This is a genomic window from Chelatococcus sp. XZ-Ab1 (assembly GCF_029309855.1).
Lineage (GTDB): Bacteria > Pseudomonadota > Alphaproteobacteria > Rhizobiales > Beijerinckiaceae > Chelatococcus_A > Chelatococcus_A sambhunathii.
Genome location: NZ_JARKII010000012.1, coordinates 56,055 through 112,181, shown reverse-complemented (window position 1 = coordinate 112,181; position 56,127 = coordinate 56,055). Strand labels below are relative to the sequence as shown.

Annotated in this window: 52 protein-coding genes and 1 pseudogene (1 of these 53 cut by a window edge); 28 read left to right on the top strand and 25 right to left on the bottom strand. The window is 67.3% G+C overall.

Features of this window, described 5'->3' with window-relative positions; genetic code table 11:
- The first annotated feature begins 62 nt into the window (after nucleotides 1-62).
- The 12 genes from P2T65_RS17265 to P2T65_RS17210 all read left to right on the top strand — a co-directional run bounded on the left by P2T65_RS17265 (nucleotide 63) and on the right by P2T65_RS17210 (nucleotide 18,142).
- A complete protein-coding gene (locus tag P2T65_RS17265) occupies nucleotides 63-281 on the top strand; it encodes a hypothetical protein (RefSeq protein WP_276200321.1) in 219 nt (72 codons plus the stop codon).
- A 6-nt stretch (nucleotides 282-287) separates the two neighbouring features.
- A complete protein-coding gene (locus P2T65_RS17260) occupies nucleotides 288-1,850 on the top strand; it encodes a portal protein (protein WP_276200320.1) in 1,563 nt (520 codons plus the stop codon).
- Between the two features lie 204 nt (nucleotides 1,851-2,054).
- Nucleotides 2,055-2,825 carry a hypothetical protein gene (locus tag P2T65_RS17255; protein WP_276200319.1) on the top strand — a complete coding sequence of 257 codons (771 nt, stop codon included), beginning with the start codon at nucleotides 2,055-2,057 and terminating at the stop codon, nucleotides 2,823-2,825.
- Between the two features lie 30 nt (nucleotides 2,826-2,855).
- Complete coding sequence (locus P2T65_RS17250) at nucleotides 2,856-3,812, top strand: major capsid protein (RefSeq protein WP_276200318.1); 957 nt, start codon at nucleotides 2,856-2,858, stop codon at nucleotides 3,810-3,812.
- 58 nt (nucleotides 3,813-3,870) lie between these two features.
- Nucleotides 3,871-4,299, top strand: a complete 429-nt coding sequence (locus P2T65_RS17245; RefSeq protein WP_276200317.1) for a hypothetical protein — start codon at nucleotides 3,871-3,873, stop codon at nucleotides 4,297-4,299.
- A gap of 40 nt (nucleotides 4,300-4,339) precedes the next feature.
- The gene (locus tag P2T65_RS17240) at nucleotides 4,340-4,627 is read left to right on the top strand and encodes a hypothetical protein (protein WP_276200316.1); all 288 of its coding nucleotides are present in this window, start codon (nucleotides 4,340-4,342) and stop codon (nucleotides 4,625-4,627) included.
- A gap of 109 nt (nucleotides 4,628-4,736) precedes the next feature.
- Nucleotides 4,737-5,378: a hypothetical protein gene (locus P2T65_RS17235; RefSeq protein ID WP_276200315.1), complete on the top strand. Its 642-nt coding sequence runs from the start codon at nucleotides 4,737-4,739 to the stop codon at nucleotides 5,376-5,378.
- 92 nt (nucleotides 5,379-5,470) lie between these two features.
- Nucleotides 5,471-7,576 (top strand): hypothetical protein, encoded by a 2,106-nt coding sequence (locus tag P2T65_RS17230; protein ID WP_276200314.1) that lies wholly within the window; start codon nucleotides 5,471-5,473, stop codon nucleotides 7,574-7,576.
- 66 nt (nucleotides 7,577-7,642) lie between these two features.
- A complete protein-coding gene (locus tag P2T65_RS17225; protein WP_276200313.1) occupies nucleotides 7,643-8,155 on the top strand; it encodes a hypothetical protein in 513 nt (170 codons plus the stop codon).
- Nucleotides 8,155-11,364 (top strand): transglycosylase SLT domain-containing protein, encoded by a 3,210-nt coding sequence (locus P2T65_RS17220; protein WP_276200312.1) that lies wholly within the window; start codon nucleotides 8,155-8,157, stop codon nucleotides 11,362-11,364. The genes P2T65_RS17225 and P2T65_RS17220 overlap by 1 nt, the downstream gene beginning before the upstream one ends.
- Nucleotides 11,364-15,794: a hypothetical protein gene (locus P2T65_RS17215; RefSeq protein ID WP_276200311.1), complete on the top strand. Its 4,431-nt coding sequence runs from the start codon at nucleotides 11,364-11,366 to the stop codon at nucleotides 15,792-15,794. The genes P2T65_RS17220 and P2T65_RS17215 overlap by 1 nt, the downstream gene beginning before the upstream one ends.
- 65 nt (nucleotides 15,795-15,859) lie before the next feature.
- Nucleotides 15,860-18,142: a glycosyl hydrolase family 28-related protein gene (locus P2T65_RS17210; protein ID WP_276200310.1), complete on the top strand. Its 2,283-nt coding sequence runs from the start codon at nucleotides 15,860-15,862 to the stop codon at nucleotides 18,140-18,142.
- A gap of 18 nt (nucleotides 18,143-18,160) precedes the next feature.
- On the opposite strand, the gene P2T65_RS17205 is transcribed toward P2T65_RS17210, so the two are convergent.
- Nucleotides 18,161-20,233 (bottom strand): acyltransferase family protein, encoded by a 2,073-nt coding sequence (locus P2T65_RS17205; RefSeq protein ID WP_276200309.1) that lies wholly within the window; start codon nucleotides 20,231-20,233, stop codon nucleotides 18,161-18,163.
- Between the two features lie 158 nt (nucleotides 20,234-20,391).
- Nucleotides 20,392-20,673 carry a hypothetical protein gene (locus P2T65_RS17200; RefSeq protein WP_276200308.1) on the bottom strand — a complete coding sequence of 94 codons (282 nt, stop codon included), beginning with the start codon at nucleotides 20,671-20,673 and terminating at the stop codon, nucleotides 20,392-20,394.
- Between the two features lie 35 nt (nucleotides 20,674-20,708).
- Here P2T65_RS17200 and P2T65_RS17195 point away from each other — a divergent pair, with 35 nt between their 5' ends.
- The 4 genes from P2T65_RS17195 (at nucleotide 20,709) to P2T65_RS17180 (ending at nucleotide 22,525) form a co-directional block, all read left to right on the top strand.
- A complete protein-coding gene (locus P2T65_RS17195) occupies nucleotides 20,709-21,551 on the top strand; it encodes a glycoside hydrolase family 19 protein (RefSeq protein ID WP_276200307.1) in 843 nt (280 codons plus the stop codon).
- Nucleotides 21,548-21,811: a hypothetical protein gene (locus P2T65_RS17190; protein ID WP_276200306.1), complete on the top strand. Its 264-nt coding sequence runs from the start codon at nucleotides 21,548-21,550 to the stop codon at nucleotides 21,809-21,811. The genes P2T65_RS17195 and P2T65_RS17190 overlap by 4 nt, the downstream gene beginning before the upstream one ends.
- 90 nt (nucleotides 21,812-21,901) lie before the next feature.
- The gene (locus tag P2T65_RS17185) at nucleotides 21,902-22,123 is read left to right on the top strand and encodes a hypothetical protein (RefSeq protein WP_276199809.1); all 222 of its coding nucleotides are present in this window, start codon (nucleotides 21,902-21,904) and stop codon (nucleotides 22,121-22,123) included.
- 3 nt (nucleotides 22,124-22,126) lie between these two features.
- Nucleotides 22,127-22,525, top strand: a complete 399-nt coding sequence (locus P2T65_RS17180) for a hypothetical protein (protein ID WP_276200305.1) — start codon at nucleotides 22,127-22,129, stop codon at nucleotides 22,523-22,525.
- A 125-nt stretch (nucleotides 22,526-22,650) separates the two neighbouring features.
- On the opposite strand, the gene P2T65_RS17175 is transcribed toward P2T65_RS17180, so the two are convergent.
- Entirely contained in the window at nucleotides 22,651-23,850 is a 1,200-nt protein-coding gene (locus P2T65_RS17175) for a GGDEF domain-containing protein (RefSeq protein WP_276200304.1), read from the bottom strand.
- Between the two features lie 254 nt (nucleotides 23,851-24,104).
- Here P2T65_RS17175 and ada point away from each other — a divergent pair, with 254 nt between their 5' ends.
- Both ada and P2T65_RS17165 read left to right on the top strand, forming a co-directional pair.
- Entirely contained in the window at nucleotides 24,105-25,178 is a 1,074-nt protein-coding gene (gene ada, locus P2T65_RS17170) for a bifunctional DNA-binding transcriptional regulator/O6-methylguanine-DNA methyltransferase Ada (protein ID WP_276200303.1), read from the top strand.
- Nucleotides 25,175-25,595 (top strand): annotated as a pseudogene (locus tag P2T65_RS17165) (2OG-Fe(II) oxygenase). The gene ada and the pseudogene P2T65_RS17165 overlap by 4 nt, the downstream one beginning before the upstream one ends.
- 38 nt (nucleotides 25,596-25,633) lie before the next feature.
- Here the strand turns inward: P2T65_RS17165 and P2T65_RS17160 are convergent.
- Nucleotides 25,634-26,248, bottom strand: coding sequence for a glutathione S-transferase family protein (locus P2T65_RS17160; RefSeq protein WP_055460364.1), 615 nt, complete (start codon nucleotides 26,246-26,248; stop codon nucleotides 25,634-25,636).
- A 370-nt stretch (nucleotides 26,249-26,618) separates the two neighbouring features.
- On the opposite strand from P2T65_RS17160, the gene P2T65_RS17155 reads away from it, so the two are divergent.
- Nucleotides 26,619-27,014 (top strand): BA14K family protein, encoded by a 396-nt coding sequence (locus P2T65_RS17155; protein WP_245280596.1) that lies wholly within the window; start codon nucleotides 26,619-26,621, stop codon nucleotides 27,012-27,014.
- On the opposite strand, the gene P2T65_RS17150 is transcribed toward P2T65_RS17155, so the two are convergent.
- Nucleotides 27,008-27,763, bottom strand: coding sequence for a GntR family transcriptional regulator (locus tag P2T65_RS17150; RefSeq protein ID WP_276200302.1), 756 nt, complete (start codon nucleotides 27,761-27,763; stop codon nucleotides 27,008-27,010). The genes P2T65_RS17155 and P2T65_RS17150 overlap by 7 nt on opposite strands.
- A gap of 167 nt (nucleotides 27,764-27,930) precedes the next feature.
- On the opposite strand from P2T65_RS17150, the gene P2T65_RS17145 reads away from it, so the two are divergent.
- Nucleotides 27,931-29,331, top strand: a complete 1,401-nt coding sequence (locus P2T65_RS17145) for a flagellar biosynthesis protein FlgA (RefSeq protein ID WP_055460367.1) — start codon at nucleotides 27,931-27,933, stop codon at nucleotides 29,329-29,331.
- A gap of 90 nt (nucleotides 29,332-29,421) precedes the next feature.
- Here the strand turns inward: P2T65_RS17145 and P2T65_RS17140 are convergent, their stop codons facing one another.
- From P2T65_RS17140 to P2T65_RS17125, 4 genes are all read right to left on the bottom strand, one after another.
- Nucleotides 29,422-30,939 carry a tripartite tricarboxylate transporter permease gene (locus P2T65_RS17140; RefSeq protein WP_055460368.1) on the bottom strand — a complete coding sequence of 506 codons (1,518 nt, stop codon included), beginning with the start codon at nucleotides 30,937-30,939 and terminating at the stop codon, nucleotides 29,422-29,424.
- Nucleotides 30,940-30,990: 51 nt separating this feature from the next.
- A complete protein-coding gene (locus P2T65_RS17135) occupies nucleotides 30,991-31,491 on the bottom strand; it encodes a tripartite tricarboxylate transporter TctB family protein (protein ID WP_055460369.1) in 501 nt (166 codons plus the stop codon).
- A 205-nt stretch (nucleotides 31,492-31,696) separates the two neighbouring features.
- On the bottom strand, nucleotides 31,697-32,692 hold the full coding sequence (locus P2T65_RS17130; protein WP_245280593.1) for a tripartite tricarboxylate transporter substrate binding protein: 996 nt from the start codon (nucleotides 32,690-32,692) through the stop codon (nucleotides 31,697-31,699).
- A 52-nt stretch (nucleotides 32,693-32,744) separates the two neighbouring features.
- Nucleotides 32,745-33,752: a 4-hydroxythreonine-4-phosphate dehydrogenase PdxA gene (locus P2T65_RS17125; RefSeq protein ID WP_055460371.1), complete on the bottom strand. Its 1,008-nt coding sequence runs from the start codon at nucleotides 33,750-33,752 to the stop codon at nucleotides 32,745-32,747.
- A 391-nt stretch (nucleotides 33,753-34,143) separates the two neighbouring features.
- Between P2T65_RS17125 and P2T65_RS17120 the strand changes: the two genes are divergently transcribed.
- On the top strand, nucleotides 34,144-34,848 hold the full coding sequence (locus P2T65_RS17120; protein WP_082464876.1) for a GntR family transcriptional regulator: 705 nt from the start codon (nucleotides 34,144-34,146) through the stop codon (nucleotides 34,846-34,848).
- Nucleotides 34,849-34,851: 3 nt separating this feature from the next.
- On the opposite strand, the gene mtaB is transcribed toward P2T65_RS17120, so the two are convergent.
- Nucleotides 34,852-36,090, bottom strand: coding sequence for a tRNA (N(6)-L-threonylcarbamoyladenosine(37)-C(2))-methylthiotransferase MtaB (gene mtaB, locus P2T65_RS17115; RefSeq protein WP_276200301.1), 1,239 nt, complete (start codon nucleotides 36,088-36,090; stop codon nucleotides 34,852-34,854).
- Nucleotides 36,090-36,959: a diaminopimelate epimerase gene (gene dapF, locus P2T65_RS17110; protein ID WP_063187471.1), complete on the bottom strand. Its 870-nt coding sequence runs from the start codon at nucleotides 36,957-36,959 to the stop codon at nucleotides 36,090-36,092. Before dapF ends, mtaB begins: the two co-directional genes overlap by 1 nt.
- 173 nt (nucleotides 36,960-37,132) lie before the next feature.
- On the opposite strand from dapF, the gene P2T65_RS17105 reads away from it, so the two are divergent.
- The 6 genes from P2T65_RS17105 (at nucleotide 37,133) to trmD (ending at nucleotide 42,222) form a co-directional block, all read left to right on the top strand.
- Entirely contained in the window at nucleotides 37,133-37,972 is an 840-nt protein-coding gene (locus tag P2T65_RS17105; RefSeq protein WP_276200300.1) for a GyrI-like domain-containing protein, read from the top strand.
- Entirely contained in the window at nucleotides 37,969-38,337 is a 369-nt protein-coding gene (locus tag P2T65_RS17100; RefSeq protein WP_063187476.1) for a DUF488 domain-containing protein, read from the top strand. Before P2T65_RS17105 ends, P2T65_RS17100 begins: the two co-directional genes overlap by 4 nt.
- Before the next feature lie 543 nt (nucleotides 38,338-38,880).
- On the top strand, nucleotides 38,881-40,443 hold the full coding sequence (gene ffh, locus P2T65_RS17095; RefSeq protein WP_276200299.1) for a signal recognition particle protein: 1,563 nt from the start codon (nucleotides 38,881-38,883) through the stop codon (nucleotides 40,441-40,443).
- A 106-nt stretch (nucleotides 40,444-40,549) separates the two neighbouring features.
- On the top strand, nucleotides 40,550-40,924 hold the full coding sequence (rpsP, locus tag P2T65_RS17090) for a 30S ribosomal protein S16 (protein ID WP_055460377.1): 375 nt from the start codon (nucleotides 40,550-40,552) through the stop codon (nucleotides 40,922-40,924).
- Complete coding sequence (gene rimM / locus P2T65_RS17085; RefSeq protein ID WP_276200298.1) at nucleotides 40,921-41,529, top strand: ribosome maturation factor RimM; 609 nt, start codon at nucleotides 40,921-40,923, stop codon at nucleotides 41,527-41,529. Before rpsP ends, rimM begins: the two co-directional genes overlap by 4 nt.
- A 3-nt stretch (nucleotides 41,530-41,532) precedes the next feature.
- Nucleotides 41,533-42,222: a tRNA (guanosine(37)-N1)-methyltransferase TrmD gene (trmD, locus tag P2T65_RS17080; protein ID WP_055460379.1), complete on the top strand. Its 690-nt coding sequence runs from the start codon at nucleotides 41,533-41,535 to the stop codon at nucleotides 42,220-42,222.
- A gap of 12 nt (nucleotides 42,223-42,234) precedes the next feature.
- Here trmD and P2T65_RS17075 read toward each other — a convergent pair whose 3' ends face one another.
- The 3 genes from P2T65_RS17075 to P2T65_RS17065 all read right to left on the bottom strand — a co-directional run bounded on the left by P2T65_RS17075 (nucleotide 42,235) and on the right by P2T65_RS17065 (nucleotide 44,234).
- The gene (locus tag P2T65_RS17075) at nucleotides 42,235-42,885 is read right to left on the bottom strand and encodes a LysE family translocator (protein WP_071923315.1); all 651 of its coding nucleotides are present in this window, start codon (nucleotides 42,883-42,885) and stop codon (nucleotides 42,235-42,237) included.
- A gap of 197 nt (nucleotides 42,886-43,082) precedes the next feature.
- On the bottom strand, nucleotides 43,083-43,619 hold the full coding sequence (gene ppa, locus P2T65_RS17070) for an inorganic diphosphatase (RefSeq protein WP_055460381.1): 537 nt from the start codon (nucleotides 43,617-43,619) through the stop codon (nucleotides 43,083-43,085).
- A gap of 108 nt (nucleotides 43,620-43,727) precedes the next feature.
- Nucleotides 43,728-44,234, bottom strand: a complete 507-nt coding sequence (locus P2T65_RS17065) for a GNAT family N-acetyltransferase (RefSeq protein ID WP_055460382.1) — start codon at nucleotides 44,232-44,234, stop codon at nucleotides 43,728-43,730.
- Nucleotides 44,235-44,428: 194 nt separating this feature from the next.
- Between P2T65_RS17065 and P2T65_RS17060 the strand changes: the two genes are divergently transcribed.
- Nucleotides 44,429-45,151: a sulfur transferase domain-containing protein gene (locus P2T65_RS17060; protein WP_055460383.1), complete on the top strand. Its 723-nt coding sequence runs from the start codon at nucleotides 44,429-44,431 to the stop codon at nucleotides 45,149-45,151.
- A gap of 10 nt (nucleotides 45,152-45,161) precedes the next feature.
- Here the strand turns inward: P2T65_RS17060 and P2T65_RS17055 are convergent, their stop codons facing one another.
- The 11 genes from P2T65_RS17055 to proB form a co-directional block, all read right to left on the bottom strand.
- The gene (locus tag P2T65_RS17055) at nucleotides 45,162-46,943 is read right to left on the bottom strand and encodes an ABC transporter ATP-binding protein (RefSeq protein ID WP_276200297.1); all 1,782 of its coding nucleotides are present in this window, start codon (nucleotides 46,941-46,943) and stop codon (nucleotides 45,162-45,164) included.
- A 51-nt stretch (nucleotides 46,944-46,994) separates the two neighbouring features.
- Nucleotides 46,995-47,609 (bottom strand): phosphatase PAP2 family protein, encoded by a 615-nt coding sequence (locus tag P2T65_RS17050; protein WP_055460385.1) that lies wholly within the window; start codon nucleotides 47,607-47,609, stop codon nucleotides 46,995-46,997.
- Nucleotides 47,610-47,675: 66 nt separating this feature from the next.
- On the bottom strand, nucleotides 47,676-48,194 hold the full coding sequence (locus P2T65_RS17045; RefSeq protein ID WP_055460386.1) for an RNA pyrophosphohydrolase: 519 nt from the start codon (nucleotides 48,192-48,194) through the stop codon (nucleotides 47,676-47,678).
- Nucleotides 48,195-48,196: 2 nt separating this feature from the next.
- Complete coding sequence (locus tag P2T65_RS17040) at nucleotides 48,197-49,270, bottom strand: divergent polysaccharide deacetylase family protein (protein ID WP_276200296.1); 1,074 nt, start codon at nucleotides 49,268-49,270, stop codon at nucleotides 48,197-48,199.
- A 130-nt stretch (nucleotides 49,271-49,400) separates the two neighbouring features.
- Nucleotides 49,401-50,720: a S41 family peptidase gene (locus P2T65_RS17035; protein ID WP_055460413.1), complete on the bottom strand. Its 1,320-nt coding sequence runs from the start codon at nucleotides 50,718-50,720 to the stop codon at nucleotides 49,401-49,403.
- The gene (locus P2T65_RS17030; RefSeq protein WP_063187507.1) at nucleotides 50,720-52,135 is read right to left on the bottom strand and encodes a peptidoglycan DD-metalloendopeptidase family protein; all 1,416 of its coding nucleotides are present in this window, start codon (nucleotides 52,133-52,135) and stop codon (nucleotides 50,720-50,722) included. Before P2T65_RS17030 ends, P2T65_RS17035 begins: the two co-directional genes overlap by 1 nt.
- A gap of 18 nt (nucleotides 52,136-52,153) precedes the next feature.
- Nucleotides 52,154-52,633, bottom strand: coding sequence for a 23S rRNA (pseudouridine(1915)-N(3))-methyltransferase RlmH (rlmH, locus tag P2T65_RS17025; RefSeq protein ID WP_063187510.1), 480 nt, complete (start codon nucleotides 52,631-52,633; stop codon nucleotides 52,154-52,156).
- Between the two features lie 7 nt (nucleotides 52,634-52,640).
- Nucleotides 52,641-52,994 (bottom strand): ribosome silencing factor, encoded by a 354-nt coding sequence (rsfS, locus tag P2T65_RS17020; RefSeq protein ID WP_276200295.1) that lies wholly within the window; start codon nucleotides 52,992-52,994, stop codon nucleotides 52,641-52,643.
- Between the two features lie 148 nt (nucleotides 52,995-53,142).
- Nucleotides 53,143-53,790, bottom strand: coding sequence for a nicotinate-nucleotide adenylyltransferase (locus tag P2T65_RS17015; protein ID WP_276200358.1), 648 nt, complete (start codon nucleotides 53,788-53,790; stop codon nucleotides 53,143-53,145).
- Entirely contained in the window at nucleotides 53,790-55,082 is a 1,293-nt protein-coding gene (locus tag P2T65_RS17010; RefSeq protein WP_276200294.1) for a glutamate-5-semialdehyde dehydrogenase, read from the bottom strand. Before P2T65_RS17010 ends, P2T65_RS17015 begins: the two co-directional genes overlap by 1 nt.
- A gap of 118 nt (nucleotides 55,083-55,200) precedes the next feature.
- A protein-coding gene (gene proB / locus P2T65_RS17005; RefSeq protein WP_186438022.1) for a glutamate 5-kinase crosses the window boundary here: on the bottom strand, nucleotides 55,201-56,127 show its 3' portion. 237 nt of this gene lie beyond the right edge of the window; only the last 927 of its 1,164 coding nucleotides appear in the window; the start codon falls outside the window, past its right edge — the gene reads right to left on this strand; the stop codon is at nucleotides 55,201-55,203.

Genomic DNA, 56,127 nt, shown 5'->3' with positions numbered 1-56,127 from the left:
TGTGCGGTGCGGTTTTCCGGCGGCGGGGTGAGTTTCGGGCCTGACGAATGGAGGCCCGATCCATGGGAAATGCATTCTCCGGCAAATCTCAGCGCAACGCCATGATTGCGCAGAACGTGGCCGAAGAGCAGCGGCTGGCGCAACAGCGGGCGGAGATCGAGCAGCAGCAGCGTGAGGCGGACAATGCTCAGGCCGGTGCCATGCAGGCGTTGCTCGCCCGCGACACGAACCGGCTCCTGCGCACGTTCGGCTCCCGATCCATCTCTTCGGCCGGGCGGTGATCCGCGATGGCGGCGAACGCGCTCGAGAAGGAGGCGCAGCAGCGCCTGAAAGACGCCCGCGCCGCCAAGGCGCAGGTCGATGTTGACCTGCGCGAAGGTTATTTCTTCACAGCGCCGCGTCGGGCGAAGGACGTGACGTCAAACGTTTTTGTGACGTCGGATCGGAAGCGGGATGATGACTCCTCGATCCTGCAGACCTCGCTTGGCATGGAGGTCGCGCAGGACTTCGCGACGGAGATGCTGAACACCTTCACGCCGGAGGTCATCAACTGGGTCGACCAGAAGGCCGGCATCGACATGCCGGAGGATGCGTTCGAGGAAATCAAGGAAGACGTCGACGCGCAGACGGCGAAGATCATGAGCGCCATCAAGGCGTCGAACTTCTACGCGGCGGCGGCGCAGGCGTACATGCCCGACCTTGCTCTTGGCACCGTGGCGCTCTGGATCGACAGCCTGCGACCGAACGAGCCTATTGTCTGCCAGCATGTTCCGCTGCGAGAGCTTGAAATCAACGTCGGCCCCTATGGCGAGGTCGATGATCGCTTCATCGTCCGCTCGACGCGCTATCGGCACGTGCCGGCGCTGTTGCCTGGAATTCGCTTGCCGGACGAGGTGGCAAGGAAGGTGAAGGACAGTCCCAATGCCGCATGTCAGGTGAAGTGGGGCTTCTGGCGTCGCTGGGACGATGAATCGGACGTCGTTTGGCAGCGCGTTGTCATGGTCGGCGAGCGCGTCGTCGATGCCGGCCTTCTACATGGCGAGGGCTCGTGCCCGCTGATCGTCGGCCGCATGAATGTCGACCAGTCGTTCCCCTTCGGCGATGGGCCGACGCTCCAGGCGCTGCCGGAGCTGCGCCGCCTCGACGAGCTCGAGGGACTTGACGTCGAAGCGTTCGACTTCAGGGTGCACAAGCCGTTCTTCTATCCCGACGACGGCGTAATCAACCTGTCCGGCGGCATTGAGCCGGGCATGGGCTATCCGGCCCGGCCGTGGGGCTCCGGCACGCCTTTCGTGCCGATGGAATTCGGCTCGGAGTCGATGACCGAGGAGTACAAGTTCCAGAAGATCGAAGCCCGCATCCGGCGCCTGCACTTCATCGACTTCCCCGAGCAGGTCGGCAAGACGCCGCCGACGGCGGAGCAGTGGCTCGACGAGCTGGCGCGGGCGAAGCGCCGCATCGGCACGCCGGGCAAGGTCTTCTGGAAGGAAGGGCCGGCGCAGGTGTTCCTGCGCTTCAAGTACCTCCTCGAGCAGCGCGGCGTGATCGCGCCCGTGAAGGTCGACGGCAACGAAATCGCGCTCGTTCCGTACGACCCGACCGAGCAGGCGCAGGAGCACCAGGATGTGCAGGTAGCCGGCCGCATCCTCGAGATGGCGCGGGCCTATTTCCCGCAGCTCAGTGAAGTGCTCGTCGACGGGCCGAAGACGCTCGCGAACATCAAGACGAAGCTGCGCGACGGCGTGGTCGTGCTCCGATCGAAGGACGAGATCATGCAGACCGTGCAGGACCTCGCGCCCGTTCTCGGCGGCGGTGCCGGCGGCATGCCGCCCGGTGGAGAAGTCGCATGAACCCCGATCAGGAACTGGCAGAGGCGTGGGCCCGGATCCTGATGGATCGGCCGTACACGGGCGACGGCCGGAAGGCGCTTCTGTGGCTCCGCCGGCAGGTTCTGGAGGTTCTTCCGCCCGGTCATCCGTCCTGTGCGGTGCACGAGCACGAGGGCGCCCGCAGATTGGCCGCGACCATCATTGGATTTGCGGTGAGCGCGGACGATGACGACAGGGAACGCAGGGACCGGGACGACGCAGACGCAGACCTCGACCTCGAGCGACGCCGGCAGCGGCACGCCCGCGAACGGGCAGGTCAGCGGCAACGGGGCGTCGGGCGCCGGGTCCCCGGCTGAGAAGCCGCAGCGTCCGGACTGGCTCTCCGAGCAGTTCTGGGACGGCGAGAAGGGCGAGATCAAGGGTTCCGATCTCAAGGCCCATCTCGACGACCTTTCGTCGTTCAAGGCCGCCGAGGACTCGCGCCGCGCCGCGGTGCCGGAAAAACCCGACGGCTACGAGCTCAAGATGCCGGCGGACTGGAAGGCCCCGGAAGGCTTCGACTTCCAGCTCAACGCGGACGATCCCATGGTCGCCTTCGGGCGGCAGATCGCGCATCAGCTGGGTCTCGATCAGCCGGGCTTCGAAAAGCTCGTCGGCGAGTACGCCAAGCAGCAGATCGGCGAGCTCCAGAACATCGAGACGCTGAAGGCGAAGCAGATCGAGGCTCTGGGGCCGAAGGGCGCCGATCGCGTCGCGGCGGTCAAGAACTTCCTGACGGCGAAGCTCGGCCCGGAAGTGATGCCGATCTTCGAGCATGTCCTGCAGTTCTCCGCCGGTGTCGAGGGCCTGGAGCGGCTGATGCGCGTCGTCGCGAGCGGTGGCCCCGGCTTCGTGCAGACCGGCCGGGAGAACTCGCGTGGCCAGATCGAGGGCTGGGACAAGATGACCCCGGCTCAGAAATTCGCGGCGGCAAGGGCGGCACGGGCGCGCGGCTGATCGCAGGGAAAGGGGTGAGGAGAGAAGGCGATGGCGGAAGAATTCGATGAAGCCCTGACGCTCGTGCAGTACAGCCAGCGGCTGGATGAGGGCAGCGCCGAGCGGGCGGTGGTCGAGACCTTCGTCGGCGAATCCGACGTCATGGCGGCGATGGTCATCCGTCCCGCCAACAAGGGCAAGTACCGCTACCCGCAGGAAGAGGAACTGCCGGACGTCAAGTTCCGCGGCTACAACGAGCCCGGCAACGTCAGCCAGGGGCGCACCTCCATGCAGGAGGAAGGCGTCTTCCTGATGGACGAGTACGTGAAGGTCGACCGTGCTCTCGTCGACGAGCTCGGCCCGCAGCATCGCGCCGAGCAGGAGTCGATGAAGGTCAAGGCCATGTCGCGGCACTTCACGCAGGTCTTCCTGAACGGCGACAACATCTCCGATCCGCGCGAGCCGAAGGGCATCAAGCTGCGGTCGGCGATGAGCGAGCAGACGGTCATTCACAACGCGACCGGATCCGGCGGCGGCGCCCTGTCGCTGGCGAAGCTGGACGAGGCGATCAACGAGGTGCGCAACCCGACGCACATCATCTGCGATCGCGCGTTCAAGCCGCTCCTCAACGCCGCGGCCCGCAGCCCGACGCTGACGAACAACATGCTGAACCTCGACATGAAGGATCCCTTCGGCCGCAAGGTTCTGGCGTTCGGCGAGCTGCCGTTCCTCTTCGGCTACCCGAAGTCTCGCGGCGATTCGATCCTGCCCTTCAATGAGGTGGCCTTCGGCGGCGGTGCCGCGCAGACGACGTCCATGTTCGTCGTATCGATGGGCGAGGATGGCGTCTTCATGATCGAAGGCGTTCCGGTCTCCGTCCGCGACGAGGGGCAGCTTCCGGGCGTGCCGCTGCTCTCGACCCACATCAAGTGGGACTGGGGCATGGTCTCCAAGGAGTATTCGATCTGCCGCCTGGACAGCATCACCCAGGCGCCGATCGTCGCGTAACGAGCGGGCCCGGCCGTGCCGGGCCCCTTTCTGCAACAGGAAGGGTGGAGATACGAAGATGGCGAAGCGTTACTACCCGCTCGACGCCAACACGCTGTTTGGCGAAGACGTCACGATGACGGCGACTGGCAACGTCCAGAAGGGCGGCGTCGACGCTGTGTTCAAGATCGGCAAGGGGCGGCAGGACATGTCGCTTGTGGTCGACATTTCGGCCTATGATGCGACGACCGGCGACGAGGGATACACGTTTCTCCTGCAGGGCAGCAACGCGGAAGACTTCTCGGACGATATCGAAAACCTCGCGGCGCTCGAGATTGGCCCTGCCGCGGTTCGCACCGGAGGCGCCCGCACGTCGCCCATTGGGCGCTATGGCATCCCGGTGTCGAACGATCTGATCGACGAATTCACCTATGTGCGTCTGCGCCTCATTGCGGCCGGCACAACGCCGTCGATTACGTTCACCGCCTGGCTGTCCGAGCGCCCCTGATCGGGGCGCTCCATTGTCTGGCTGATCCGAGGAAGCGACGATGCCGAAGAAGGTCAAGATCTATCACCGGGACGGCCACGGGGCCGAAGTATTCTCCGTCGACGCGCGCGAGGCTGTCGAACGTGGCAAGGGCGAATGGAGCTATCGGCCGTTCGCTGCCGAGAAGAAGGTGGAGGCCGACGAGAAGTCGCCGGCCAAGCCGCGCTTCGTTGCTCAGCACCGTGGTCGCGGCTCCTTCTCCGTCATGGAAGGCGACAAGGAGGTCGTCGAGGGCCTGACGAAGGAGGGAGCCGAGAAGAAGGCGGCGGAGATGAACGCCGCCGGCTGACAGGCTCTGAGGCGATGGATGGATGGCCCGGCCTTGCGCCGGGCTTTTTCATGTGCGGTGCATCGGTCAGGGGCGGGAGCCATCGTGCTGGCAATTCGGGAGACTGCGCATGGCAAGTCGGCTTTCCATCATCAACGATGCGCTTCTCGGCACCGGCAACAACCGGCTCAACGTGGAATATGACGGTTCCGATGCCTGGACCGTGGCGGAATCGGCCTACCGGCGAGCCGTCGGCTATCTGGTTTCGAAGCACGACTGGAAGTTCGCGACGCGGACGGTGCCGCTTGCCGGCCTGCTGCCGTCGTCGCCGCATCCGCTCCTGTCGAAAGCCTATGCGCTGCCGGGCGACTGCCTGCACGTCTCCTCGGTCTGGATCGGGCTACACGGCGGACCCGGTTCCGTGCCGCTGAACCGGTACGAGATCGTCGATGATCGCCTTTGCTGCGAGCACGATGACGGATTGACCGTCGCTTATGTGCGCGCGCCCGATCCGTCGAATTGGCCGGCCAGTTTCGAGGAGTTGTGCATTGCGAAGGTTGAGGCGTACCTGCTGCAGGGCCTCAACGAGGATACAGACAATGCGCGCCGTCGTCATGGGGATGTTGAGGACATGCTGGCGGAGTTGAGGACGCGGCACGATCAGCAGACGCCGGGACGCGCTTTCTTACGGTCCCGCTCGGCCGAGCGCCGCGCGGGCGGACGCGGGCGCGTTCGCCTCCCTGTGCCGCCGTATGGTGGGGTTGGTCGATGAAGGCGCAGGTCATCGCGCAGCGCGATTTCTCGGCCGGCCAACTCGATCCGACGGCATCTCGCGCCGACGATACGGAAATCATGCGCGCCGGATTGAAGACGGCGCGCAACGTTCGCATTCTCGGAACCCGCGCGATGAAGCGGCGACCGGGCCGTCGCATCCTGTTCCCGACGACCGGTCGAGCCGACATTGTGCAGCCGACGGCCGGCGAAATCTGGTACATGGCCCTCGAGCCGGGGCAAATCGTCTTCCGCAGGAAGGGGGGGCTGGCGGCGCAGACGATTACCGGGATGCCATGGACGGCGGCTACTGTTCCCAATCTGCGCTACGCGGAATCGCAGAACATCGTCATCATCTCGGGCCCCGGCATTCGGCCGCAGGTGTTCGACTACACCCCGTCGACGGGGACATGGACGCATAGTGTCTTCGCGTTCGCGACGGACCCGAGCGGCGCGATCCGGGCGCCGTTCCACAATTTCTTCCTCGGCCGCGGCATCACGCTGCTGCCGTCGGCGCGAACGGGCAATATCACGCTGACCTTCTCGCAGCCGGTGCTCGATCCGGCGCACGTCGGCGTGCGCTTCCGGTATGCCGAGCGCCAGGTGCAGATCACCGCCGTCAACAGCCCCACGAGCGCAACGGCGACCGTCATCGAGGAGCTGCCGCCAACCTTCAACGTCACCTTCAACAACGTGTCCGGCCTGCAGGTAGGGGATATCGTCGAGGGCGTGACGAGCAGCGCGCGCGGCGTCGTGACCGGGATTGCCGGAACGACGGCCACGATCCTGGTGACGCAGAACTGGGCGGGCTTCCAGTCCAGCGAAGTGGTGGCCGGACCGCGCTCGAGGATGACGGTTTCATCGCAGTCGGCCGCCGCGCCAGCGGCAACGTTCCTCTGGGAAGAGGCGCTGATGTCGGATTTCCGGGGATGGCCGCGCGTCGTCTCCAAGGACCAGCAGCGCGTCATCTTCTGCGACTTCCCGCAGGTGGGATCGGCGGTGGTCTACTCCGCCACCGGCACCGTGAATGACTTCCTCGTGGGCGGCGAGCCGGAGGATGCCATCTTCGAGTTTGTGCCGGACAACTGCACGGTGCGGGACGTGGTGGGCGGCGCCGACGAGTTCGTGTTCACCGACAAGGGCGTCTATTACGTGCCTGTCTCGGAGTCCAACCCGCTCGTGCCGGGCTCGATCTCCTTCCGGCGCATCAGCGACGACCCGTGCTCGTCCATCCGGCCGGTGCTGACGTCGGAAGGCATGGTATTCGTCAACGCGTCGCTGACCCGCATTTTCGCGCTGGTCGGCACCGGACAGACGACGCGGCCCTACATCATCGAGGACCTGACGCAGTACCACTCGCCGATCATCAAGACGCCGGTTGCCCTGACGGCGAGCTCGGCGGATGTGACGACGGCGGAGCGTTATTTGTACGTGGCGAACGGCGTCGACGGATCGATGGCCGTCGGGCGCTATCAGGAGCGCCGGTCGGCCGGCTCCTATGTGGGGTGGGTGCCGTGGGATGGCGCCGGCCGCATCGAGTGGGTCGCCTCGGGCGGCTCGGACGTCATCGTGACGGCGAGCTACGAGGTCGGCGACGAGACGCTGCGCTTCGTTGAGGTGTTCGAAGAGGGTTTGCTGCTGGACGCTTCACAGCCGCTCGCCAGCAACACCGGTGCCGAGGTGCTGGAGTTCTCGCCGGGCGACCCGGTGGAATTCGAGCCAGGCGACCCGGTGGAACTCGGGGACACCTATGCCTTCAATTGGGCCGTCGGCACGACGCTCTCCGTTGAGCAGAACGGATGGTACCGCGGCGACTACACCATCGAGGCGAACGGATCACTCTCGGGCCAGATCCCGGTGCAGAACGCCGTGGGCATGACGGGCGGGTTCGCCTTTACCGTCGAGGTGACGCCGCTCGTGCCGCATGCCCCGGAAGGGCAATCGCAGCGCCAGCGGCTCCGGCGCCGGCGGCTGAAGCAGGTCGCAGCGACGGTCCAACGGACGCAAGCGATCGAGGTGGCCGGCTGGCTTGTGCCGTTCTATCGCGGCGGCGAGAACGAGGAGCAGGCACCCCCGATGCGCGACGAGACGTATCGGACGCGGCCGCTCGGACGCGACATCGATCCGCAATGGTCGGTGATTCAGCGCCTGCCCGGCGCCCTGACGATCATCGAGCTGACGACCGAAGTCACGATCTGACCCCGTGTGCGGTGCCTGCGGGTGCCGCGCGCGGCAGTGTGGCCCTCACGAATTGCGAGGGTCATCATGGGCGAAGCTCTTGCGCTCGGCTTGAGCGCCGCGGGCACCGGGGCGAACGTCTTCTCGACGCTTGCCGGCGGCCAGCAGAACAAAGTCAACGCGCAGCTTCAGGCCGGCCGGGCGTACATGCAGGCCGAGCGGTTGAAGGTCGCCGCCGAGGCCGCGAAGGTGCGCGGGACCCAGGTCGACACGGCGTTCCGGGACGATCTCAACCAGTCGCTGCAGAACATGTACGCGATCCGGGCGGCGCAGGGCGCTTCCATCGACAGCCCGACTTCGCGCGCCCTCGGTGAGCGGGCGCGGACTGTCAGCGATCGGGCCCGCCGGGTCGCCGTCGGCAATGAGCGGCTGCGGACCATGGGAATCGAGAACGAGGCGGCCGTTGCCGAGGGTGATGCCATGGCGCTGCTGCGGGCGAGCCGGCGTTATCGGACGGCAGCGGCATTCAGTGCCGCAGGACAGGCGATTTCCGGGGCCGGGTCCTTCCTGCAGGCTGGGCAGAAGGCGGGGTATTGGTAATGGTCGACGCATTCGAGGCATCGGGCGCCGGCCGGGTCCGGCAGCAGCTTACGGACATTCCGAGCACGCGCGATCCGCATGTCGTCTCCGTCGATCAGCTGACGCGGCCGTACACGGCGATTGCGGAGGCGGTCGGGCATTTTGGCAGGGGGCTCAGCCAGGCGGCGGACGACCTTGCCGCCTATAATGCCATGGCGCACCAGACCGCTTTCGTCGAGGCGCAGGTTCAGATTGACAAGGATGTAGCCGAGGCGCGGGCGCAGTACCGGCACCGTCCGGCGGAGTTCGAGGCATGGGCGAAGGAGTATGGCCGCACGGTCGGCAAGGGTAGCCCGGTCCTTCGGGACAAGCTGCGCACCTACGCGACGCAGGTTGCCGGCAACGAGTTTTCGAACATCGTCAACGAGAAGCGGCGATACGACGAGCAGACGGCGCTCGCCACACTGAAGGCGCGCCGTGAAGACGTCGAGAGCAGGCTGGAGGACATTGTTTTCCGCGGCGCCGACAAGAACCCGGACGGAACGCCGACGCATGAATACGCCCAGTTGATGACGGATGTCGACGATATTCGGCGGCAGATGGTCGGCAATCCAAACCTTGCGTACTCCGAAGAGATGGCGGCGTTGGACGCCGAGCGGTTCGACCGCCGGATGACGGCCATGGCGATTGTCGGGTCGGCGCGGCGGGACTTCGAGCGGGACGGCAATCTGAGCCGCGTGCAGCGTGCAGCCGAAGAGCGGCTGAACGGGGTCAAAGGTCTGTCCGCCGAGGAGCGGCTGCAATATCTCGGCCTCATCAATCGGCACCTATCCGGCGCGAATGCGGCGCGCAGCGCGATCACGCAAGAGACGAAGGAGCGCGGCCTCAGCCTGCGGCAGCTATACCGCAGCGGACAGAAGGTGCCGGACGCGGAAACGGATGCGGTCATAGAGCAACTGCGGCGCTACGGGTTGCATAGCGCAGCGGACGACCTTGAGATGGAGCGCGAGGCGTCCCGCCTGGAGCCGGCGGCGCGTGCTTCAGCGCGTGGCGCAGTGGATGCGCTCGCCGGGCTTCAGGGCCGCGCGCTTGGCGGTGGAGGCGGTCGCGCCGTTGCGCCCGGCCGGGCGCCCCCGCCGGAGATTGCGACGGCCATCGGTATGGCAGCGGAGAAATACGGCATCAGTTCCGAACTGCTGCATCGCATTGCCTGGATCGAGAGCCGGTTCGATCCGAACGCGCTCAACCCGAACTCCAAGGCAGCGGGACCGTTCCAGTTCATTCCGTCGACCTGGCGCCAGTACGGCGCCGGCGCGAGCCCGCATGACCCAATTGCCAGCGCCGACGCGGCAGCGCGGCTCCTTCTCGACAACAAGCGGTATCTGGAACGGACGCTCGGCCGGACGGTGACGGATGGCGAATTGTACCTTGCGCATCAGCAGGGTGCCGGCGGCGCGGCCAAGCTCCTGAGCAACCCGAACGCCAGAGCCGTCGATGTGGTCGGATGGCGAGCGGTGACGCTCAATGGTGGCACGCCGGAGATGACCGCTGGCCAGTTCGCGCAGCTTTGGATTCGCAAGGTGGAAGGTGCCGAGGGTGCGACGTTCCCGGCCGCTGGCGGCACGTGGAGCGAGAGCCCGGTCTATCACGAACTGCTGCAACGGTTTCAGGGGCTCGTCAATGACGGAGCGCGGCAGACTTGGGCCGGCGTCAAGAGCGCTTTCGACGGCGGCTTTCAGCCGAGCCCGGCGGAGATGGAAGACCTCTTGACCTATCTGCCGAAGGTGTCCGATGCGAATCTTCGCAAGGAAATCCTCGACGGTCTGGCGGTGGCTGAAGCGGCGGGCAAGACGGCCGGTCTGCCGGTGCAGCAGCTGCGCGAGATCGTCGCGCAGTCGGAAGCGGCCGCCGCGCGCGGCGAAGTCGATCCGCTCGGGCGGCAGTTGATCGAAGTCTGGAACAGGCAGGCAGAAGCGCGGGCGCGGGTTCTGCGCGAGGAGCCGACGGTTTACGGGAAGGTTGATCCAGAGACTGGCATCGCCGTACCTCAGCCGCTCGATCTGTCATCCGGCGACGCGCTGCGGACCTCGATCGCTGAGCGGCAGCGGACGCTCGAGATCGTGAAGCAGGGCAATCCCGACGCCGCCGACGCGGTGTTCTCGAGGACGGATATCGGCAACATTGTCGCCGCGCTGAAGGCGTCGCCGGAAAGCGCGCCGACCGTCATCGGGGAGATTTCGGGTGCCCTGACACCGGCTCAACTCGGCGTCTTCATGGCGAACGAGCAGGTATCGTCCACGCTCGCCGGCATGGCCCGTTCAGGCGACCCCCAGAAGATGAGCGCCGCCTTCTCGATCCTCGACGCGGAGTACCGGCGTGACCCGCAGGCATTCGAGCGCGTCTATGGGCGCGATGTGGAGACGAACCTGCGCCTGTGGCAGGACAGGCGGCAGTACATGACGCCCGACCAGCTCGTGGCCGAGATGAAGCGGGCGGGCGACCCGACCATGAAGGCGGCACGTGATGCGCTGCGCAAGGAGGCGCAGACGCTGGCGAAGGACTGGACCGTCGAAGACGTGCGCGACAAGCTCGGTCATACGGGTTTTCTCGGCTTCGGCCGGGCCGGCGCGCCGACGGACGCCGGGCAGGCCGGAACGCTGCGGAACGAATTCGTGCGCGAGTTCGCGGACGCCTATGCGGAAACCGGTGACGAGAAGATCGCCACCGGTCTTGCCGCCGAAAGGGTCAATCGCGTCTGGGGGCCGTCGGCGGTCAACGGCGGCGAGATCATGCGCAACCCGCCGGAGAAGTTCTATCCGACCATCGGCGGTTCGCACGAATGGATTGCCGAGCAACTCGAGCAGGACGTGCGACGCTATATCAAGTCGCGCCTCCTGACGCAGACGGTGGAGCAGCGGCCGGGCGAGACGCGGCAGGAGGTGAATCGCTTGCTGGCGGCGCCTCACCGTCTGATTGCCGACCAGCAGACGGACGCGGAGCGGGCGCGTGGTGAACCTCCATCGTATCAGATTGTGGTGCGGGCGCCGGATGGCCGGTTTGTCGCGCTCGAGGATGCGGAAGGGCGCCCGACGCGCTTCCGGGCGGATGCATCGCTTGTGACCGATGAGATGCGCCGGGCCTTCGAGCAGCGGAGGCAAGGCGCGGTACGGGCGTTTGAGCGAGGCGGCGCAATGGCCATTGATGTGTTCACCGGGCTGGGAACGCAGTAATGCCGATCTTCGTGAACGACAAGCCGACCGGGTTCGAATTCCGCGATGTCACGGCCCAGCCGGAGCACGATCCGTTCTCCGGTTACGAGCCGACCATTGGCGATATCGCAGGCGCGGCCTTCCGTATCGACAACTCTGTCGGATCGACGATGCGCGCCCTTCAGTCGCAGACGCGCGCGCCGGCCGATCCCAATCACAATCCGCTCTCGACGATCCGCGGCACGCGGTACGAGCGCGACTATATCGACCGCTTCATCGCTTCGCGCAACGAGGAAGAGACGCGCTTGATCATGGCGCGGATCGACGCCGAGGAGCGCGACCGGCAGACGCTAGAAGATGCCGGCGGGTGGGGAACGGCCGCGGGAATCCTCGCGGGCATCATCGATCCGCTGATCTTCTTGCCGGCGGCTGGCGTCGTGCGCTCGGTCAAGGGGGGCTATTCCGTCGCGCGGTCGGCTGGCCTCGTCGGCCTGTCGGGTGCGCTGCAGGCGACCGCTTCCGAGGGGGTGCTGCAGGCGACGCAGATGACGCGCACGCCAGAGGAATCGCTGATCAACATCGGCACCGCGACGCTTTTGTCCGGTCTGATCGGCGGCGGGGCGGCGGCGCTGCTGTCGCGTGCGGAACGGCGGGCGCTGGAAGCGGCGCTTGATGCCGACCGGGCTGCCATGTCGCGGCAAGCAGGCGTTGATGACCCACCGGTGCGAGACGGCTTCGCCATGCCCGCTTCGGGCGGCGCGGCCGCGACTGACCCGCGCGAACTGCGGCTTGTTTCGTTTGGGCTCGACCGTGTGCCGGCCATCGGCGACCTCATCAAGCGCACGTCACCGACGCTGCGCGTCGCCTCGTCGGATAATATCCCCGCCAAGCGCGCATTCTTCGATCTCGCCGAGACGGTGCTGCGTTTCGATGACAACACGCGCGGCATCCCAACCTCGCTGGGCGGCCCGCCGGTCTCGCGGATTGTCACGCTGCAGAAGGCGAGGGCAGCCATCGAAACGAGCGACACGCTGCGCGATACGTTCATCCGCTACCGCTATGGCGACCAGCCACCAAAGACCGCTCCCATCGCGCGCTCGAACCTCGACGACATGCTCGGCCGCAACACGGACAAGCTGTCGTACCGCGACTTCAAGCGCGAAGTGACGCGGGCGCTGTTCTCCGGCGACGCGCACCCTGTCGTCGAGGTTCAGGAGGCTGCGCGGCATCTGCGCGACAATCTGCTGAAGCCGCTCGAGCGTGAATTGAAGGCGGCGCGGCTGCTGCCGGAGGACGTCGACAGCCCGAAGGGCGACCCTTCGTGGTTCGCGCGCATCTGGAACAAGCAGGCAATTGCCGCGCGGCGCCACGACCTGAAGAAGCGCATCTCCGACTGGTTGGCGGCGGAACAGACAGAAAAGGCGGCGGCGAAGTCCCGCATCGCCGAGCTTGTCGCGGAGCGCGACCGGCTCGAAGCGGCGATGGACAAGCTGGAGGCGCGGCAGGAACGGCTCGCGGCTCGCACGGCCGATCTCGAATCGCGCCTTGCCGAGCGTGGCATGGAGGTTCGGCGCACGGCGGCGCGGGCCGATGCGCTTGATGAGCGGGCGAGGCTCATCGCGGATGAAATTTCCGATCTTGCCGAGTTCGTCGATGCGATGAAGACTGAGCTGCGCTCGCCGGAACTGGCGAACCAGCTACGGGAGTTGGAGCGAGAGCTGGCGGACCTGCGGCGCGCGGATCGGCCGATCACGCAGGCCGATCTTGACAAGATCGAGCGCGAGGAGAAGCGCTCGATCCTGACAGGTGACGTGCGCGCGGCGGTCAATGTCCTCACCGGGCGCAACAAGGGCCACCGATTGCCAAGCTTCCTCGCCTGGATGGCGAGGAACGGCGGCATCGTGGACGACCGGGGGGAGGTGTTCGCGGCGCTCGGCGACAACCGCTCCGTTGTCGGCCTCATTCGCAAGACGGGCCGCGGGCGCACGATCGACGAGTGGGGAGAATACCTCTACGACCATTTCGGCTTTGCCTTCCCCAATGGCCGCCCCTCTTACAACGAGGTGCTGCGGATCATCGACGATGCCCAGCGCGGCAAGACGCCATGGTGGTTTTTCATCGACAAGAACGGACAGCCGACGAAAGCGGCGCGCGTCGATGAGATGGTTCGCATCTTCGACGACCTGGCGCGCGAAGTGGGGGCCAATCCGCAGACGGCCGATGACTGGTATTATCTGCTGCGCGGCGAGAGCGTTCCGCGAACCCTCGACGATCTCGAAAGGGAATTGGCGACGCTCGCGGCAAGCGGTCATCCCGTTCCGCCAAGCGGTAGAGCCGAGCAAGTGTCGGCACTCATCGCCGCGCGCCGGGAAGCCATTGCCGATATCCGGGCCGCGCGCGACAAGGCAATCCGCGCTGGCGACCGGAAGGCGCGGCAACTGGGCGTTTCTGAGGCGCGGGCCGGCGAAGCGGCTCTTGCCGAAAGATCAAACCGCGGGCGGCTCGGCATTCTGTCCGACCGGCTCGACCGGGCGCAGGCGCAGCGCGAGATGCTGGAACGGGCGAGGGCTCTTGCCGACGAGGCGATGGAGCGCGCGCGTGTGCGCCTTGAGGAGGAGTTGCGCGGCTGGAAGGGCAACTCCGCCGCGGATGCCGTGTCTGCGCTCAAGACACGGGACGAGGCGGCGGCCGGCCGTGCCGAGGACGCCCCGCGGTTGCGGGCTGCGGATCGGGCAGTGGACCGGGCGGCCCGGCGCATCGTCGAGACGGATTACGACTGGACGCCCGATGAGATCGCGAGCCGAGCCGACGAGATAATCGACCGCATCCTCGGCTCGCCAGATGGTCGCCTGCCCTACGATATCGCCTCGCCGCAGCCCGGCGGCGTGAGACAGTCGGACGACCTGCGGGGCTCGCTCAAATCCCGCGACTTCGCCATCCCTACGCAGCTCGTGTGGGATTTCGTCGAGCAGGATGTCGAGCACATCATGTCCGTTGTCATGCGGACGGTGCTGCCGGACCTGCATCTGACGACCCGTTTCGGTGACGTGAGCATGACGGAGCAGATGCGGCAAATCAACGAGGCCGCCGCCGCGAAATCTGCCGCTGCGAAGACGGACGCCGAGCGCGCCGCTATCGAGAAGGAAAAGGAACAGCTTATCAAAGATCTTGCCGCCACCCGTGACCGCATCAGGGGCATCTACGGTTGGAATACCCATCCTCGGTGGGTTGGCCGCGTGTCCGCCGCCGTGCGGGCCTGGAACACCATTGCCGATCTCGGCGGGGCAACGCTCAACTCCTTCGGCGATGCCGCCGGCGTCGTCTTCCGGTACGGCTTCGAGCGGGTGCTGGGGGACGGCTGGCGGCCGTTCTTTGCCGGGCTCGTCGGGCGCTCGAAGGTCTACAGTGCGGCTAGGCGACAGGCGCGAGCCATGGCCGTTGCTGTCGAGACGCAACTGAACCTGCGAGCTCACCAACTCAATGACCTGATGGAGGGCTATCGGCCTGACACACGCTTCGAACGCGCACTGCAGTGGGGCGCCAACAGGTCGCAACTCGTGAACTTTCAGGCGCCGTGGACGGATGCGGTGAAGACGATTGCCTATTCCGTGGCCTCATCGGAGCATCTGCGCATGGTCCGCCGGTTGGCGGAGGGCCGGGCGAGCGCCCGTGACATTACCATGCTCGCCGAGAACAGCATCGACGAGGCGATGGCCGGCCGCATCTGGCGCGCGTTCAGCGCCGAGGGCGGGGGCGAGACGGTCGATGGCGTGCGCCTGCCGAACACGGGCGCATGGGAGGATCGCGGCGCGGCGCTCGCGTTCGAAGCGGCCATGGGCAAGGAGGCCGATGCCCTCGTGGTGACGCCCGGACTCGAACGGCCTCTCTGGATGAGCGATCCCGTGTGGGGGCTCTTCGGGCAGTTCAAGTCGTTTATCGCGGCGGCGAACGAGCGCCTGCTGATCGCGAACCTGCAGCGGGCCGATGCGTCCGCGCTGCAAGGGCTCATTTTCTCGGTGGCGCTCGGAATGCTGTCGTACCGCGCCTACACCTGGGCGGCCGGGCAAGAGGCGAGCGACCGGCCGCAGGACTGGATCAAGGAAGGGCTGTCGCGCTCCGGCGTCATGGGCTGGTTTGACGAGGTGAACTCGTTCGCGGCCAAGGCCTCGCGCGGGCAGATTGATGCCTTCCGGCTGATCGGGGCCGACCGGCCGCTGTCCCGCTATGCCTCCCGCTCGATCTGGTCGGCGCTCCTCGGGCCGACTACCGGCAAGGTGGAGAAGGCCCTACAGGTGACGGGTGCGGCCGCCTCCGGCGAATGGACAGCTTCGGACACGGCGGCCCTGCGCCGGATCATGTTCTTTCAGAATTTGTTCTGGATCAGGAGGCTTCTTGATCAAGTAGAGGACGGCGTGAACAACGCCTTCGGGATCCCGGAGCGGCGGCAGTAATCCGCTGTGCGGTGCGGGCAGGGGCTCTCAACCGCACGGTGTCGGCATCTTCAGCAGGTGCCGACATGACCGCGAACATCGCCAACGCCGATCGCATTGTCCAGTACGCCCCCAACAACACCACGGGCCCGTTTCCTGTGCCGTTCCCTGTCTTCGACCCGACAGGCGCCGATCTCGAGGTGACGCTGAATGGCGGGGTTGTTGCAGGCTGGACCTTCGTCGGCACGCTGGACCCAGGATTTTACGGCGCGCCGAACACCTGGGTGAACGGCTCCTTGTCCTTCGATGAGCCGATTTCGGGCACTCTCTTCATCGAAGGCAATCGGGCGCCGCGGCGGGAATCGCAATATGCAGAGGGGCGCGGCATCCCGGCGCGGGACCACAACACTGAGTACAACACGCTGACGGCGATCTGCCGGGAGGTCTGGCAGCGCCTGAAGCGCGCGGTGCGCGTTCCGGTGGGTGAGGCCGGCCTGACCTTGCCGCCGATCGCGGACCGGGCCGGAAAATATCTCGGCTTCGATGGCGCCGGCAATCCTGTGCCGCTGCAGCCCAACCAGATCAACACGCCTGATCTGTCGGACGGTGTCGTCACCGATCCCAAGGTCTTCGATCCGCCTTCCCCCAGTCACCCTGACGCGGTGCGTGCGAGCAAACTTTCGTTCCTGCAGGCGGGGACGGATGCGGTCTATCGCACGGTTCAAGACAAGCTGCGCGAGCGGTTCAGCGTCAAGGACTTTGGTGCCGTGGGCGACGGCGCGACCGACGACACGGCAGCTCTCCATGCGGCCATCACCGCGGCAGGCGTTGGCGCGGAGATCTATTTCCCGCCGGGTGTATATCGGCTTTCCGATCATGACGCCGATGGCATCGGGCTGATGCAGTTGTCGGGGCAGCGGTGGGTCGGCGCGGGGCGACGTGCCTCCGTCCTGCTGCTCGACGGCGCCACGACTGATATCAAGATCGTCGTCAAAACCGAGGATTTCGCGGAAGACTACTCGTTCGAAGACCTGACCATCGACGGAAACCGCGCGAAAATCATTCCTGCGGTGGACTTGTACAACCACTTTTTTGCCGTTGTCGGCGCGCGCGGCGGCAAGCGGGGCCTCTATCGCAACATCAGCATCATCAACAACTGGGGCCGCGGTCTCCAAACGAGCGACGAAATGGCCGCCGAATACGCCGAAGACATCCTTGTTGATGGTGTGTGGTGCCTGAACAACGGAACGAAAGCCATCTCGGCAACGAAATCGAAGCGCGTCACGATCGAGGGGTGCTTTGTCGAGGTCAATGCCTACACTTCAGCCGACCATCCGGGCGGCATCGGCAACGGGAACGCAAGCAGCGGCAGCTGCTTCGAATTCAATGACGCTCATGGCGCTATTGTGGCCAACAGTCACGGCGTCCAGGTCGGCGAGACCGTGCGAGGCCCGGGCATCCGCTTTATCAACAGCAGCCGCAACTGCCGAGCCTTCGGCAATTACATCGAGGGTGCGTTTTACCTCGGCTTCATCCAGAACAGCAACGACTGCGAGTTCTTTTCCAACACAGGCAAGGATCTCACGGGAACGGGCATTTTCATCGGCGATGTCGATGATGGTGAGGGAACTTGCCTCGGATCTCGCGTCCACGACAATAAGATTATTGATCCGGCTGCAGCGTACGTGCAGATCATCGCCGCCAAGGCTTCGTCTGATCCAGAGGTAGAGGCATATATTTACAATAACGACTTTATCCAGGAAGCCGGTAGCCCGACCCACGGTATCTACAATAGCGGTGTGGTACCCCCGGCCACTGGCGGAAGCTGCACCGTCTACGAGTGGGGCAACCGTTTCCGTGGGACGATTCCTCATCGCCGCGCCGGCCCTGCCGCCGCTGAAATCCAGCCGCAGCCGGATCGCGGTTGGCAGGTCATTGCGCAGTCGGCAGTAGCGGTCTCTCACACCGGCGATACATCCGAGGCGGTGCTGGCGAATATCATCGTGCCGGCCAATCGGATGGGAAAAAATGGCCGACTCCGCGTGACTGCCCACTGGAGCTGCTCGAATAGCGCGAATAACAAAATCACCCGCGTGCGGTTCGGGGGCAGCCAGGCAGCTGCCGTGACGAACACGACGGTCGCCCAACAGAAGATGCAAATCGAGATCGCGAACCGTAACTCGCTCAGTTCGCAGATCGTGAGCATCCCCGGCAGCTCGGCTGGCGTTGGCCAGACGGCCACATCAGTCACGACGCTTTCCATCGGGACCGATGCTGATCGATCGGTGGCGCTCACTGCCGAACTCGCGAATTCGGGCGAGACGGTCACGCTGCAAAGCTACGTGGTCGAGCTGTTTTATCAAGTGTGAGTGAGACGCAGCCGGTGCTTAGAACGACCGTTCCACCCGAACGACCAAAATCAGGTCAGGCTTCCGTTCTGCCTGCTCCAGTTTCTCAGGTAGCTCATCAAGTTTCTCCCGCCAGTGGCCGAGGTAATGAACCTCTTTGAATGTGGCGTTGATGAACGGCTTTAGCGCGGTCGTGAAGGAGTCGCCGATCACCCAAACGATCTTGTCGGATAGGGGCTTCTCATTGTTAACATCTGACGATCCGCCGAACGGCGCTTCTTCCTTCTGGTGCTTGTTCTCCGTCCACTTTGGTTCGTCGCGCCACACGATCGTCCAGTTGTCGTCATCGAAGACAGGAAAATTCTTGCGTCCCGTCATTTTGGCGATGTCGCCATACAAGATCGGCCCCTGCCGGAACTCCACCTTCGGCATGTCTACGCCGATCATCTTTGCGAGTTCGGCGTAGACCAGGAATGCGCCCTTATGGTTCCAGTGCGAATCGGTCCGCCAATACAGTAAACCTTCCGATTTTTTTGCCTCTCGCAAGAGTTCCGTAGGGTCGATCAACTTTAGGCCGTCGATCTTGACCAATTCGTCGAGGAAGAAGCTGGCGTAGCGTTTAGGGGGCAGCTTCAATACGTCAGGCAGATATTCGGGGTATATCGTGCTTTTGTTAGGGCCAAAGATCATGACCGCTTCGACCCCGGCCTTTGTCGCGGTTGCCGCGAGCCGCGCGAGAGAGTCTCGGGTTACATTAATTTGGGCGGCGCTCGGAGGTGGATCGAGCCTCATCTTCTGCACGGTCTTGTACCAATTCCCCAAGAACAGCCAGTGGTTCTTGCCCTCGAACCACCGGAGAGAAGAGCCGATAGCGTGCTCGAATCCTTTCCGCGTTACCAGGCGGTTTTCAAAACCGTGCGTCTTAGATAGATCAACCAGGCTGACCGCCACACCTAAGAGCCCGACGACCGCAAGCGCCGAGCAAAGCGCAACAACGATCCGTTGAGAGGCCTTGAGGCGCTTCCGGAACGGGGTCTCGATGAAGTGGAGGCTTAGCCAAGCCAGAGCTATCGCCAGGAGAACGGCGGCGAGCCGAATTTCGATCGGCGCCTCACCATTCTCAACGATCCGGGCAAAAGACAGAAGCGGCCAGTGCCAGAGATACAGCGAGTAACTGATCAGCCCGAACCACACCGCGGGGGCAGAAGACAGGACCACTCGATTGATCCACGCCGACGGCCCGGAAAGGCAAACAAGCACAGCGCCCGCCACTGGAAGCGCGGCCCAGTAACCAGGGAAGTCGGATCCGGGGCGAACGAGCCAAAACGACAGGCCGAGCAGGACGCAGCCGAGCACCGACGCCGCATTCGCGATGAGCGGACCGATCGCCGGCTGCCGGTTGAGCGCGATCCATGCCAGAAGCCCCCCGCAGCCGAGCTCCCAAAACCGCGTCAGCGGAAGATAGAACGTAGCGATGGGGTCGTACGAGATCAGATAGATGTTGAGCGCGAATGACACGACGACAGTTGCGGCGATGGGCCATACCTGCCTGACGCCGCTCTTCCAAGCCGCCCACAGTAGGAGCGGCCAGACGAGATAGAATTGCTCCTCGATGCCCAGGCTCCAGAGGTGCAGCAGTGGCTTGAAATCGGCGGCCTTGTCGAAATAGCCCGCTTCGCCAAGGAGCAGGAAATTCGAGAGGAAAAATGCGCCGGCCGCGATGTGCTGCCCGAGCTGAACTAGCTCCTCCGATGTCAAAATCACCCAGCCGAGAGCTAGGCTCGCGAGCAAAACGACTGAGAGCGCCGGAAATATCCGTCGAATGCGGCGCGCATAGAAGCCGAAGAAGCTGAATTCCCCACGGGCCTGCTCCTGCATGATGATGGAGGAGATTAGGAACCCGGAAATCACGAAGAAGATGTCGACCCCGACAAACCCTCCCGGAAACAAATCCGGGACGGCGTGAAAGGCCACCACTGATAGGACTGCGACCGCCCTGAGGCCGTCAATATCAGGCCGGTACTTCAAGTGAGAGGTATGTTGTGTGCGGGATATCCGCCGCGCGACACGTAATGGGGTGATCTCATCCGCCGCCGAAGATCGCCAATACATCAAGCAACCCTAAGTAAGAAGTTCATTTTGATATAGCGTCCGAGCGAAGCAGCGCCACGTGATGCCTGTCAAGGCAGTCTATGCGTAGCGTTGCCCCGCGACGTGTTCCGCCACCGGCCCGCTATAGGCCTCGTTTCTTATTCGGCCGCAAGCGCCATTTACGAATGATAGGGCCGTCGGCCCATTGCGTGCTGCAGGTCGACCTTGTGCTGCAATACCCGCGCGAGCTCTTCGACGAGATGGGAGGCTGTCTTGTCCGACAGGCGAACGGGCAATTCGATAGTGGAGTCGGGATCGAGGCGCACAAGCACGACATCCAAATCGGTGTCGTCAATCTCGACGGCAACCGTGTCGGCTCGAATGGGAGCGTGCACCAGGGGCATAAGCAAATCGCAGCGCTCAGCGGTGCCGCTGCTGTGCGGTGCGCCTGACCAGGGCACTCGCCATCCTCCGGGCATCTCGCGCGAGGTGCCCGATGATCAACCGCACGACGTTCTTCACTTACGCCCGGCGCGCGCCGTTCGGCGGCCGGCTTTCGACTGAACAGGTCGAGGGCTGCGAGGCGCTGCTGGATGCCTGCCAGCGCGAAGGCGTCACCGATCTTCGGCGGATCGCCTATGTCTTCGCCTCCGTCTTCCACGAAACCGGCGGCCGAATGGTGCCGGTGCGGGAGACCTTCGCGACCAGTGATCGGCAGGCGATGGACCGTCTCGATGCAGCATGGCGTGCCGGCAAGCTGAAGTGGGTGAAGGAGCCCTACTGGCGGGACGGCTGGTTCGGCCGCGGGCAGATCCAGATCACGCACCGCGCGAACTATGTACGGATGGGGCGCCGCCTCGGCGTCCCGCTCGACACCAACCCGGCGCTCGCGCTCGAACTGGACACGGGCGCGCGGATCGCGGTCGTCGGCATGAACGAGGGCCTGTTCACCGGCAAGCGCCTCGCCGACTACTTCAACAGCGAAACCACCGATCCCGTCGGTGCCCGGCGCATCGTCAACGGCACCGACAAGGCCAAGCTCATCGCCGGCCACTTCGAGGCGTTTCTTGGCGCGCTTCAGGCCGCCGACGACGCGACGCCGCAGCCGCTCGACGTGTCGCCGGAGGCCGCCACGCCCGACGATGTACCGACCGCCGAGAGCAAGAGCCTTTGGTCCATCCTGCTGTCGTTCGTCACGGGCGGCGGCGGGCTGGCTTTCCTCAACGGTATCAACTCGTGGCCGGCCGTGGCTGCCCTGGCGCTTCTCGTTGTCGCCGGTGGCATCGGAGCGTGGCTCGTGCTGACCGGCCGCGTGACCATCGGGAGGCGGCCGGCATGACGGGATGGCGCATCTACATCCTGCTGGGCCTTGGGGTCGCCGCGCTTGCTGCCGGCGGCCTCTACACGTGGCGCGTCTACGAGGCCGGCCAGAAGGTCGGCGGGGTGGAGACGGCGGACAGGATCATTCGGGAGCAACGCGATGCAGTCGATGCGATGGCTGCAGCTCGTGAGCGCGTGCGCGCTTGCTACGCTGGCGGCGGCCTGTGGGACCGTGCGTCCGGCCAATGTCGAGCCGCAGTGCAGGGCGCTGGGCAATGAACTGCAGTCGGCCGTCGAACGGCAGGCGGTCGATGAGATTTTTGAAGCTGGGGTGGCGGCGGGATGCTGGACGAGAAGCGGGATGACGAGATGAACAGGCCGCGGTTCGACTGGACATTCAATTTCGGCCACCTCGTGATGGCCGGCACCATGCTGTTCTCGTTCGGCGGTTTCTACGTGCTTACCGACTACCGCCTGTCGGCCGTCGAGCGGCAAGTGGATCGGCTCGGCACGGTGGTCCTGCAATCCGTCCGTCTCGAGGAGCGATATGAATCGCTGCTCGGTCGCGTCGAACGTCTCGAGCGGAGGTGAAGCATGAGCACGCTTGCTGAGAAGCCGCAGGCTCCAACCACGGTCAATGATGCCGAATATATCTGGGCCGTGCACCCCGTCGAAGGCAACGTTCGCCGGCCGCTCTCGACGCTGGTGCCCTACATCAATGGCTACAGCGGATCGGCGCGCGGCTTCTTCGGTGCCTCGCCCATCACGCAGCCGGCGCATGCCGATCAGGCGAGCTACACGCTCACCGTCGGCGCGACGCTCACCATCACCGGAACGCAGTCGAGCCCATGGGGTTTCTCGTCGCAGTCGGATCTCAACAATCTCGTCGCTCGGGTGAACGAACTCCGAGCCGACATGCTCGGCGTTCACAAGCTGTTGACCGCCATCCGGGCGGCGCTCGTCGGGCTGGGGCTGATGAAGGGCGAGGCGTAGCCGAAAGTAACAACCTCCTGACCCACCAACGACCTATGGTCGATTGTGGATCAGGAGGTCCCCCGTTCAAGCCGGGGCAGCTGTACCATTTTCTGTCACGACCTCTCCTCATCATCGACAGGCGATCACCCCTGCGGGGCACTGTACGTGCGTGGCCGCAGGCGTCTTTCGCCGGCGCCGGGGGCGTCGTCGTCGGTCATGATGCAGTCACGGCCTCCGGCCTTGGCGGCATAGAGTGCACGGTCGCTTGCGGCAATGAGTTCGTCGAGCGTCGCAACGAGCCGCGGCCGTGTGCTCACTCCGACGCTGGCCGTGATCTTGATGGGACGGCCTGCGACATTCAGCGGCGTGGACCGCAGGGCGCCCTGGATGCGCTCGGCGACGGCGACGGCCTCGGCCAGGCCTGAAACTGGCAGGCAGGCTGCGAATTCTTCGCCGCCGAGGCGCGCGAGTGCATCTCCCTCCCTGAGGCTGGCGGCTGCGATGCGGGCGAAATGGGCAAGCGCCAGGTCGCCGGCCTGGTGGCCATGCCGGTCATTGACGCGCTTGAAGTGGTCGAGGTCGAAGACGAGCATCGCGATGAGCGGCGGATCACGTCGGCCGTTCGCGGCCATGCCGTCGAAACGCTGCGCGAGGCCGCGCCGGTTCAGCGCACCGGTCAGGGGATCGGTCTCGACGAGCTGGCGCAGCCCCTGCTCGGTCTCCTCGACGAGGAGGCGGGCGCCGGCGATGGCGGTGGCCACCAGCGCGGCGAGCCCGGCGACGAGGGCCGCGGCAGCGAACCGGTAGGAGAAGAAATCGGCAGGTGGGAACAGCGCGGCGAGGATGAGCGACGCGACGTTCAGGCCGACGGCGAACCAGAAGATCTGGGAGAGCCAGCGCCGCGCCGGCGAGCGCCGTCCGGCTCGCCGCAGCACGGCGACGTGCAGCACATAGGCAAGCCCGGCCGTGCCGTTCGCCAGCATGATGCGGAAGCTGCCGCTGGCGGCGAAGAACGGGGTAAGGCAGCCAAGCGCCCACAGCGCGAGCGGCAGCAGGAACCACGGGCGCGGCTTCAGCTTGTCGAGAACGGAGAAGCCTGTCAGCGACAAGGCAAAGCCGGCGAGCGACAGCGCGACCGCGACCTCCATGGCCCACATGTCGGCGACATGGCCGCGCAGAGCCAGCAGCAGCCGGCCGACCGACATGAGGGCGAAGGCCCCCGACCACCAGAGGCTTGCCATGAACGCCCGGTTCCGCCACCAGACGACCAGAAGCACGATGGCGACCGTCGCGGTGGCCGACGACCATAGGACGAGGGCGGTCACGAGATCGAGCACGTCCATGCCTCGGGCACGCTGATGGCTGGAGCATTGCCGATACCGTGTCGCTGCGGCAATGGCCATGAATTTCGCACGGGACTCGGCGGATTGTCGGCACCGTTGCTGGCCCGCGTGTGGGGCGGGCGTGACCATCGACCACCCTGGTACTATCGTCGGTCGGGCCTGCCGTTTCGAATTCGGCAGCAAGGAGCGGAGTGCCTCGCGGCGGGGCGCGTCATAAACGGGATGACGTTTCAGGGGAAGTTCAGGAGCCAGCCATGAACGTCATCACGCGGACAGAGCCGGTGGAGGATGCACGCTGGCAAGCCGTGCTCAGCCGGGACGTGGCGAGCGACGGACGGTTCGTCTACGCGGTGCGGACGACCGGCGTCTATTGCCGACCGACCTGCCCTTCACGCCGCGGCCGACGCGAGAACGTCGCCTTCTACGATACATCCGCGGCAGCGGAAGCTGCTGGCTACCGTCCGTGCCGTCGCTGCCGGCCGAACGAAGCGGCGGCGCCCGCGGCGAGCCGCCATGCCGCCGCCGTGGCACACGCCTGCCGCATGATGGACGAGGCCGAGGAGATGCCGGACCTCGCGGCACTTGCCGCGGCGGCTGGCCTCAGCCCCTTCCACTTCCACCGCGTCTTCAAGGCCGTGACGGGCATCACCCCGCGGGCCTATGGCGCGGCCCGGCGCGCGCGGCGCCTGCGCGAGGAGCTGGCTCAAGCAGATGTCAGCGTCACCGAGGCCATCTACGGTGCCGGCTTCAATTCCAGCAGCCGCTTCTATGCGGCGTCGAACGCCATGCTCGGCATGACGCCAACGGCCTATCGGCGCGGCGGCGAGGATGCCGAGATCCGTTTCGCCATCGGCCAGTCCTCGCTCGGGGCCGTGCTCGTCGCCACGAGCGACAAGGGCGTGTGCGCCATCGCCCTCGCAGACGATCCGGAGGTGCTTGCCCGCGATCTGCAGGACCGTTTCCCGCGTGCCAGCCTCGTCGGTGACGACCCGGCTTTCGCCGCTCTCGTCGCCCGGGTCGTCGGGCTCGTCGACGCGCCCTCGCTCGGGCTCGACCTGCCGCTCGATCTCAGGGGCACGGCCTTCCAGCAGCGGGTGTGGCAGGCGCTGCGCGAGGTCCCGCCCGGCAGCACGGTAAGCTATGCCGATCTTGCCCGGCGCATCGGCCGGCCGGAGGCGGTGCGGGCCGTCGCCAATGCCTGCGCCGCCAACGGCCTCGCCATCGCCGTGCCCTGCCACCGGGTGGTGCGCCGCGACGGCGATCTCTCCGGCTATCGCTGGGGCGTCGAGCGCAAGCGCGCGCTTCTCGCCCGGGAGGCGAAGGCATGACGGCCCTTGCGCAAATGACGCCGGACATCGCCGCCGACCGTGTTGCGCGCTACGGCTGGCCCGAGCTGGCGCGGGAGCTCGACGGCTTCGGCTGTGCCGTGCTGCCCGGCCTTCTGAGCGCGGATGAATGCACCGGCATCGCCGCGCTCTACGATGACGAAGCGCGGCCATGCTGCTGTCGCAGCCGGGCGCGGATTTCTCCGGCGGCGAGTTCGTATGACGGATCAGCGCCCACGCATGCAGAGCCGGGCCGAGGTGGTACCACTGCGCCGGGGTGGTGCGGTCGTCTTTGCCGTATACAACCGTCCCGTCGATGGCGCGAAGGGCGCCTATCGCGTCAACCTGCGCCATGGCGTCAGCCGCGTGCGCGCGGGGCGCCGGCACACGCTCGGCCTCATCTTCCACGACGCGACGTGAAGGAGCGGCGGCGGCCCTGGAGCCGCCGCCCCAGGTGGTCAGCTGGCGCCGATGCTGCGCTGGAAGGCCGGGCGCTCGCGCAGACGGGCCACATAGCTGTCGAACACCGGGTCGCCCTTGAGGCCGGGGACGCCCATCATCATGCCCCAAGCCAGTTCCGCGCTGATATAGAGATCCGCCGCCGTGAAACGGTCGCCGAGAAGATGGGGACCCGGGGTGAGCGCCGTTTTCAGCGTCGCCAGCACGTCCTCATGGCCGCCCCAACCGGCCATGCCTTTCTGCGGTCCCTCGAGAGGCGCGCGCTTCAGCATGACGTCGAGCGTCGCCGGCTCGTAGCAGCCGGAGCCGAAGAAGAGCCAGCGATAATAGGCGCCGCGGGCCGGATCGTTCGTTGCCGGGCTGAGCCCGGCGGCGGGAAAGGCGTCGGCCAGATAGGCGATGATGGCCGGCGTTTCCGTCACCACGACACCGCGGTGGACGATGGTCGGCAGCTTGCCCATCGGATTGATGGCGAGGAAAGCGGGAGCCTTGTGCTCACGCTTTTCCATGTCGAGCGTGACGACGCGGTAGGGCGCGCCGACCTCCTCCAGCATCCAGTGCACGATGACCGCCCGCGAGCGCGGGTTGTAATAGAAGGTGACCTCTTCGGACATGGGCGGCTCCCGCCGGTTGTAGGGATCGCAGATTGTACCGGCTATCGAGGAAGTCAACGGGAGAGTTGCGGCCCAACAGCCATGTTCCCGAACGTGAATGATCTCATGAAATGTGAAAGGCTCGATCTGCCGGAAAGGGAACCTGTGCCCGAGCCAAGCGTTCTGTTGAGGGATCGGTTTGAGCATCTCTCCATGAGGAACATTACCATTATTTAATTTCACATTCAGAATTGGTTCAGCGGGCCGGCGGCAATCTGGACCAAGATTGAAAAAATGGAGGACGGGAACGATGAAACTATTGCTTTCCATTACGGGTGCGGCGGCCTTGGCCCTGGCTGCCGTCGGCGCGAGCGGCGCCACGGCGCAGGCCATGCCGCTGCGGGTGGAGCGCGCCCTGCCGGCCGGTGAGATGATCGAGACCGTACAGTATCGCTACCGCCCGCCGCGTCATGTCGACCGCGGTTTCTATCGTCGCGGCGATTATTACTATTACAACGGACATCGCGGCTATCGCTACGCACGGCCGGGCTGGCGCCGCTATAACGGCTGGTGGTTCCCGCCGGCGGCCTTTGCGACAGGCGCCATCGTCGGCGGCATCATCGCAGGTCAGGCCGTGCAGGCGGCGCCGCCCGCCTATCGGCGTGGCAGCGTTAGCGATGCGCACGTGCGCTGGTGCTATGACCGCTACCGGTCGTACCGCGCCTCGGACAACACCTTCCAGCCCTATAACGGGCCGCGTCAGCAATGCATCTCGCCATATTACTGACGGTTGGAGGGAACTGATGGAGCCCCGCCTTGAGCGGGGTTTTCTTTTGTCCGGGAGCGACGGCGCGCCGGCCGCCTGCCTTCATGGGGCGCCGCATCGGCGAGCATGGCCCGGGTGACGCGCCAGCCGGCGAGGTGGTGGGCGCGCAGAATCTCGCGCAGCAGCGCCCCCGCGCGCTGTTGAAAGGCATCGAGAATCTGTGCGTGCTCGTGAAGCGCGCGCGCCCAGCGTACCCCGTCGAGGTTCCCCGTGTAGCGATAACGGCGGATGCGGGCACTCTCGCTGCGATAGACCTGCGAGAGCGCGGCATTGTGGGCCGCGTCGACGATGCCTTGGTGGATCGCTTGGTTGAGGTGGAAATAACCCATCAGGTCGCCGGTGCCGTGCGCCTCCACCATGCGCCGGTGCAGATCGGCGATGGCCGTGATCTCATCCTCCAGCGCCCGCTCGCAGGCGAGCGGAGCCGCTATGGTCTCGAGCCCTACGAGCACCTCTATCGCCGCATCGACATCCGCGAGCGATAGCTGCGTCACCAGCGCGCCGCGGTTTGGCACGATCTCGACGAGGCCTTCTGCCGCCAGAACCTTGAAAGCCTCGCGCAGCGGCGTGCGCGTGATGCCGAGCCGTTCCATTAGGGCGCGCTCGCCGATCCGCTCGCCCGCCGGCAGATCGCCGCCGACGATCATGTCGCGGATCCTCTCGGCGACGACCGACGTCAGCCGGCCGCGGGACGTCTGCAAGTTCTCCATCGATCTTCTTATTGAATGCAAATATGCATCATATTGGTTGAATGAAGCGGAATCTGTGAATCATGATAGCTATATTGCATGCAATTTGTCATCATGTCCACGATGGGCGGCCTTGCCGCCCCGCCAGTCGACAGAGGCAGCAACGACAGGAGCGCCACGGGATCCCCATGAACTACCATCGTTATTTCGCCACCGGGCGTCCGCCGGTGGAGACCGCCATCGTCGGCACCGGCAGCTTCGGTCGCAGCTTTCTCCTGCAGGCGCAGCACATGAAGGCGGTCAATGCGCGCATCGCGGTCGACGTCGATTCCGTCGCTGCTGCCGCGGCCTTGCGCGCGGTGGGAATCCCGGCGGAGCGGATCCGCCGTTGCGAGACGGCCGAACAGGCGGCCGCGGCCTGGGCCGCCGGCCATTTTCTCGCCGCCGGCGATCTTGCCTGGGTGGTCGACCTTCCGATCGACGTCGTCATCGAGGCGACGGGCCACCCGGAAGCCGGCGCTCGTCACGGCGAACTCGCCATCGCGGCCGGCCGGCATCTCGTGCTCGTCTCGAAGGAGGTGGACAGCGTCGTCGGGCCCGAGCTCGCCCGCCGCGCGCGGGAGAAGGGCGTCGTCGTGACGCCCGTCGACGGCGATCAGCCGAGCCTGCTGATCGGCCTCATCTCCTGGGCCGAGGTGCTCGGCTTCGAGATCGTCGCCGCCGGCAAGTCGAGCGAATACGACTTCGTGCTCGACGCGGCGGAAGAGGCGATCACCAGCAACGGTCGCACCGTTCCTGCGTCCGGCTTCGCCTGTCTCGGCCGGCTGGGCGATTCCGCGGCGCGGGAGCGGGTCGCTGCACGCTCCCGCGCCGCGGCGGCGCTGCCTCAGCGGGCCGTGCCGGACCTGTGCGAACTGCTCCTCGTCGCCAATGCGACCGGGTTGTCCTTCGACCGGCCGGACCTGCACGCGCCCATCGCCCGCATCGACGAGGTGGCCTCCCTCCTGTGTCCGGCGGAGGACGGCGGGCTCCTCGCGGGCACCGGGAGGCTCGACGTATTCCATTGCCTGCGTGGCGCGCACGAGGTCAGCGCGGCCGGCGGCGTCTTCGTCGTCGTGCGCTGCACCGACAAGGATACGTGGCGCATCCTCGCCGAGAAGGGCCATCTCGTCAGCCGCACCGGCAATCACGCCACGATCCTCCTGCCGCGCCACCTGCTCGGTCTCGAGGCGGCGACGAGCGTGCTCGAGGCGGCCATTCACGGCGCCTCGACCGGGGCCGCGGCGCCGAAGCCCCGCTACGATCTCGTCGCGCGCGCCGAGCGCGACCTGCCGGCCGGGACGGTACTCGCCATGGGCGGGCATCATCATACGATCGATGGTCTCGGTGCCGAGTTGCAGCCCGCCGCGCCGCTGTCGGCAGCGGCACCGGCGCCGTTCTACCTCGCCGCCAACCAGCGCCTGATACGTGCCGTCCGGCAGGGGGCGCTCGTCACCATGGCCGACATCGAGGTCGCCTCGGGCTCCGTTCTCCTGGCCCTGCGTCAGGCGCAGGACGCCGCCTTCTTCGGCCCTTCGGCCGCGGCCTGAGGCGAGACAGGAAAAGCCCCGGGGCCGATGGCCCCGGGGTGGAGAAGGCGCGGCAGCGCCTGAACGCTACCGCCAGGGGAGGAAGGGCGTTCAGGCGGTCGTCGCCCCGACATCGCGTGACGGCCGCAGGCGCTGGACGATAAGCGACAGGAGCGGCCACACCAGCAGCAGCACGCCGAGGGCCATGATGGTGGCGACGAGCCCGTTCGACCAGAAGATGGACAGGTCGCCACCCGACATGATCGCCGACTGGCGGAAGGCGTCCTCTGCCTTGTCGCCCAGCACCATGGCGAGCACCATCGGCGCGATCGGATAGTCGAGCTTCTTGAAGACATAGCCGACGACGCCGAAGATCAGTACCAGCCAGAGGTCGAAAGAGGCGCCGGCCACCGTATAGGCGCCGCTGACGCAGATGACGAGGATGACCGGCCCGATGATGGCGAAGGGCACCCGCAGGATGGCGGCGAAGAGCGGCACGGTGGCGAGCACGAGGACCACGGCGACGACATTGCCGAGATACATTGAGGCAATCAGGCCCCAAACGAAGTCCTTCTGCTCGATGAACAGCATCGGCCCCGGCGTAAGCCCCCAGATCATCAGGCCGCCCATCATCACGGCAGCGGTGGCCGAGCCGGGGATGCCGAGGGCAAGCATGGGCAGGATGGCGCTGGAGCCGGCAGCATGGTCCGCGGTCTCGGGCGCGATGACCCCTTCCTCGCGGCCCTTGCCGAAGCCGTCGCGCCGCCGGGCGAAGCGCTTGGCGAGGCCGTAGCTCATGAAGGAGGCGGCCGTCGGCCCGCCGGGGGTGATGCCCATCCAACAGCCGATGGCCGCCGAGCGCAGCAGCGTCAACCAGTAGCGCGGCAGGGTCAGCAGCGTCGCGAAGACCTTGCGCGGTGACACGCGCGCCTTGACCCCATCGAAGCGCAGTCCCTCCTCCATGGTCAGCAGCAACTCGCCGATGCCGAACAGGCCGATGACCGCGACGAGGAAGCTGATGCCGCGGATGAGCTCGTCGATGCCATAGGTGAGGCGCAGGCTGCCCGACACCGTGTCCATGCCCACCGCCGTGAAGGCGAAGCCCAGCATGATCGAGATGACGGTCTTGAAGGGCGAGGACCCGCCGAGGCCGATGAAGGAGGCGAAGGCGAGGAAATAGACGGCGAAGAACTCGGGCGAGGAGAAGCGCAGGGCGAACTTCGCCACCCAGCTCGACAATACGGTGATGAGCACCACGCCGACGAGCGCGCCGAAGCCGGCGGAGAGGAAGGCATAGGTCAGCGCTTCCGTAGCGCGCCCTTGCTTCGCCATGGGATGGCCGTCGAAGGTGGTCGCCACCGAGGAGGGTTCGCCCGGTATGTTGAAGAGGATCGACGTCGTGGAGCCGCCGAACAGCGCACCCCAGTACATGCTCGTCAAGAGGATGATGGCCGAGATCGGATCCATCGAGAAGGTCAGCGGCATCAGGAGCGTGACGCCGTTGGGTGCGCCGAGGCCCGGCAGCACGCCGACGAGGATGCCGAGCAGTACGCCGAGCATCATCAGGAGCACGTGATGCATGGTCAGCGCGACGCCGAAGCCATGCATGAGGGAAGCGATGTTTTCCACCCGTTTTCTCCCTGCTGGCCGCTATGCGCGGCTTCTTGGTGCGGTGGTGCGTCAGTAGATGCCGAAGAGGGTTTCGAGCGGCCCCTTGAGCAGCGGCACCTGGAACCAGCGCTCGAACAGCACGAAGAAGAAGCCCGTGATGCCGCCGGCGACGGCGAGCGCGAAGGGCCAGCGATAGCCGCCCTGGAATATCATGACGCCGGCGAGATAGACGAAGGTGCCGACGTAGAGGCCGAGCACATAGGAGCCAACCGTGAAGGCCGCGAGCGGCAGGAAGAACGCCATCACCCGCGCAAAGCCCTCGCGCGTGATGAAGGCCTCGCGTGAGCGCCTGTGGTTGAGGAAGGCCTGCCCCAGCACGCCGAGGCTCGCGGCGATGATGATGAGGCCGACATAGAAGGGGAAATAGCCCGGCTGCGGCCCGCCCTCGTCCCACCCGATCTCGTACTCCAGCGCGCCGAGGACGACGACGACGCCGGCGGCGAGCGTGGCGCAGCCGGTCGCGACCTCCATGGCGAAGCGGGAAACGAGGCTTCTTTCGTTCGTCGACATGGGTCTCCTCCTCGATCGGTTCGCCCGCTCTTGTCGTTGTTCATTCGGCGAATGGCGGCAACATTTGTCCCTCCCACTCGCGGGGAGGGACACGGGCAAGGGGCAGCATGCAGATGGCAATACGCTCCCTGACACGCTGCGACCCCCGCGCCAGTCTCCGGCAAGCCCTTGGCCGGCTTGTCGCAGACGAGAGCGTGTCGACGCCTCAGTTCACCAGCCAGCCCTCGGCGGCGATGACGGCGCGGCCTTCATCCTCATTGTTCCTGATGAAGGTCTGGAAGTCTTCGCCGGCGAAGAAACGGTTCGATTGCGACGTGCGCGTGATGTACTCCTGCCATTCCGGCTTCTCGCGCACCTGCTTCAGGAGGTCGACGTAGAAGGCGACGGCCTCCTGCGGCACGTCGCCGGGCAGGAAGACGGTCCGCGGCATCTGGTAGTGCTCGAGCGGCACCCCGGCCTCCTTGCAGGTCGGGATATCTGCCCAGCCCTTGCCGTCCACCACCGGCTCGCCCTTGGCCATCCGGTCGGGCGCGAAGACGCAAAGCGGGCGCACGCCGCCGGCCTTCCACTGACCGAGGTTCTCCGCGGGGTTGTTCGTATTGGCGTCGACATGGCCGCCGGCCAGCTGGGTCGCCGCCTCGCCGCCGCTCTTGAAGGGCACGTAGGTCACCTTGATGCCGGCGGCCTTCTCGATCTGCTTGACGAGGATGTGATCCGTGTCCTTCGACTGGCTGCCGCCGATCTTCATCTTGCCCGGCGCGGCCTTGGCCGCCTCGATGAAGCTCTTGGCGTCCTGGTGAGGGGAATCTCCCGGCACCCAGAGCAGGAATTCGTCGACCGCCATCGCCGCGACCGGGGTCAGGTCGTCTGGCTTGAAGGCGAGCTTGGCGACGAGGGGCAGCAGCCACTCGTTGTTGGTGGCGAAGATGACCTTGTGCGGCTCTCCTGCCGCCGTCTTGCCGTAGACGAAGCCTTCGGCGCCGCTGCCGCCGCCCTTGTTGACGACGACGACCGGCTGGTCGAGCAGGTTGTGCTTGGTGATGATGGCCTGCACGGTGCGGGCGAACTGGTCCGTGCCGCCACCGGGGCCCGACGTGACCACGAACTCGACCGGCTTCGAGGGCTTCCAGGCGGCCTCGGCCGCCGAGATGCCCAGTGCCGCGACGAGCGCGGTTGCCGCCATCAGTGCTTTCTTCATCATCATCGTTTCCTCCAGTTTCCTCTTCCCTGCCGCCACGGACCGGGCGGATTGTTCAGCCGGCGGCCGTGCGGGCTTCCGGTTCGTGCGCCGCAAGCCTCTTGCCGGCCATTTTTGCGGCGAGCGCGAATGCGGCGTGTGTTGCGCCGATGTTTGCGATGCCCTTTCCGGCGATGTCGTATGCCGTCCCGTGGGCGGGGGTGAGCACGGGGACAGGGAAGCCGGCGAGCAGGGTGACACCGCGGTCGAAGCCCATGAGCTTCATGGCGATCTGACCCTGGTCGTGGTACATGGTCAGCACGGCGTCGAACGCGCCGGCCCTGGCGCGCAGGAAGACGGTATCGGACGGAAACGGTCCATCGGCGGCGATGCCGCGGGCCTTGGCCTCCGTGATCGCCGGTGCGATCACCTCGATCTCCTCGCGGCCGAAGTTGCCGCCGTCGCCCGCATGCGGGTTGAGTCCCGCCACCGCGATGCGCGGGCGTACGAACCCAGCCTGGCGCATGGCGTCGTCGGCGAGGGCGAGGCCATCGCGCACGGCCTCGCGCGTGATCAGGCCGGCGACATCCTTCAGCGGCACGTGCGAGGTGACGCGCGCATTCCACAGGCCCTCGAGAATGTTGAACTCGCTCGCTGGACCGTCTTCCCCCATCTCCTCCTTGAGGAACGTGATCTCGTCCTCGTAGGTGGGGTGGGCGAGGCGCATGGCCGCCTTGTTGAAGGGGGTGAAGGCGACTGCCTGGGCATGGCCGGCCATGGCGTAGTCCAGGGCGGCGCGGAAATTGGCGACGGCGAAGGCGCCTCCTGCGCGGCTCACCTCCCCTGGGCGAATGGTGGCTGGGTCGAGATGGCCAAGGTCCACAAGGATCGGGCGGGTCTCGTCCGCGGAGGCCTCGGCCGGATCGCCAACGACGGCGATCTCGGGAGAAACGCCCGCGACGGCGGCGCCGGCGGCAAGGACGCGCCGGTCGCCGAAGACGACGAGCCGGGCGGCGGCGCGCAGATCGTCGAGGCCGAGGGCCTTGGCCATGAGTTCCGGGCTGATGCCGGCGGGATCACCCATGGCGAGTGCGATCGTTGGGGTGACGGTCGGCTGGGGAGCAGAATTGAGCGGCCTGAGAGCCACGGTGCGGACCTCCTCGAGATGACTTGGGGAAGCTAGAGGGGTGCAATGCTGTCGTCAAGTATGCTGTATACAGAATGCCATCCTACAGCGTTCAATTGACCGGCGCCCCGACCGCAGGCATCATGACCCTTGATGCGCAAAGGATTCGCCGAGGGAGTCGAAGGGTTTGCCAAGGGAGCGTCGGCGGGACAGCGGAAGAGGTCACGGCTGACCAGGCCCGACCCTTCGCCCGCCGATCCCTTCCCCCCAGGGCGACCGGACAAGATCCCTTGGCGATCCAAGGCGCTCCTATTCCGAGCCGAACACGAGGCCCAGGTCACAGGTGAGCATGACAGACGAGACCATCGCCCCGTCGGCGGACAGGCCCGAGGCGGCCTCCGATGAGGCTCGCCCCATCGCCCGGCGCACGCTGCACGACGAGGTCGTCATCCGCATTCGCGACATGATCACCGAAGGCCAGCTGGCGCCGGGCACGCGCGTCCACGAGGGCCAGCTCGGCGCGGCGCTCGGCATTTCGCGCACGCCCCTGCGCGAGGCGCTGAAGTTCCTGGCGCGCGAGGGGCTGATCGAATTGGTGCCGAGCCGCGGCGCCATCGTGCGCCGCTTCTCGCCGAAGGACGTCTACGACATGCTGAGCGTACTGGCGACGCTGGAGGCCGAGGCCGGGCGCCTCGCCTGCGCCAACGCCAGCGACGCCGACATCGCCGCGGTCGCCGGCCTGCATGCGCGCATGATGGCCTTTTACGAAAGCCGCAACCGGCTTGAGTACTTCAAGCTCAACCAAGCCATCCACACGGCCATCGTGCGCCTTTCGGGCAATGCGGTGCTCGCCGATATCCACGAGACGCTGCAGTCGCGCCTCAAGCGCATCCGCTTCCTCGGCAACCAGGAGCCGCCTAAGTGGGACGAGGCCGTCTCTGAGCATGAGGAGATGATCGCGGCCCTCACCGCCCGCGACCCCGACCGCCTCGCCATAATCCTCGCCAATCACATGCGAAACAGCTGGGAACGCGTCAGGGAGACGCTCCCATAGACCTCAGGCGGCGATCAGCGCTTCCCCATCGTGGCGCGCGATGGCGACGTCGACGACAGCGCCGACGGAGAGGCCGGGCGGCAGGCGCACCAGCGCGAAGCCCTCCGTATGGCCGACGTCGCCCCGCTCGACGAGGACACTCTGGCGGGTGCCGACCTGGGTGGCCAGAAACCGCCGGCGGGCCTCTGCGCCGACGGCGCGCAGGCGCCCGGCGCGCTCCTTCACCACTTCGCGCGGCAATTGCGGCATGCGCGCCGCCGGCGTGCCGGGCCGCGGCGAGAAGGGGAAGACATGGAGGTGCGTCAGCCCGCATTCGCCGACGATGGCGAGCGAGCGCGCGAACATCTCCTCCGTCTCGGTCGGAAAGCCGGCGATGATGTCGGCGCCGAAGACGATGTCGGGCCGTGCCCGCCGCACGCTTTCGCAGAAGCGGATGGCGTCCTCGCGCAGGTGCCGGCGCTTCATGCGCTTCAGGATCATGTCGTCGCCGGCCTGCAGTGACAAGTGCAGATGCGGCATCAGCCGCCGCTCGCCGGCGATGGCGGCGAGGAGCTCCTCGTCCGCCTCGACGGAATCGATGGACGACAGACGCAGCCGCGGCAGGTCCGGCACGTGCCTGAGGATCTGGCCGACGAGCCGGCCGAGCGGCGGCGCGCCCGGCAGGTCGCGACCATAGGCCGTGAGATCGACGCCGGTCAGCACCACCTCGCGATAGCCGTTGTCGACGAGGCGTTTGACAGCCTCGACCACTGCGCCCATCGGCACCGAGCGGGAGTTGCCGCGCCCGTACGGGATGATGCAGAACGTGCAGCGGTGGTCGCAGCCGTTCTGCACCTGCAGGAAGGCACGTGCATGGCCGTCGAAGCCGTCGACGAGATGCGTCGCCGTCTCGCGCACCGTCATGATGTCGCCGACGGCCGCCTTCTCGCCGGCGGCGAGCCCGCGCCAGCTCGCCGCCTCGAGCTTCTCGGCATTGCCGAGAACCTTCGCGACCTCGGGCATCGTCGTGAAGCTCGCCGGGTCGACCTGTGCCGCGCAGCCGGTGACGACGATCGAGGCGTCGGGCCGCTCACGCTTGAGGCGGCGGATGGTCTGGCGCGCCTGGCGCACCGCCTCGCTGGTGACGGCGCAGGTGTTGACGACGACGAGTTCGTCGTGCCCCGCCGCCTCGGCGTGGCGCTTCATGACCTGCGACTCGACGATGTTGAGCCGGCAGCCGAAGGTGACAACCTCGACGCCCATCAGGCCGTTTCCGCAAAGAGCTCCGGGGCGAACCGGCCTTCGTGCTCCAATTCGACCGGCCCCGTCATCATGACGTGGCCGTCGCTCTCGCGCCAATCGATGAAGAGGTCACCGCCCGGCAGGGTGATGCGCACCTTGCGACCGGCGAGACCCTTGCGCGCGGCCGCGACGGCGACGGCGCAGGCGGCCGAGCCGCAGGCGCGCGTCAGGCCGGCGCCGCGCTCCCACACCTTGACGACCACGTGCTCCGGGCTCTTCACCGCGGCAAGCGAGATGTTCGCCTTCTCGGGGAAGATCGGATGGTTCTCGAGGAGCGGCCCGAGGCGGGCGAGGTCGTGGGCCTCGACGTCTTCCACCCAGAAGATGGCGTGCGGGTTGCCCATGCTGACCACCGAGGGCGAGTGCAGCGCCGGCGCGTCGATGGGGCCGATCTGCAGTTCGATGGCGCGCGTGTCGCGGAACTCCTCGGCGAGCGGGATCTCGTCCCACCTCAGGCGCGGCGCGCCCATGTCGATGGTGAAGAGCCACTCGCCCTCGCGCCGGCAGGCGAGCAGCCCGGCCTCGGTCTCGAGCAGGAGCTCGTCGCGCGCCCCGTCCCGCGTCAGCGCCCAGGCGACGCAGCGCGTGCCGTTGCCGCAGGAGGCGGAGAGTGAGCCATCCACGTTGTAGATCAGCATGAAGGCGTCGGTGCCGGGCGTGCGCGGGTCGTTGAGCACCATCAGCTGGTCGAAATGCGAGGCGGGATCGGCCGCGATGGCGCGCGCCTCGGCGGGCGTGACGACGTGCCGCTCCCCGCGCAGGTCGAGCACGACGATCTCGTTGCCGAGGCCGTTCATCTTGAGAAAGGGGTGTCCGATCAGCGCGTTCATCGTGTCGTCCGGCGGCCGGGCCGCGAAATTTCCTCGGGTATATGGGCCATGTCGCGCAAAAGCGCGAGTCCCTTCCGCAACGGTGCGTCTCGCGGCCTCGCCCAAAGCCGCCTATGGTCGGGGAGACTGGGGAGGGCGATTCGCGGGTTCGCGCGAACGGTTGGGTGCAGCAGATGACGACGGCTTCGTGGCCCTTGATCGGTGCGGCTCGCGGCAGGATCTTCGCCGCCGCTTGCGCTCTCGTCCTCCTGTTCGCGGGACCGGCGGCAGCCGCGCCGGCGCCGGCTGATGCCCCGGCTGTTGGCGCTGCTTCGGCCGCTCCCGCCGAAGCCCCTCCGCCGGCGGACGCTCCGCCCCCGCCGCCGGGCCTGTCGACACCCGCGCAGCCGACGCTCGTGCCGCCGCCGGCCAATGCCGGCGATGTCGACGAGGTGACGCTGCCGGAGAAGCCGGCCGCCATCGCGGGCGGCCGGGCGCAGTGGGACGATATCGTCAGGACCCTTAAGGACGCCTTCGGCAAGCTGCGCAACTTTCTCGACGGTGCCGGTGTCAAGATCGTGGGTCGTCCCGTGGTGCTCTTCCTCGAGACCGACGACACCGGGTTCCGTTACGACGCGCTGCTGCCGGTCGAGGCGGCCCCGGCTGCGGGTGCAGTCCCGCCGCCGGAAGGCATCCGTTTTGGAATGACGCCTTCGGGCAAGGCCCTGCGCTTCGTGCACAAGGGCCCTTACGACGAGATCGATTCCACCTACGAGGCGATCACCGCCTATCTCGACGCCAAGGCCATCACGGTCCGCGACATGTTCATCGAGGAATATGCGACGGACCTGACGAGCGGCGACGATGCCGGCCTCGAGGTCTACATCTACGTTCAGCCGGTCGAGGCGGGCGCGCCTCCGCCCGCCGCCCCTCCTGGCAGCGCGCCGCCGCCGGCCTCCGCGCCCCCGCCCGCCACGCCGGCAGAGCCAGGTACAGACGCCCCGAAGACACCAGAAGCGGGAGCCCCGCAATGAGCGAGATCGCGGTCAAGCGCGTCTACGATCCGCCGGAGAAGGGGGACGGCAAGCGCATCCTGGTGGACCGGCTGTGGCCGCGCGGCATCGCCAAGGAGACGGCGCCGTGGGATCTGTGGCTGAAGGAGGTCGCGCCCTCGCCGGACCTGCGCAAGTGGTTCGGCCACGAACCGGCGAAGTGGGAGGAATTCCAGGCCCGCTACCGCGCGGAGCTCGAGGCGGCGCAGAGCGATGCCAAGGCAGGTCTTGCGATGCTGCGGGCCGAGGCAAAGAAGGGCAAGATCACGCTGCTGTCGGCCGCTCGCAACCGTGAACAGAACAGTGCCGTGCTGCTAAGGGCATTTTTGCTGGGGCGGCAGGAATAGGCTTCATTCCGGCCCGCCGCATGCAGACATCGCCGCCGAAGCTCCTCCCTCCCCCCACGCAGTAGGGGGAGGGTTGGGGGGGCGGTGCAGCAGGCAGGTAGTTTGCAAGTCATGGCTGGGGTCCCGTTGCCCTGGCGGAGCCGCCCCCCACCCCTAACCCCTCCCCCCGCAAGCGGGGGGAGGGGAACAGCGCGGCTCGTATGTGGCCTCTCGATCTTTATCTCTGCAGCGTCTCTGCAGCGGGCGAGACGGCGGCGCTCATTCCCTTTTCCTTGACTCGCAAGGCCTGCCGCAGCATAAGGACGCGGTCAAAGCCCGAACGGTCCGTTCGCGAGCCGCCGCCCAGCCCGTGAGGCTGGAGGTCAACACCCGACAGCGCGTTGCGCCCTCGGGTGCGTTTCGCTTTGGGCCCTCGGGTCACGGGAAGACATGATGCGACGCGCTGAGGCGGACATTGCGGAACGGATCGGGGCGGCCCATGTCGGGCGCAGTGCCTCGTCCTGCCCGCGTGCCGGCAGGACCCCATCGGAGGACCGCTAGACGATGTTCGAAAGCCTGTCCGACAAGCTGTCCGGCATTCTCGGCTCCCTGACGCGCCGCGGCGCGCTGACCGAGAAAGACGTCAACGAGGCCCTGCGCGAGGTGCGCCGCGCGCTGCTCGAGGCGGATGTCGCCCTCGAGGTGGTGCGCTCCTTCACCGATACGGTGCGCAGCCGCGCCGTCGGCGCCGAGGTCATCAAGTCGGTCTCGCCGGGCCAGATGGTCGTCAAGATTGTCCACGACGCCCTCGTCGAGATGCTCGGCAAGGAGGCCGAGGGGATCGACCTCAACGCCCCCGCGCCCGTCGGCATCCTCATGGTCGGCCTGCAGGGCTCGGGCAAGACGACGACGACGGCCAAGATCGCCCGGCGCCTCTCCGACAGGATGAAGCGCCGCGTGCTCATGGCCTCGCTCGACACGCGCCGCCCGGCGGCCATGGAGCAGCTCGCCGTGCTCGGCAAGCAGGTGGGCGTCGACACGCTGCCCATCGTCGCCGGCCAGTCGGCGGTGCAGATCGCCCGTCGCGCCATGGAGGCGGCCCGCCTCGGCGGCTACGACGTCGTCATGCTCGACACCGCCGGCCGCGTTACGGTCGACGAGGCGCTGATGGCGGAGGCGGCCGAGGTGCGTGCCGCGACTGCGCCGCACGAGGTGCTGCTCGTCGCCGACAGCCTCACCGGCCAGGATGCGGTCAATACCGCTAAGGCCTTCGACGGGCGCCTCGGCGTCACCGGCATCGTGCTGACCCGGATGGACGGCGACGGCCGTGGCGGCGCCGCGCTCTCCATGCGCGCCGTTACCGGCAAGCCCATCAAGCTCGTCGGTACGGGCGAGAAGGTCGATGCGCTGGAGGAGTTCCATCCCGGGCGCGTCGCCAACCGCATCCTCGGCATGGGCGACATCGTCTCCCTCGTCGAGAAGGCGGCCGAGACCATCGACGCCGAGAAGGCCAAGCGCATCGCCGACAAGATGCGCAAGGGCGCCTTCGACCTCGACGACCTGCGCGAGCAGCTCGGCCAGATGGAGAAGATCGGCGGCATGAAGGGCGTGCTCGGCATGCTGCCGGGCATCGGCAAGATGAAGGCCCAGCTCGAGAACGCCAATCTCGACGACAAGGTCATCCGCCGCCAGCGCGCCATCATCGATTCCATGACGCCGAAGGAGCGGCGCAACCCTGACATCCTCAAGGCCAGCCGCAAGAAGCGCATTGCCGCCGGCTCCGGCACCAAGGTCGAGGACGTCAACAAGCTGCTGAAGATGCACCGCCAGATGGCCGACGTCATGAAGATGATGGGCAAGGGGGGACGCGGCGGCATGGGCGGGGCGCTCGGCAAGATGTTCGGCCTCGGGGGCGGCATGCCGCAGCCGACGCCGGAGATGCTGGAGCAGCTCAAGGGGCAATTGCCCGGCGGCCTGCCCGAGACCATGCCCGGTGGCGCCGGCGGCCTGCCGCCGCTGCCGCCCGGTGGTTTCGGGGCGCCGAAGCTGCCCGGCCTGCCGGGGCTCGGCGGCAAAGGGCCGGGAGCGCCCGGTCTTCCCGGCTTCCCCTTCGGCAAGAAGAAGTGAGCCTTTGAAGAGATCAACCCGCTGCGCGTGCGGCGGCTGATATCGGCTCCGGCGGACCTCTGGGTGCCGCCGGGCTGGACCAACTGAAAGTGGAAAGGAAGAACCTATGTCTCTCAAGATCCGCCTGACGCGCGGCGGCGCCAAGAAGCGCCCCTACTACCGCATCGTCGTCGCCGATTCGCGCTCCCCGCGTGATGGCCGCTTCATCGAGAAGATCGGCACCTACGATCCGATGAAGGCCAAGGACGATCCGGCCCGCGTCGCGCTCGACATCGAGAAGGCCAAGGCCTGGATCGCCAAGGGCGCCCAGCCGACCGACCGCGTGCTGCGCTTCCTCGACAACGCCGGCGTCCTGAAGCGCCCGGCCCGCAACAACCCGCAGAAGGCCCAGCCGGGCAAGAAGGCACAGGAGCGCGCCGCCGAGCGTGCCGCCGCGGCCGAGGCCGCTGCCGCGCCGGCTGAAGCCGCCGCCGAGGCGTGAGCCGCCGCTCCTCAAGGGCGACCGGGCCGTCGTCCGCCGCCCCCGCTTCGTCGGGCGCGGCGCGGCGGCTCGTGCTCGTCGGCGAGTTCGGCCGCGCGCAGGGGCTCAGGGGCGAGGTGCGGCTCAAGTCCTACACCGCCGAGCCGGCGGCCATCGCCCGCTTCACGACCCTGCAGAGCGAGGACGGCAGCCGCCGCTTCCGCATCGAGGCGGCGCGGCCCGTCGCCGGCACGGCCGACATGCTCGTCGTGCGCGTCGCCGGCATCACCGACCGCACGGCGGCCGAGGCGCTGACGCGCCTGCGCCTCTATGTCCCGCGCGAGAGCCTTGATGCCGAGGCGCTCGACGAGGACGAATACCTGCAGGCCGACCTCATCGGCCTTGCCGTTCACAATCCGGCCGGCACGGTGCTCGGCCGCATCGTCGCCCTGCACGATTTCGGGGCGGGCGACGTCATGGAGGTCGCCCCGGCGGAGGGCGGCCCCACCGTGATGTGGCCGTTCACCAAGGCGTTCGTGCCGGAGGTGGACATCGTCGGCGGCCGGGTGGTCGTGGCGGCGGAGAGCCTCGCTGCGGGCGACGAGGACGACGAGGGCGAGGGCTGACCCATGTGGCAGGCCACCGTCCTCACCCTCTATCCGCAGATGTTTCCGGGCCCGCTCGGCGAGAGCCTCTCGGGCGAGGGGTTGGCGCGCGGCCTGTGGCAGCTCGACACCCATGACATCCGCGCCCACGGCCTCGGCCGCCACCGGGCGGTGGACGACACGCCCGCCGGCGGCGGCGCCGGCATGGTGCTGCGCGCCGACGTGCTCGCCGCCGCCATCGATGCCGCCGCGCCCGCGGACGACCCGCGGCCGCGCCTCCTCATGAGCCCCCGGGGGCGCCCGCTCGACCAGCCGCGCGTGCGCGCCCTTGCCGCCGGCCCCGGCGCGGTCATCGTCTGCGGCCGCTTCGAGGGCGTCGACGAGCGCGTCATCGAGGGACGCGGGCTCGAGGAGGTGTCGATCGGCGATTACGTGCTCTCCGGCGGCGAGATCGCGGCCATGGTGCTGATGGACGCCTGCGTGCGCCTCCTGCCCGGTGTCATGGGCAAGGAGGCCTCGGGCGAGGAGGAGAGCTTCGAGGGCGGCCTGCTCGAATATCCCCATTACACGCGCCCGCGCGAATGGGAGGGGCGTGCCATTCCCGACGTGCTGCTGTCCGGCAATCACGCCGCCATCGCGCGCTGGCGGCGCGAAGAAGCGGAGCGGTTGACGCGCGCGCGCCGCCCGGACCTGTGGCAACAGCGGAAGACTTGAAAGAAGCCGCGCCTATTTCTTGCCGTTGCCGGCGAAGGCCGCCGTCACGCCGAGGCCGATGTAGAGGCCGCCGCTGACATAGCGCTCAAGTCTGAGGAAGCCGCGGCTGCGCTTCAGCCAGTTGCCCGCCGTGCCGGCCGCGAGCGCATAGAGACCGTCGGTCACGAGGCCGAGGGCCGTGAAGATGAAGCCCAGCAAGGCGATCTGCATCGCCACGTAGCCGCGGCTCACCTCCACGAACTGCGGTAGGAAGGCGAGGAAGAACAGCGCCGTCTTCGGATTGAGCAGGTTGACGATGAAGCCGTCGCGGAAGAGCCGCGCATGGCTGTGGCGGGGCAGGGCTACATCGACCGAGGTGATTTCGGCGGGGCCGAAGAGCTTCCGGAGGCCGAGCCAGATAAGATAGGCCGCGCCCGCATATTTGACGATGCTGAAGGCGAGCGCCGAGGAAGCGAGCACCGCGGACAGGCCGACGGCCGCGGCGAAGACATGCACCAGCGTCGCCGCATGGATGCCGGCGATGGAGACGAAGCCGGCGAGTCGCCCCTGCTCGATCGAGCGGGCGAAGATGAAGAGCACGGCCGGGCCGGGGATCAGAAGCAGAAGAAGGGCGGCGCTGACGAACAGGCCGAGATTGGCGGCGCCGGGGATGACGATGTCCATTCCGCACGTCCTCGCGAAGGATTTTCGCCATCAAGCCTGCGGCCGGGCGAAGCTGTCAATCGGGATTTGCCAGCGGCAGATGGTGGGTCGGTGCTCTCACCCTCTCCCCGCAGGCGGGCAGAGGGTGAGAAGCAAAGACGAATGCGGGTCAAACAAGATCGGGCAGCAGCAAGGGCAGCCTGTGCCCGACGCGGGCCTTAGCTCTTGGCGCCCTTGGCGCGGTCGATGCCTTCCTGGACCAGGCGGCGGGCTTCCTCTGCGTCGCCCCAGCGCACCACCTTCACCCACTTGCCGGGCTCGAGGTCCTTGTAGTGCTCGAAGAAGTGCTCGATCTGCCTGAGCGTGATCTCGGGCAGGTCCGTGTAATTCTCGCAGCGGTCGTAGCGTTTGGTGAGCTTGCGCGACGGCACGGCGATGATCTTCTCGTCCTGACCCGCCTCATCCTCCATGATGAGGACGCCGACCGGGCGGCACGACATCACGGCGCCGGGCACGATGGCGCGCGTGTTGGCGATCAGCACGTCACAGGGGTCGCCGTCATCGGAGAGCGTGTGGGGAATGAACCCGTAGTTCCCCGGATAGCGCATGGCCGTGTAGAGGAAGCGGTCGACGACCAGCGTGCCGGCCTCCTTGTCGAGTTCGTACTTGATCGGCTCGCCGCCGATCGGCACCTCGATGACGACATTGACGTCGTGGGGCGGATTCTTGCCGATCGCGATCGCGTCGAGACGCATGGATATGTCACTCCTGAGGGCAGATGGTGCGCCGCACCCTTGCGGCCGCCCCTCTAGTACGCACGTGCGACCGGCTTCGCAAGCCGGCCCTTCATGTACAAGGCAGTGTCAGGCGAAGGTATAGGCGACCTTGGCACAGGACCGGCCGCCGAAGAGGGCGCTAGTTTCGGCCGCGACGCGTCCGCCCAGGCGCTCGTAGAAGCGGCAGGCACGCTCGTTGTCGGCAAGCGCCCAGACGACAAGGCCGCGCCGGCCCTCCGCCGCCAGTTCCTGCCGGGCTGCGGCGAACAGGCGGGTGCCAAGGCCGATACCCTGCATCACGGGGTCGATATAGAGCTCGTCGATCTCGCCGCCCTGTGGCAGGTTGAGGCTGCGCGTCGGCCCGTAGATAGCATAGCCCGCCAGCTTCCCGCCGAAATCGACGACGCTGATGCGGCGTGGCCGCGTCACCGCGTTGCGCCACCAGCGCGGGCCGCGCCGGGCGAGCATCTGCTCCAGGACGACGCCGGGCAGAACGCCCCGGTAGGCTTCCTTCCAGGCCGCATCATGCACCGCCGCCAGTTCCACCGCATCGGTGGGGCGTGCCGGTCGCAGGCTGATGACGAGCTCGCTCATGACAACCAAAATACGCGCGCTTCGCCCCCCCTTACAAGGCCCACACGCCTTGTTGAACAGGCTTTGTGTATCTACATCGGTGAGATTGCAGGCCTCGACCGGGGCTGCTATGCCCCGCGGGATGAAAGCCGTCTGCGCGCCGGGACCGTTCCGATGAGGAGCGGGACCAATGGCCGCATGTGTCGAGAGGACGCTTGATCAACCGTTTCCGAAAGCCGGAGGAGCGCTATCGGCGCCGCATGGCGCGCATCGCCCGCTGGGACAGACCCGTCGCCGACGGGCTCGACCGCTGGCGCGCCTGGGTCAACATGGTCTTCGTCGATCATGGCATCTTCCGGCTCGCCTACCTCAACCGTCACCGCGTGACCGAGCGCTTCTGGCGCGCGGCCCAGCCGGCGCCGCACCAGATCCGTGCGGCGGCGCGGGCCGGCGTTCGGACCATCGTCAACCTGCGCGGTGGCCGTGAATACGGCTCCTGGCCGCTCGAGCGCGAGGCCTGCGAACAGCTCGGCATCCGGCTGACCGATTTCGTCGTGCGCTCGCGCGGAGCGCCCGACCGTGCGACGATCCTCGCGGCCAAGGATTTTTTCGAGACGCTGGAATATCCGGTCCTGGTCCACTGCAAATCGGGCGCCGACCGGGCCGGCTTCATGGCGGCGCTCTACCTCGTCATCCACGAAAAGCGGCCAGTGGCCGAGGCGATGCGGCAGCTCTCGCTGCGCTTCGGCCATTTCCGCTTTGCCAAGACCGGCATTCTCGATGCTTTCTTCGAGACCTACCGGCGCGAGGGTGAGCCCAGGGGGCAGGATTTCCTGACCTGGGTTGCCGAGAGCTACGATCCCGAGCGGCTGGAACGCGAGTTCAAGCCCGGCTTCTTCTCCGACATGATCGTCGACCGCATCATGCGGCGCGAGTGAAATTGCCAGGTTATTTCGCCTGCACGGGCGTGACGTCGTCGGCGAGCTGCAGGCGGTAGAGCTTGGCATAGATGCCGTCGCGGGCGACGAGTTCGTCGTGCCGCCCGGTCTCCGCAATGCGCCCACCGTCCATGACGACGATGAGATCCGCATCGCGCACCGTCGACAGGCGATGGGCGATGACGATGGTGGTGCGCCCGCGCATCAGCCGGGCGAGCGCCTCCTGCACGGCCTTCTCCGATTCGGTGTCCAGCGCGCTTGTCGCCTCGTCGAGGAGAAGGATCGGCGCATCCTTCAGGATGGCGCGGGCCAGCGCGATGCGCTGGCGCTCGCCGCCCGAAAGACGCGCCCCGGCGCTGCCGACCCGCGTGCCATAGCCCTCCGGCAGGCGCATGATGAAGTCGTGCGCGGCCGCCGCCTTTGCCGCCGCTTCGATGGCCCCGTCATCGGCACCGGGGCGGCCGAAGGCGATGTTGGCGCGCACGGTGTCGTCGAACAGCACCACCTCCTGGCTGACGACGGCGATGTTGGTGCGCAGGCTGGCGAGCGTCGCCGCGCGCACGTCCGTGCCGTCGATGGTGACGCGCCCCTGCGTGACGTCATAAAGGCGCGGCACCAGTGACATCAGAGTGGACTTGCCCGAGCCGGATCGACCGACGAGCGCCGTGGTGCGTCCCGCCGGCAGGATGAGGTCGATGCCGTCGAGGGCCGGCACGTCGGAGCGGTAGTGGAAGTGCACGTTCTCGAAGCGAACGAGGCCGGAGGAGACGACGAGCGGCCGGGCACCGGGCCGGTCGAGGATGGTCGGCTTCTCGTCCATCACCGCGAAATAGCGCTTCAGCGCCGCCATGGCCTCCTGGACGATGGCGTTGAGATTGCCGATGGCGCGGATGGGCTGCGCCGCCATCAGCAAGGCGGCGACGAAGCCGGTGAAGTCGCCGACCGTGCTCTCGCCGCGCATGATGCGCCAGCCGATCAGCACCAGCACTCCCGCGACGGCGACGCCGCCGCCGATCTCGAGCAGAGGGTCGAGCTTGGCGCGGGCGTTGGCCGCCTTCATCCTGAGCGCGCGAACGGTCTCGAAGGCATCCGCTGCGCGCTGCTTCAGATAGTCCTCGAGCGAGAAGACCTTGGCGACACGCACGCCGGCGAGGCTCTCCGACACGTGGCTCGCCATGGCGCCGATCTCCTCCTGCGTCGAGGTGGCGACGCGGCGTAGCTTGCGGCCGATGCGCGAGATGGGCAGCGAGGCGAAGGGCGCGACGACAGCTGCGGCGAGCGTCAGCCACGGGTCGATCCACAGCATGGAGATGACGAGGGCGATCACCATGCCGAGATCGCTGAGGAAGACCGTGAAGACGCGCGTCAGCGCCTCCTTGATGAAGGCGAAATCCGTGGTGAAGCGCTGCGTCAGTGCCGCCGGGCTCTCGCGTCCGAGCTGGGCAATGTCGGCATCGATGAGGTGGGCATAGAGCGCGGTCTGCATGTCGGCCTCGACGCTCGTCACCACCTTGTTGGTGAGCACCGCGCGCCCCCACAGCGCTCCGCCGCGGATCGCTGTCAGCACGATGACGAGGACGGGCCCGAGGAGGAGTGCCTCCTCGTTCTTCTGCTCGAAGGCGTTGAAGGCCTCCTTGATGAGCAGCGGATAGGCGCCGGTGGCCGCCGAGACGACGGCGATGAGCAGGAGCACGAGCGCCAGCGTTCGCCAGTGGGGCCGTACCCATTCGCGCCACAGGCGCATGAGGGTCGGCAGGGTGTCTCTCGTGACGAGGGGCGGGCGCTTGCTCATGTGCTGAGCCGCTAGCACGGGGCGCCGCCCCGTACAACGGGCGGCACGCGGTCAGGCCGTCGCAGGCCGGGGGCCCAGGAACCGGAGGCACACGAGCGCCCAGGCGATGCCGGCGCTCCAGCCCGCCAGCACGTCCGATGGCCAGTGCACGCCGAGAAAGACACGGCTGAGCCCGACGATGACGATCATGGCGACAGCCGCGGCAAGGACGAAGTGGCGCGCCGCAGGGTTCGACTGGCCGGCTGCCGCGAGTGCTCCGATGACCAGGAAGAGTGTCGCCGTCAACATCGCATGGGCGCTGGGGAAGCTCGGCGTGTAGACCATGACCTCGTGGTTGACGAGCTCGGGCCTCGCGCGGGCGATGATATGCTTCAGGCCCGTGTTCAGAACGACCCCGCCAATGAAGGCGATGGCGATCACGCCCGCATCCCGGCGTGCGCCATCCGCGATGCAATAGGCGATCGCCGCAAGGGCCATGAACACCAGCACCGTGATGCTGCCGAGCGCCGTAGCATCGCGTGCGGCGACGATGAGCCACCACGGCCCGATGGGATTGCCTTCCCCATCGCGCAGGGCGAGCAGGATGCTGCGGTCGAGAGCTCCGATCGTCCCGGCGCCGAGGCTGACGGCCATGAGGACGAAGGGCAGGGCTGCAAGGCCGATCAAGGGCCACCCGGCCCGCCAGGGGACGACGGATTGGTGTGTGGACGCCATCGGAAGGCCGGACAATGTCTAGCCTGCCAGCTTGGCGGCTATCGGGCCGAAGGCATAGACAACCTGCTCGTAGACGCCCCGTTTGAAGGGAATGACAAGTTCAGGCAGCCGCTCCAGGCGCTCCCAGCGCCAGCTGTCGAACTCGGCCTTGTGGCCGTCGCCAGGGTGGGCGACGTCGATCTCGCTTTCGTCCCCGTCGAAACGGAAAGCAAACCAGCGCTGCTTCTGGCCGCGGTAGCGGCCCTTCCAGGCCTTGCCCATGAAGGCGCCGGGCAGGTCATAGGTGAACCAGTCGGGCGCCTCGGCGATGAGCGAGATCGAGCGGATGTTAGTCTCCTCGTACAGCTCGCGCATGGCCGCTTCCTGTGGCGATTCACCATCATCGATGCCGCCCTGGGGCATCTGCCAGGCGTGATCGGGGCTCACCTTCTCCGTATTGCCGTTGACCGGTCGCCGGCCGATGAAGACAAGCCCCTGCGCATTGAACAGCGCGATGCCGACACAGGGCCGATAGGGCAGATGTTCGAAACCCGACATGTTCAGCCTTTGGAATTGGCGATGAGGGACGTCGCCGGCACGAGCAGCACGCCACGGCGCTCGAGGCTCGCGGTCCAGCGTGCCAGCTGGCGCAGGAGGGAAGGAGATCCTTCGGCGACGACGATCGCGCGGCCGTTGCGCTGGGCCAGCCGCTCGGCCCGCGCGAAGGCCTGCTCCACGGCTTCGGCGGGCATCGTCTGCGGCAGCAGGAGGTCAGATCCCCCGGCGGCCATCAGGAGCAGGCCGCGTTGCTCGGCTTGCTGCGCAAGCGGCCCGAGCCGGTCCGCGCTCGTCGCGGTGAGGATGCCGGCGTAGCCGGCAAAGCATGCCATCGCAGTGATGAGGTCGCCGCCCGGAATCTCCGCGGGCAGCGACAGCAGGACTTCGTGCCCGCTCTGCCGCGCGGCTGCGGCGGCCTGCGGCAGGTCGACACCGGCCGCGGCGAGCGCCAGCGTGACGTCGGCCGGCAAGGTCTCGATGGCCTGCCGCGTTGCCGCCTCGGAAAGCCCGAGCCCGTCGACCACCACCGCGATGCGGGCGGGAGCCATGGCGGCGTGCGGAGGTGTCGGCCGCGCATAGACCTCGGCCGCCCGGCTGCCGTCATCGCCGATGCGCGGCAGGGGACCGGCCGGCGTGTCAGCCGTGACGCGCGGATCCGGCGCCGGCGCAAGGCCGGGCTCGCTGCCGTCCGGCACGGAGATGATGATGGCGCCGGGCACGTTGCCGGCCGGCCGGACCACGGCGACGCCGGCCTGCTGCTCGATGTCGGATGCGGGCCTGCGATTGCTTGCGGGTGGAGCGGCATTGCTCGGAGGTGCCGGCTTGGTGGCGGCCGGTACGTCCGCCTGTGCCGGTACCGCGGGGATTGCCGCAACCGGCGTCGCGGCGGGCCGCAACGCAGAGCGCGAGATCAGCCCCCCGGTTAGAAGATGCCCGCCAAAGAGAAGGACGGCCCCTATCGCGACACCCCAGACGAGGCCGAAACGCAGCAGGCGCTCCCGGCCGGACGCTGCGGGACGGCGGCCGTTGTCGCGTCCGAGCGGTTTGTCGAGATCCTTCAGCGTCGCTTGCGGCAAGATCGGCGTCTCCGACCGAGAGGTTCCGCGCTGGACCCTTGTCAGGGTCACGAATCACACGGCCCACGCCGCATTCTTTCAAGAATACGGGTGAGCCGTCGAGATGGCGCGCCCGGCAGGGCCGCGTCTGTCAGTTGGGAACGGCGGACTTCTCGGCCGTGGTCGCGGCGTCCTTGCGCGTGCCCTTCAGCAGCTCGAGCGCCGCCTTGAGCTGGGTGTCCTTCTCCGGGTCGGTCGGGACATAGGCCGACGAGCCGGAGGCTTCCTCCTCGCCGTTCTTCAGGTGGCCGCGCAGGCCCGCCTCGCCTTTGGTCTCGTCCTTGCCCTTGAGTTCGTCCGGCACGTCCTGCAGCACCTCGCGGTCCGGTTCGATGCCCTTGGCCTGGATCGAACGGCCGGAAGGCGTGTAGTAGCGGGCCGTGGTCAGGCGCAGGGCACCGTTGCCGCCGAGCGGGATGATGGTCTGCACGGAGCCCTTGCCGAAGGACCGGGTGCCGAGCACCGTCGCCCGCTTGTGGTCCTGCAGCGCGCCGGCGACGATTTCGGAAGCCGAGGCAGAGCCACCGTTGATGAGCACGACCACGGGCTTGCCCTTGGTCAGGTCACCGGCCTTGGCGTTGAAACGCTGCGTCTCATCCGCATTGCGGCCGCGGGTGGAGACGATCTCGCCCCGATCCAGGAAGGCGTCGGAGACGAGGATCGCCTGGTCGAGCAGCCCGCCCGGGTTGTTGCGCAGGTCGAGCACGTAGCCCTTCAGCTTGTCGCCCGGTAGCTCCGCCGCGATCTTCTCGACGGCGGTCTTGAGATTCTCGAAGGTCTGCTCGTTGAATTGGGTCACGCGGATGTAGCCGACGTCGCCTTCGGTGCGCGAGCGTACGGCACGGATGCGGATGGTGTCGCGCGTCAGCGAGACCTCCACCGGGTCGCTCTGTCCCTTGCGGCGGATTGTCAGCTTCACGGTTGTGTTGACCGGGCCGCGCATCTTGTCGACGGCCTGATTGAGGGTGAGGCCCTGCACCTGCTCGCCATCGATATGCGTGATCAGGTCGTTGGCGAGGACACCCGCTCGGGCGGCTGGCGTGTCGTCGATGGGGCTGACGACCTTCACGAGGCCATCCTCCATCGTCACCTCGATGCCGAGGCCGCCGAACTCGCCGCGCGTCTGCACCTGCATATCGCGGTAACTCTTGGCATCCATGTAGCTCGAATGGGGATCGAGCGACGTCAACATGCCATTGATGGCCGACTCGACGAGCTTCGATTCGTCCGGCACGTCGACATAGTCGCCACGGATCTTCTCGAACACGTCGCCGAACAGGTTGAGCTGGCGGTAGGTCTCGGCCGAGGCCGCCACCGCACGGGTCGTCGTGAACAGGGGCGACTGGGTGACGACGACCGCCGCACCCGCCCCCATGAGGGCGCCCACCATCAGAAGAGAAATCTTACGCATCATCCGCGAACCTTTTCGCCCTGCGATTTCGCCCACCAGGGACCTGGGTCGATCGACCCGCCATCCTTCCGGAACTCCACGTAGAGCACGGGACCGCTCGTACCTGCAAACGCCGTCGAGAGGGGTGTCGCCGTCTCGCCCATGGCGGCGACCGGCTCTCCGGCGAGCACGAACTGTCCGAGCGCCACGGTGATCCGCTCCATGCCCGCCAGCAAGATATAGTATCCGCCGCCGGCGTTGATGATCAAGAGTTGGCCGAAGGAGCGGAACGGGCCGGCAAAGGCCACCCAGCCGTCCGACGGGGCCGAAACGATCGCGCCGTTGCGCGTCGCGATCGACATGCCCTTGGTGGTGCCGCCGAAGCCGTCCGGCGCGCCGAAACGGCGCAACGTGTTGCCGTTGACCGGCATCGGCAGCAGTCCTTTGGCTTCCGCAAAGGGTATCTTGGGGGCAAGACGCGCCGGATCGCCGAATGGTGCGGCGGCGAGACGTTCGCGCATTTCCCGCGCCTGGGCCTCTGCAGCCTGTCGCGCCTCCTCGGCGGCGCGCTGGGCGGCGGCGATCTCGCTCTCCATCTTTTGAATGAGATCGCCCAGGGATTGCGCCCGCGCAGCGAGTTCGCTGGCCTTGCGGCTTTCGTCGGCCTCGATCCGCTCCGCTTTCGCCAGCTCTTCCTGTCGGGCGTTGACGAGCGCGGCGAGGCGCTCCCGTTCGCTGGCGAGGGTGGCAAGGTCGCGCACCAGTGCCTCTCTGTCGCTGGCGATCGCGTCCTTCAGCCGCACGAGTTCGCCGAGATCGGTGGCAAGCGCTTCCGTCTCCCCCCGCAATTCGGGCAGCACGGCGCCGAGGAGGATGGAGGAACGCACCGCCTCAAGCATGTCGTCGGGGCTTGCGAGTACTGCCGGCGGCGGCCGACGCCCCATGCGCTGCAGGGCGGCCAGCACTTCGACGATAACATCGCGGCGGTTCTCCAGCGACTTGCGGATCGCCGTTTCGCTGGCGTCGAGTGTGGCGAGCCGCTGTTCGATGGCGCTTGCGCGGGCTTCCGCCGCCTTGGTGCGTTCCGTGGTCTCGATCAACGCCGCATTGAGCTTGGAACGGTCGGCGCGCAGACTCTCTGCCTCCGCGCGGATCCGGTCGCGGGCCTCCTCGCTCAGGCGCAACTGTTCTTGGAGCTTTTCGAGCTCCCGCTCCCGCGTCGCTCTCTCCTCCTCGGTCTTCGCCGCCCGGTCCAGCGCGCGCTGTGCTTCCGGCGGGATCTGCGGCACCTGTGCGGAAGGCGGCTCCTGCGAGCCTTCCGGGGCTTCCTGCGCGAGGAGCGGCGCGGCGAGGCCCGGCAGCAAGGCCAGCGCAGAGGCGATTCGGGTTGCCTCCGATGCTGTCCGGTTCAGAAGTCTCGACGGGCGCAGCGGCATCCTTCCTCCGGCAACCGGTCATTCGCGGTGGTAGGGATGACCGGCAAGGATGGTCATAGCGCGGTAGAGCTGTTCTGCAACAAGCACGCGCACCAGCTGGTGCGGCAATGTCATGGCACCGAAGGACAGGACCATGCGCGCCCGCTCTCGCACTTCGGGCGCAAGGCCGTCCGCACCCCCGATCACGCATGTAAGGGCCGTGGCTCCTCCGTCGCGCCAGCCCGCGAGCCTCCGCGCGAAACCTTGGCTGTCGAGGATCTTGCCTCGTTCATCGAAGGCAACGGCGATGCTGTCGCCGATCCTGTGCAGCAGCGCGACGCCTTCCTCCCGGCGTCGGTCCTCCTCGCGGCGAGCGCGGCTTTCCGACACCTCGGCCACCTCGAGCGCGGAAAAGCCAAGCGCACGCGCCCCCGCTGCGATGCGCTCCTGGTAACGCTCGATCAGCGCCCGCTCCGGCCCGGCCTTGAGACGGCCGACGGCCGCGATCGCGAGACGCATGGGGCGCTCAGCCGGCGATACGTTCGTGCGGCCGGTCGGCGCCCCACATCTTCTCGAGGTTGTAGAAGCCGCGCACCTCGGGCCTGAACACGTGAACGATCAGATCGCCGGCATCGATCAGCACCCAGTCGCAAGCCGGCACGCCCTCGACCCGCAGGGGGCCGATGCCTGCTGCTTTCAACACCTGCTGCAGCCTGTCGGCGATGGCGCCGACATGGCGATGCGAGCGGCCGGAGGTGATGATCATCGTATCGGCGATCGAGGTCTTGCCGGCGAGGTCGATTTCGACCGTCTCCTCGGCTTTCATTTCCTCGAGACAATGACGGGCGAGCGCCACAGGGTCGCCGTCGAGCCTGTCCACGGCAGTTGGGGCCGATGAGCCGACCGCCGGGGGAGGGGACGTATGTTCCGCCTCGCCATGGGGCATGAGATTCAGTGCCTGATCCTCTTCAATGAATGGCGCAAACCGGGCGCCACGAGCCTTAAGATAATCGTCATTGTTCCGCTCTTCAACGCCGCTGCTCGGCCGCCGGCCCGGTGCGGCTCCTCTGCGCGCGCAACAAGGTCGAGGACAGCGGCGAACGCGGCCCGTGCAGAAAGACCCAGGCCGGGGGCTCGCGTTGCATGAGCGCGGCCGCCCTGTGCTCGGGCAGGCGGAAGGATGCGAGCGCCACCGCCGCGCGCGCGCGGCAGGCTTTCAGTGTGGCGCCCGGCCGGTCCACCACCGCGATGGGAACGAGCGCGGCGATGTCGCGCCAGTGCTGCCAGCGATGGAAGCCGGCGAGATTGTCCGCCCCCATCAGCCACACGAAGCGGGTGCCGGGGCAGCGGCGCACCAGATAGGCGAGGGTGTCGTAGGTGTAGCGCGTGCCGATGCCCGCCTCGAAGCCGGTGACGTCGATGCGCGGATGGTCGGCGGCGCGGCACGCCGCCGCGATGCGCGCGGCGAGTGGCGGCAGGGCGGCGTTGTCCTTCAGCGGATTGCCGGGCGTGACGATCCACCAGATGCGGTCGAGGCCCAGCCGCTTGAGAGCCGTCAGGCTCGCAAGCCGGTGCCCCGCATGCGGCGGGTTGAACGTGCCGCCGAAGAGGCCGATGCGCATGCCGCGCCCGTGACGGGGCAGCGGGGGCGGCCCGGCGAAGCGCGTGTCGTGCATCAAGGCCGGGTCTGTCCGCTGCCGTGCACGCGATAGTTGAATGAGGTCAGCTGCTCGACGCCGACCGGGCCGCGGGCATGCATGCGCCCGGTGGCGATGCCGATCTCGGCACCGAAGCCGAACTCGCCGCCATCGGCAAACTGCGTCGAGGCATTGTGCATGACAATGGCTGAGTCGACCTCGGCGAGGAAGCGCGCGGCAGCCGCCGCATCCTCGGTGAGGATCGATTCCGTGTGATGCGAGCCATAGGTGTCGATATGGGCCATGGCGTCGTCGAGCCCGTCCACCACGCGAACGGCGATGATGGCGTCGAGGTATTCCGTGCGCCAGTCCTCCTCGCTCGCGGGCGTGACGCGCGCATCGACCGCCTGCGTCGCCGCGTCGCCCCGCACGGCGCAGCCGGCGTCGAGGAGCATGGTGACGAGGGGCGCGAGATGCGTCGCCGCGCAGGCGCGGTCGACGAGCAGCGTCTCGGCTGCGCCGCAGATGCCGGTGCGCCGCATCTTGGCATTGAGCACGACGGTCTGCGCCATGGCGAGGTCGGCCGCGGCATGGACATAGACGTGGCAGATGCCGTCGAGATGGGCGAAGACCGGCACCCGCGCCTCGGCCTGCACGCGGGCGACGAGACTCTTGCCGCCGCGCGGCACGATGACGTCGAGATTGCCGCCGAGGCCGCCGAGCATGAGGCCCACCGCCTCGCGCTCGCGCGTCGGCACGAGCTGCATGGCCTCCGCCGGCAGGCCGGCCGCCGTGATGCCGAAGGCCATGGCGGCGGCGATGGCCGAGGCCGAGCGGAAACTGTCGGAGCCGGTGCGCAGGATTGCGGCATTGCCGGCCTTGAGGCACAGCGCGCCGGCATCGGCAGTCACATTCGGCCGGCTCTCGAAGATGACGCCGACGACGCCGAGCGGTGTCGCCACGCGCTCGATGACGAGGCCGTTCGGCCGTGTGAAGGTGGCGAGTGTACGTCCGACCGGGTCGGGCAGCGCGGCCACGGCTTCTACCGACGCGGCGGTGGCCTCGACACGGCTCTCGTCCAGGGCGAGCCGGTCGATATAGGAGGCCGCCTGGCCGTTACGGCGCGCCTCCGCCACGTCCTCCGCATTGGCGGCGAGAATCGCGGCCTTGTTGGCGCGAAGGGCTGCCGCAGCCTCGTTGAGAGCCTGGGTCTTGATCCCTTCCGGGGTGATGGCGAGAGCACGGGCGGCCGCGCGCGCCCGGCGTCCGATGTCGTGCATAAGTGCGGCGATATCGTCGCTGCCGCTGATCACCTTGAGGCTCTCGCTCATCGTCCCCGTTCCCGTTCGCCGACCATCATAGCGGCCGGCCGTCGGCCAAACATCCGAAACCTGCGCCCCTTATTCTCTCCCCCTTGCGGAGGAGGGCTGGGCGCAGTTTTCGTCCATCTCATCCGCCCGCCAGCGTCATGTCGTCCCGGTGCACCATCTCGGCCCGGCCCGGATGGCCGAGGATCTGTTCGATGTCGCGCGAGGCACGCCCGGCGATGCGCTGGGCGTCCTCCACGTCATAGGCCACGAGCCCGCGGCCGATCTCGCCGCCGGCCTCGTCGCGGATGATGACGGCATCGCCGCGCGCGAAATGGCCCTCGACGCGCCGGACGCCGGCCGGCAGCAGGCTGGCGCCGGAGCGCAGCGCCCGCGCCGCACCCTCGTCGACAACGAGCGCGCCCTTGGCCTCCAGCGTGCCGGCGATCCACTTCTTGCGCGCCGTGACCGGGTTCGACGGCGTCAGGAACCAGGTGCAGCGCGCGCCCTCGGCGATGGCGCGCAGCGGGTTCTTCACCCGGCCATCGGTGATCACCATGTGCGTGCCGCCGGCGGTGGCGATCTTGCCCGCCTCGACCTTGGTGCGCATGCCGCCGCGCGACAGTTCCGAGGCGGCGCCGCCGGCCATCGCCTCGATGTCGCGCGTGATGCGCGCGACGACCGGGATGAGCTTCGCGTCGGGGTCGCTCCCCGGCGGGGCGGTATAGAGCCCGTCGATGTCCGAGAGGAGCACGAGCAGGTCGGCGCCGGCCATGGTGGCGACGCGCGCGGCCAGCCGATCGTTGTCGCCGTAGCGGATCTCGCTCGTGGCCACGGTGTCGTTCTCGTTGATGACGGGCACCGCCCGCATCTCGAGGAGCCGCGCCGTCGTGGCGCGGGCGTTGAGATAGCGCCGCCGCTCCTCGGTGTCGGCGAGGGTGACGAGGATCTGCCCGGCGGTGATGCCGTGATGGGCGAGAACCTCGGCCCAGGTGCGCGACAGGGCGATCTGGCCCACGGCGGCCGCCGCCTGGCTTTCCTCGAGCTTCAGCGGGCCCGATGGCAGGCC

Coding starts and splice junctions, on each gene's coding strand:
- P2T65_RS17175 (WP_276200304.1), bottom strand. CDS start 23,850: ATGGACGTGCTCGATCTCGTGACCGCCCTCGTCCTATGGTCGTCGGCC.
- P2T65_RS17030 (WP_063187507.1), bottom strand. CDS start 52,135: ATGCCGCTGCGCCCGTCGAGACTTCTGAACCGGACAGCATCGGAGGCA.
- P2T65_RS17010 (WP_276200294.1), bottom strand. CDS start 55,082: ATGAGCGAGAGCCTCAAGGTGATCAGCGGCAGCGACGATATCGCCGCA.
- P2T65_RS17145 (WP_055460367.1), top strand. CDS start 27,931: ATGAACTACCATCGTTATTTCGCCACCGGGCGTCCGCCGGTGGAGACC.
- ada (WP_276200303.1), top strand. CDS start 24,105: ATGAACGTCATCACGCGGACAGAGCCGGTGGAGGATGCACGCTGGCAA.
- ffh (WP_276200299.1), top strand. CDS start 38,881: ATGTTCGAAAGCCTGTCCGACAAGCTGTCCGGCATTCTCGGCTCCCTG.
- rpsP (WP_055460377.1), top strand. CDS start 40,550: ATGTCTCTCAAGATCCGCCTGACGCGCGGCGGCGCCAAGAAGCGCCCC.
- dapF (WP_063187471.1), bottom strand. CDS start 36,959: ATGAACGCGCTGATCGGACACCCCTTTCTCAAGATGAACGGCCTCGGC.
- P2T65_RS17245 (WP_276200317.1), top strand. CDS start 3,871: ATGGCGAAGCGTTACTACCCGCTCGACGCCAACACGCTGTTTGGCGAA.
- trmD (WP_055460379.1), top strand. CDS start 41,533: ATGTGGCAGGCCACCGTCCTCACCCTCTATCCGCAGATGTTTCCGGGC.
- P2T65_RS17100 (WP_063187476.1), top strand. CDS start 37,969: ATGAGCGAGATCGCGGTCAAGCGCGTCTACGATCCGCCGGAGAAGGGG.
- P2T65_RS17265 (WP_276200321.1), top strand. CDS start 63: ATGGGAAATGCATTCTCCGGCAAATCTCAGCGCAACGCCATGATTGCG.
- P2T65_RS17255 (WP_276200319.1), top strand. CDS start 2,055: ATGACGACAGGGAACGCAGGGACCGGGACGACGCAGACGCAGACCTCG.
- mtaB (WP_276200301.1), bottom strand. CDS start 36,090: ATGGGCGTCGAGGTTGTCACCTTCGGCTGCCGGCTCAACATCGTCGAG.
- P2T65_RS17130 (WP_245280593.1), bottom strand. CDS start 32,692: ATGATGAAGAAAGCACTGATGGCGGCAACCGCGCTCGTCGCGGCACTG.
- rlmH (WP_063187510.1), bottom strand. CDS start 52,633: ATGCGTCTCGCGATCGCGGCCGTCGGCCGTCTCAAGGCCGGGCCGGAG.
- P2T65_RS17195 (WP_276200307.1), top strand. CDS start 20,709: ATGATCAACCGCACGACGTTCTTCACTTACGCCCGGCGCGCGCCGTTC.
- P2T65_RS17160 (WP_055460364.1), bottom strand. CDS start 26,248: ATGTCCGAAGAGGTCACCTTCTATTACAACCCGCGCTCGCGGGCGGTC.
- P2T65_RS17190 (WP_276200306.1), top strand. CDS start 21,548: ATGACGGGATGGCGCATCTACATCCTGCTGGGCCTTGGGGTCGCCGCG.
- P2T65_RS17045 (WP_055460386.1), bottom strand. CDS start 48,194: ATGTCGGGTTTCGAACATCTGCCCTATCGGCCCTGTGTCGGCATCGCG.
- P2T65_RS17125 (WP_055460371.1), bottom strand. CDS start 33,752: ATGGGTGATCCCGCCGGCATCAGCCCGGAACTCATGGCCAAGGCCCTC.
- P2T65_RS17235 (WP_276200315.1), top strand. CDS start 4,737: ATGGCAAGTCGGCTTTCCATCATCAACGATGCGCTTCTCGGCACCGGC.
- P2T65_RS17075 (WP_071923315.1), bottom strand. CDS start 42,885: ATGGACATCGTCATCCCCGGCGCCGCCAATCTCGGCCTGTTCGTCAGC.
- P2T65_RS17105 (WP_276200300.1), top strand. CDS start 37,133: ATGACGACGGCTTCGTGGCCCTTGATCGGTGCGGCTCGCGGCAGGATC.
- P2T65_RS17210 (WP_276200310.1), top strand. CDS start 15,860: ATGACCGCGAACATCGCCAACGCCGATCGCATTGTCCAGTACGCCCCC.
- P2T65_RS17150 (WP_276200302.1), bottom strand. CDS start 27,763: ATGGAGAACTTGCAGACGTCCCGCGGCCGGCTGACGTCGGTCGTCGCC.
- P2T65_RS17065 (WP_055460382.1), bottom strand. CDS start 44,234: ATGAGCGAGCTCGTCATCAGCCTGCGACCGGCACGCCCCACCGATGCG.
- P2T65_RS17180 (WP_276200305.1), top strand. CDS start 22,127: ATGAGCACGCTTGCTGAGAAGCCGCAGGCTCCAACCACGGTCAATGAT.
- P2T65_RS17225 (WP_276200313.1), top strand. CDS start 7,643: ATGGGCGAAGCTCTTGCGCTCGGCTTGAGCGCCGCGGGCACCGGGGCG.
- P2T65_RS17260 (WP_276200320.1), top strand. CDS start 288: ATGGCGGCGAACGCGCTCGAGAAGGAGGCGCAGCAGCGCCTGAAAGAC.
- P2T65_RS17240 (WP_276200316.1), top strand. CDS start 4,340: ATGCCGAAGAAGGTCAAGATCTATCACCGGGACGGCCACGGGGCCGAA.
- P2T65_RS17135 (WP_055460369.1), bottom strand. CDS start 31,491: ATGTCGACGAACGAAAGAAGCCTCGTTTCCCGCTTCGCCATGGAGGTC.
- P2T65_RS17120 (WP_082464876.1), top strand. CDS start 34,144: ATGACAGACGAGACCATCGCCCCGTCGGCGGACAGGCCCGAGGCGGCC.
- P2T65_RS17220 (WP_276200312.1), top strand. CDS start 8,155: ATGGTCGACGCATTCGAGGCATCGGGCGCCGGCCGGGTCCGGCAGCAG.
- ppa (WP_055460381.1), bottom strand. CDS start 43,619: ATGCGTCTCGACGCGATCGCGATCGGCAAGAATCCGCCCCACGACGTC.
- P2T65_RS17205 (WP_276200309.1), bottom strand. CDS start 20,233: ATGTATTGGCGATCTTCGGCGGCGGATGAGATCACCCCATTACGTGTC.
- P2T65_RS17250 (WP_276200318.1), top strand. CDS start 2,856: ATGGCGGAAGAATTCGATGAAGCCCTGACGCTCGTGCAGTACAGCCAG.
- P2T65_RS17215 (WP_276200311.1), top strand. CDS start 11,364: ATGCCGATCTTCGTGAACGACAAGCCGACCGGGTTCGAATTCCGCGAT.
- P2T65_RS17015 (WP_276200358.1), bottom strand. CDS start 53,790: ATGCACGACACGCGCTTCGCCGGGCCGCCCCCGCTGCCCCGTCACGGG.
- P2T65_RS17055 (WP_276200297.1), bottom strand. CDS start 46,943: ATGAGCAAGCGCCCGCCCCTCGTCACGAGAGACACCCTGCCGACCCTC.
- P2T65_RS17035 (WP_055460413.1), bottom strand. CDS start 50,720: ATGCGTAAGATTTCTCTTCTGATGGTGGGCGCCCTCATGGGGGCGGGT.
- P2T65_RS17155 (WP_245280596.1), top strand. CDS start 26,619: ATGCCGCTGCGGGTGGAGCGCGCCCTGCCGGCCGGTGAGATGATCGAG.
- P2T65_RS17185 (WP_276199809.1), top strand. CDS start 21,902: ATGAACAGGCCGCGGTTCGACTGGACATTCAATTTCGGCCACCTCGTG.